The organism is Parvibaculum sedimenti (assembly GCF_009184905.1).
Classification (GTDB): domain Bacteria; phylum Pseudomonadota; class Alphaproteobacteria; order Parvibaculales; family Parvibaculaceae; genus Parvibaculum; species Parvibaculum sedimenti.
Genome location: NZ_WESC01000007.1, coordinates 1 through 53,383, shown reverse-complemented (window position 1 = coordinate 53,383; position 53,383 = coordinate 1). Strand labels below are relative to the sequence as shown.

General features: G+C 62.2%; 62 protein-coding genes, 2 tRNA genes and 1 pseudogene (1 of these 65 cut by a window edge). 32 read left to right on the top strand and 33 right to left on the bottom strand.

The genetic code is table 11. The features are described 5' to 3' along the window. The 8 genes from F2P47_RS08910 to F2P47_RS18055 form a co-directional block, all read left to right on the top strand. Positions 1-122 carry the 3' portion of a ubiquinol-cytochrome C chaperone family protein gene (locus F2P47_RS08910; protein ID WP_152216004.1) on the top strand. The gene continues 442 nt to the left of window position 1, outside the view, so the window shows 122 of its 564 coding nt (coding positions 443-564); the start codon falls outside the window, past its left edge; the stop codon is at positions 120-122. Then, positions 119-679, top strand: a complete 561-nt coding sequence (locus F2P47_RS08905; RefSeq protein ID WP_152216003.1) for a YceD family protein — start codon at positions 119-121, stop codon at positions 677-679. Before F2P47_RS08910 ends, F2P47_RS08905 begins: the two co-directional genes overlap by 4 nt. Before the next feature lie 130 nt (positions 680-809). Beyond that, the gene (plsX, locus tag F2P47_RS08900; protein ID WP_152216002.1) at positions 810-1,895 is read left to right on the top strand and encodes a phosphate acyltransferase PlsX; all 1,086 of its coding nucleotides are present in this window, start codon (positions 810-812) and stop codon (positions 1,893-1,895) included. Next, a complete protein-coding gene (locus tag F2P47_RS08895) occupies positions 1,892-2,869 on the top strand; it encodes a beta-ketoacyl-ACP synthase III (protein ID WP_152216001.1) in 978 nt (325 codons plus the stop codon). Before plsX ends, F2P47_RS08895 begins: the two co-directional genes overlap by 4 nt. 122 nt (positions 2,870-2,991) lie before the next feature. Then, positions 2,992-3,309, top strand: coding sequence for an integration host factor subunit alpha (locus tag F2P47_RS08890; RefSeq protein ID WP_152216000.1), 318 nt, complete (start codon positions 2,992-2,994; stop codon positions 3,307-3,309). Between the two features lie 71 nt (positions 3,310-3,380). Further along, complete coding sequence (locus F2P47_RS08885; RefSeq protein ID WP_152215999.1) at positions 3,381-3,851, top strand: MerR family transcriptional regulator; 471 nt, start codon at positions 3,381-3,383, stop codon at positions 3,849-3,851. A gap of 162 nt (positions 3,852-4,013) precedes the next feature. Further along, a tRNA-Pro gene (locus tag F2P47_RS08880) sits at positions 4,014-4,090 on the top strand. 44 nt (positions 4,091-4,134) lie between these two features. Continuing rightward, positions 4,135-4,269 (top strand): hypothetical protein, encoded by a 135-nt coding sequence (locus tag F2P47_RS18055; RefSeq protein WP_281349282.1) that lies wholly within the window; start codon positions 4,135-4,137, stop codon positions 4,267-4,269. Positions 4,270-4,302: 33 nt separating this feature from the next. Here F2P47_RS18055 and F2P47_RS08875 read toward each other — a convergent pair whose 3' ends face one another. Continuing rightward, a complete protein-coding gene (locus F2P47_RS08875) occupies positions 4,303-4,563 on the bottom strand; it encodes a DUF2842 domain-containing protein (RefSeq protein ID WP_246176813.1) in 261 nt (86 codons plus the stop codon). Positions 4,564-4,601: 38 nt separating this feature from the next. Here F2P47_RS08875 and F2P47_RS08870 point away from each other — a divergent pair, with 38 nt between their 5' ends. After that, complete coding sequence (locus tag F2P47_RS08870) at positions 4,602-5,660, top strand: COX15/CtaA family protein (RefSeq protein WP_152215998.1); 1,059 nt, start codon at positions 4,602-4,604, stop codon at positions 5,658-5,660. Positions 5,661-5,740: 80 nt separating this feature from the next. On the opposite strand, the gene F2P47_RS08865 is transcribed toward F2P47_RS08870, so the two are convergent. The 4 genes from F2P47_RS08865 to F2P47_RS08850 are packed head-to-tail and all read right to left on the bottom strand — an operon-like array spanning position 5,741 to position 8,870. Further along, positions 5,741-7,015, bottom strand: coding sequence for an O-acetylhomoserine aminocarboxypropyltransferase (locus F2P47_RS08865; RefSeq protein ID WP_152215997.1), 1,275 nt, complete (start codon positions 7,013-7,015; stop codon positions 5,741-5,743). A 31-nt stretch (positions 7,016-7,046) separates the two neighbouring features. Then, positions 7,047-7,469 carry a CoA-binding protein gene (locus F2P47_RS08860; RefSeq protein ID WP_152215996.1) on the bottom strand — a complete coding sequence of 141 codons (423 nt, stop codon included), beginning with the start codon at positions 7,467-7,469 and terminating at the stop codon, positions 7,047-7,049. Between the two features lie 3 nt (positions 7,470-7,472). Continuing rightward, positions 7,473-8,288 carry an enoyl-CoA hydratase gene (locus tag F2P47_RS08855; protein ID WP_152215995.1) on the bottom strand — a complete coding sequence of 272 codons (816 nt, stop codon included), beginning with the start codon at positions 8,286-8,288 and terminating at the stop codon, positions 7,473-7,475. 57 nt (positions 8,289-8,345) lie between these two features. Further along, positions 8,346-8,870, bottom strand: a complete 525-nt coding sequence (locus F2P47_RS08850; RefSeq protein WP_246176812.1) for a GNAT family N-acetyltransferase — start codon at positions 8,868-8,870, stop codon at positions 8,346-8,348. Positions 8,871-8,974: 104 nt separating this feature from the next. On the opposite strand from F2P47_RS08850, the gene F2P47_RS08845 reads away from it, so the two are divergent. The 6 genes from F2P47_RS08845 to F2P47_RS08820 all read left to right on the top strand — a co-directional run bounded on the left by F2P47_RS08845 (position 8,975) and on the right by F2P47_RS08820 (position 13,577). Beyond that, on the top strand, positions 8,975-9,403 hold the full coding sequence (locus tag F2P47_RS08845; RefSeq protein WP_152216182.1) for a PaaI family thioesterase: 429 nt from the start codon (positions 8,975-8,977) through the stop codon (positions 9,401-9,403). Positions 9,404-9,416: 13 nt separating this feature from the next. Continuing rightward, entirely contained in the window at positions 9,417-10,793 is a 1,377-nt protein-coding gene (locus F2P47_RS08840; RefSeq protein ID WP_152215993.1) for an MFS transporter, read from the top strand. Positions 10,794-10,946: 153 nt separating this feature from the next. Beyond that, positions 10,947-11,411 carry a 50S ribosomal protein L13 gene (rplM, locus tag F2P47_RS08835; RefSeq protein WP_152215992.1) on the top strand — a complete coding sequence of 155 codons (465 nt, stop codon included), beginning with the start codon at positions 10,947-10,949 and terminating at the stop codon, positions 11,409-11,411. Continuing rightward, positions 11,411-11,884, top strand: coding sequence for a 30S ribosomal protein S9 (rpsI, locus tag F2P47_RS08830; protein ID WP_152215991.1), 474 nt, complete (start codon positions 11,411-11,413; stop codon positions 11,882-11,884). Before rplM ends, rpsI begins: the two co-directional genes overlap by 1 nt. A gap of 169 nt (positions 11,885-12,053) precedes the next feature. After that, on the top strand, positions 12,054-13,013 hold the full coding sequence (argC, locus tag F2P47_RS08825) for an N-acetyl-gamma-glutamyl-phosphate reductase (RefSeq protein WP_185681037.1): 960 nt from the start codon (positions 12,054-12,056) through the stop codon (positions 13,011-13,013). A gap of 3 nt (positions 13,014-13,016) precedes the next feature. Further along, positions 13,017-13,577, top strand: a complete 561-nt coding sequence (locus F2P47_RS08820; RefSeq protein WP_152215990.1) for a pyridoxamine 5'-phosphate oxidase family protein — start codon at positions 13,017-13,019, stop codon at positions 13,575-13,577. 5 nt (positions 13,578-13,582) lie between these two features. On the opposite strand, the gene F2P47_RS08815 is transcribed toward F2P47_RS08820, so the two are convergent. Continuing rightward, positions 13,583-14,413 carry an EamA family transporter gene (locus F2P47_RS08815; RefSeq protein WP_281349283.1) on the bottom strand — a complete coding sequence of 277 codons (831 nt, stop codon included), beginning with the start codon at positions 14,411-14,413 and terminating at the stop codon, positions 13,583-13,585. Positions 14,414-14,610: 197 nt separating this feature from the next. Beyond that, positions 14,611-16,515, bottom strand: a complete 1,905-nt coding sequence (gene phaC, locus F2P47_RS08810; RefSeq protein WP_246176811.1) for a class I poly(R)-hydroxyalkanoic acid synthase — start codon at positions 16,513-16,515, stop codon at positions 14,611-14,613. 224 nt (positions 16,516-16,739) lie between these two features. Between phaC and F2P47_RS17690 the strand changes: the two genes are divergently transcribed. The 6 genes from F2P47_RS17690 (at position 16,740) to F2P47_RS08775 (ending at position 23,367) form a co-directional block, all read left to right on the top strand. Next, positions 16,740-17,579, top strand: coding sequence for a hypothetical protein (locus F2P47_RS17690; protein ID WP_185681035.1), 840 nt, complete (start codon positions 16,740-16,742; stop codon positions 17,577-17,579). 216 nt (positions 17,580-17,795) lie between these two features. Then, positions 17,796-19,061, top strand: a complete 1,266-nt coding sequence (locus F2P47_RS08795) for an LL-diaminopimelate aminotransferase (protein ID WP_152215986.1) — start codon at positions 17,796-17,798, stop codon at positions 19,059-19,061. After that, on the top strand, positions 19,058-20,362 hold the full coding sequence (locus F2P47_RS08790; protein ID WP_152215985.1) for a homoserine dehydrogenase: 1,305 nt from the start codon (positions 19,058-19,060) through the stop codon (positions 20,360-20,362). Before F2P47_RS08795 ends, F2P47_RS08790 begins: the two co-directional genes overlap by 4 nt. 33 nt (positions 20,363-20,395) lie before the next feature. After that, a complete protein-coding gene (glpX, locus tag F2P47_RS08785; RefSeq protein ID WP_152215984.1) occupies positions 20,396-21,367 on the top strand; it encodes a class II fructose-bisphosphatase in 972 nt (323 codons plus the stop codon). Positions 21,368-21,379: 12 nt separating this feature from the next. After that, on the top strand, positions 21,380-23,188 hold the full coding sequence (gene recJ / locus F2P47_RS08780; RefSeq protein WP_152215983.1) for a single-stranded-DNA-specific exonuclease RecJ: 1,809 nt from the start codon (positions 21,380-21,382) through the stop codon (positions 23,186-23,188). 104 nt (positions 23,189-23,292) lie between these two features. Next, positions 23,293-23,367 (top strand) — tRNA-Glu (locus tag F2P47_RS08775). Between the two features lie 69 nt (positions 23,368-23,436). On the opposite strand, the gene F2P47_RS08770 is transcribed toward F2P47_RS08775, so the two are convergent. Beyond that, positions 23,437-23,655 carry a hypothetical protein gene (locus tag F2P47_RS08770; RefSeq protein WP_152215982.1) on the bottom strand — a complete coding sequence of 73 codons (219 nt, stop codon included), beginning with the start codon at positions 23,653-23,655 and terminating at the stop codon, positions 23,437-23,439. A gap of 101 nt (positions 23,656-23,756) precedes the next feature. Between F2P47_RS08770 and F2P47_RS08765 the strand changes: the two genes are divergently transcribed. The 4 genes from F2P47_RS08765 to F2P47_RS08750 all read left to right on the top strand — a co-directional run bounded on the left by F2P47_RS08765 (position 23,757) and on the right by F2P47_RS08750 (position 27,358). Further along, a complete protein-coding gene (locus tag F2P47_RS08765; RefSeq protein WP_152215981.1) occupies positions 23,757-24,572 on the top strand; it encodes a TIGR04255 family protein in 816 nt (271 codons plus the stop codon). Positions 24,573-25,075: 503 nt separating this feature from the next. Then, complete coding sequence (locus F2P47_RS08760; protein WP_152215980.1) at positions 25,076-25,456, top strand: hypothetical protein; 381 nt, start codon at positions 25,076-25,078, stop codon at positions 25,454-25,456. Between the two features lie 173 nt (positions 25,457-25,629). Beyond that, complete coding sequence (gene rfbC / locus F2P47_RS08755) at positions 25,630-26,199, top strand: dTDP-4-dehydrorhamnose 3,5-epimerase (protein WP_152215979.1); 570 nt, start codon at positions 25,630-25,632, stop codon at positions 26,197-26,199. Between the two features lie 100 nt (positions 26,200-26,299). Further along, positions 26,300-27,358, top strand: a complete 1,059-nt coding sequence (locus F2P47_RS08750) for a sensor histidine kinase (protein WP_152215978.1) — start codon at positions 26,300-26,302, stop codon at positions 27,356-27,358. Between the two features lie 6 nt (positions 27,359-27,364). Here F2P47_RS08750 and F2P47_RS08745 read toward each other — a convergent pair whose 3' ends face one another. Beyond that, a complete protein-coding gene (locus F2P47_RS08745; protein ID WP_152215977.1) occupies positions 27,365-27,691 on the bottom strand; it encodes a hypothetical protein in 327 nt (108 codons plus the stop codon). Between the two features lie 48 nt (positions 27,692-27,739). Beyond that, positions 27,740-28,159, bottom strand: a complete 420-nt coding sequence (locus F2P47_RS08740; RefSeq protein WP_152215976.1) for a VOC family protein — start codon at positions 28,157-28,159, stop codon at positions 27,740-27,742. 50 nt (positions 28,160-28,209) lie between these two features. Here F2P47_RS08740 and F2P47_RS08735 point away from each other — a divergent pair, with 50 nt between their 5' ends. Further along, positions 28,210-28,992: an SIR2 family NAD-dependent protein deacylase gene (locus F2P47_RS08735; RefSeq protein WP_204886591.1), complete on the top strand. Its 783-nt coding sequence runs from the start codon at positions 28,210-28,212 to the stop codon at positions 28,990-28,992. A 1-nt stretch (position 28,993) separates the two neighbouring features. Here the strand turns inward: F2P47_RS08735 and F2P47_RS08730 are convergent, their stop codons facing one another. Continuing rightward, a complete protein-coding gene (locus F2P47_RS08730) occupies positions 28,994-29,482 on the bottom strand; it encodes a VOC family protein (protein ID WP_152215975.1) in 489 nt (162 codons plus the stop codon). A gap of 80 nt (positions 29,483-29,562) precedes the next feature. Here F2P47_RS08730 and F2P47_RS08725 point away from each other — a divergent pair, with 80 nt between their 5' ends. Continuing rightward, positions 29,563-31,179, top strand: coding sequence for an alpha-glucosidase family protein (locus tag F2P47_RS08725; RefSeq protein WP_152215974.1), 1,617 nt, complete (start codon positions 29,563-29,565; stop codon positions 31,177-31,179). Positions 31,180-31,308: 129 nt separating this feature from the next. Next, positions 31,309-31,452 carry a hypothetical protein gene (locus tag F2P47_RS17685; protein ID WP_185681034.1) on the top strand — a complete coding sequence of 48 codons (144 nt, stop codon included), beginning with the start codon at positions 31,309-31,311 and terminating at the stop codon, positions 31,450-31,452. Here the strand turns inward: F2P47_RS17685 and F2P47_RS08720 are convergent. Together F2P47_RS08720 and F2P47_RS08715 are read right to left on the bottom strand one after the other, a co-directional pair. Further along, positions 31,439-32,305: a c-type cytochrome gene (locus F2P47_RS08720; protein WP_152215973.1), complete on the bottom strand. Its 867-nt coding sequence runs from the start codon at positions 32,303-32,305 to the stop codon at positions 31,439-31,441. The two genes, F2P47_RS17685 and F2P47_RS08720, sit on opposite strands and share 14 nt — an antisense overlap. A 38-nt stretch (positions 32,306-32,343) precedes the next feature. Further along, complete coding sequence (locus F2P47_RS08715) at positions 32,344-33,000, bottom strand: glutathione S-transferase family protein (protein WP_152215972.1); 657 nt, start codon at positions 32,998-33,000, stop codon at positions 32,344-32,346. On the opposite strand from F2P47_RS08715, the gene F2P47_RS08710 reads away from it, so the two are divergent. Continuing rightward, complete coding sequence (locus F2P47_RS08710; RefSeq protein WP_152215971.1) at positions 32,999-34,051, top strand: LysR family transcriptional regulator; 1,053 nt, start codon at positions 32,999-33,001, stop codon at positions 34,049-34,051. The two genes, F2P47_RS08715 and F2P47_RS08710, sit on opposite strands and share 2 nt — an antisense overlap. 49 nt (positions 34,052-34,100) lie before the next feature. On the opposite strand, the gene F2P47_RS08705 is transcribed toward F2P47_RS08710, so the two are convergent. The 20 genes and pseudogenes from F2P47_RS08705 to F2P47_RS08610 form a co-directional block, all read right to left on the bottom strand. Further along, the gene (locus F2P47_RS08705) at positions 34,101-34,763 is read right to left on the bottom strand and encodes an outer membrane protein (protein ID WP_152215970.1); all 663 of its coding nucleotides are present in this window, start codon (positions 34,761-34,763) and stop codon (positions 34,101-34,103) included. 127 nt (positions 34,764-34,890) lie between these two features. Then, positions 34,891-36,528 carry an NTP transferase domain-containing protein gene (locus F2P47_RS08700; RefSeq protein WP_152215969.1) on the bottom strand — a complete coding sequence of 546 codons (1,638 nt, stop codon included), beginning with the start codon at positions 36,526-36,528 and terminating at the stop codon, positions 34,891-34,893. Then, the gene (locus F2P47_RS08695) at positions 36,525-37,202 is read right to left on the bottom strand and encodes an XdhC family protein (RefSeq protein WP_152215968.1); all 678 of its coding nucleotides are present in this window, start codon (positions 37,200-37,202) and stop codon (positions 36,525-36,527) included. Before F2P47_RS08695 ends, F2P47_RS08700 begins: the two co-directional genes overlap by 4 nt. Next, a complete protein-coding gene (locus tag F2P47_RS08690; RefSeq protein WP_152215967.1) occupies positions 37,202-37,534 on the bottom strand; it encodes an XdhC family protein in 333 nt (110 codons plus the stop codon). Before F2P47_RS08690 ends, F2P47_RS08695 begins: the two co-directional genes overlap by 1 nt. Further along, the gene (locus F2P47_RS08685) at positions 37,531-38,715 is read right to left on the bottom strand and encodes a vWA domain-containing protein (protein ID WP_152215966.1); all 1,185 of its coding nucleotides are present in this window, start codon (positions 38,713-38,715) and stop codon (positions 37,531-37,533) included. Before F2P47_RS08685 ends, F2P47_RS08690 begins: the two co-directional genes overlap by 4 nt. After that, on the bottom strand, positions 38,712-39,623 hold the full coding sequence (locus F2P47_RS08680; RefSeq protein ID WP_152215965.1) for an AAA family ATPase: 912 nt from the start codon (positions 39,621-39,623) through the stop codon (positions 38,712-38,714). The genes F2P47_RS08685 and F2P47_RS08680 overlap by 4 nt, the downstream gene beginning before the upstream one ends. A gap of 71 nt (positions 39,624-39,694) precedes the next feature. Beyond that, positions 39,695-40,492 (bottom strand): FAD binding domain-containing protein, encoded by a 798-nt coding sequence (locus F2P47_RS08675; RefSeq protein ID WP_152215964.1) that lies wholly within the window; start codon positions 40,490-40,492, stop codon positions 39,695-39,697. Positions 40,493-40,502: 10 nt separating this feature from the next. Continuing rightward, a complete protein-coding gene (locus tag F2P47_RS08670) occupies positions 40,503-42,881 on the bottom strand; it encodes a xanthine dehydrogenase family protein molybdopterin-binding subunit (protein WP_152215963.1) in 2,379 nt (792 codons plus the stop codon). A gap of 37 nt (positions 42,882-42,918) precedes the next feature. Then, positions 42,919-43,383 carry a (2Fe-2S)-binding protein gene (locus F2P47_RS08665; protein WP_152215962.1) on the bottom strand — a complete coding sequence of 155 codons (465 nt, stop codon included), beginning with the start codon at positions 43,381-43,383 and terminating at the stop codon, positions 42,919-42,921. Positions 43,384-43,704: 321 nt separating this feature from the next. Beyond that, a pseudogene (locus F2P47_RS08660) lies at positions 43,705-44,142 on the bottom strand (SRPBCC family protein); the annotation flags it as partial. Between the two features lie 37 nt (positions 44,143-44,179). Beyond that, positions 44,180-45,871, bottom strand: coding sequence for a Na(+)/H(+) antiporter subunit D (locus F2P47_RS08655; protein ID WP_152215960.1), 1,692 nt, complete (start codon positions 45,869-45,871; stop codon positions 44,180-44,182). Beyond that, the gene (locus F2P47_RS08650) at positions 45,864-46,154 is read right to left on the bottom strand and encodes a hypothetical protein (protein WP_152215959.1); all 291 of its coding nucleotides are present in this window, start codon (positions 46,152-46,154) and stop codon (positions 45,864-45,866) included. Before F2P47_RS08650 ends, F2P47_RS08655 begins: the two co-directional genes overlap by 8 nt. Further along, a complete protein-coding gene (locus tag F2P47_RS08645) occupies positions 46,151-47,659 on the bottom strand; it encodes a proton-conducting transporter transmembrane domain-containing protein (RefSeq protein WP_152215958.1) in 1,509 nt (502 codons plus the stop codon). Before F2P47_RS08645 ends, F2P47_RS08650 begins: the two co-directional genes overlap by 4 nt. Positions 47,660-47,666: 7 nt before the next feature. Next, entirely contained in the window at positions 47,667-49,169 is a 1,503-nt protein-coding gene (locus tag F2P47_RS08640) for a monovalent cation/H+ antiporter subunit D family protein (RefSeq protein WP_152215957.1), read from the bottom strand. Next, positions 49,169-49,573 (bottom strand): cation:proton antiporter subunit C, encoded by a 405-nt coding sequence (locus tag F2P47_RS08635; protein ID WP_204886589.1) that lies wholly within the window; start codon positions 49,571-49,573, stop codon positions 49,169-49,171. The genes F2P47_RS08640 and F2P47_RS08635 overlap by 1 nt, the downstream gene beginning before the upstream one ends. Next, positions 49,567-50,004 (bottom strand): Na(+)/H(+) antiporter subunit B, encoded by a 438-nt coding sequence (locus F2P47_RS08630; protein ID WP_152215956.1) that lies wholly within the window; start codon positions 50,002-50,004, stop codon positions 49,567-49,569. Before F2P47_RS08630 ends, F2P47_RS08635 begins: the two co-directional genes overlap by 7 nt. Further along, on the bottom strand, positions 50,001-50,552 hold the full coding sequence (locus F2P47_RS08625; RefSeq protein ID WP_152215955.1) for a DUF4040 domain-containing protein: 552 nt from the start codon (positions 50,550-50,552) through the stop codon (positions 50,001-50,003). The genes F2P47_RS08630 and F2P47_RS08625 overlap by 4 nt, the downstream gene beginning before the upstream one ends. Continuing rightward, positions 50,549-50,899, bottom strand: coding sequence for a monovalent cation/H(+) antiporter subunit G (mnhG, locus tag F2P47_RS08620; protein WP_152215954.1), 351 nt, complete (start codon positions 50,897-50,899; stop codon positions 50,549-50,551). The genes F2P47_RS08625 and mnhG overlap by 4 nt, the downstream gene beginning before the upstream one ends. Beyond that, complete coding sequence (locus F2P47_RS08615) at positions 50,896-51,195, bottom strand: MrpF/PhaF family protein (protein WP_204886587.1); 300 nt, start codon at positions 51,193-51,195, stop codon at positions 50,896-50,898. The genes mnhG and F2P47_RS08615 overlap by 4 nt, the downstream gene beginning before the upstream one ends. Next, a complete protein-coding gene (locus F2P47_RS08610) occupies positions 51,192-51,668 on the bottom strand; it encodes a Na+/H+ antiporter subunit E (RefSeq protein WP_185681032.1) in 477 nt (158 codons plus the stop codon). Before F2P47_RS08610 ends, F2P47_RS08615 begins: the two co-directional genes overlap by 4 nt. A 276-nt stretch (positions 51,669-51,944) precedes the next feature. Here F2P47_RS08610 and F2P47_RS08605 point away from each other — a divergent pair, with 276 nt between their 5' ends. The 3 genes from F2P47_RS08605 to F2P47_RS18120 all read left to right on the top strand — a co-directional run bounded on the left by F2P47_RS08605 (position 51,945) and on the right by F2P47_RS18120 (position 53,375). Continuing rightward, positions 51,945-52,496 carry a cold-shock protein gene (locus tag F2P47_RS08605; protein WP_152215952.1) on the top strand — a complete coding sequence of 184 codons (552 nt, stop codon included), beginning with the start codon at positions 51,945-51,947 and terminating at the stop codon, positions 52,494-52,496. A gap of 91 nt (positions 52,497-52,587) precedes the next feature. Next, positions 52,588-53,040 carry a PaaI family thioesterase gene (locus F2P47_RS08600; RefSeq protein WP_152215951.1) on the top strand — a complete coding sequence of 151 codons (453 nt, stop codon included), beginning with the start codon at positions 52,588-52,590 and terminating at the stop codon, positions 53,038-53,040. 71 nt (positions 53,041-53,111) lie between these two features. Then, the gene (locus tag F2P47_RS18120) at positions 53,112-53,375 is read left to right on the top strand and encodes an HNH endonuclease (RefSeq protein WP_152216176.1); all 264 of its coding nucleotides are present in this window, start codon (positions 53,112-53,114) and stop codon (positions 53,373-53,375) included. Positions 53,376-53,383 lie beyond the last annotated feature (8 nt).

Sequence of the window (53,383 nt, the reverse complement as noted above, 5' to 3'; positions counted from 1 at the left end):
TGGCGGGCTATGTACGAAACTGCGCTGTGGTGCTAGGCCGTGAGCCGAATGAAGACATTCTGGCGGGCCGGCTATCCTTTGCCGATGCGCCGGCCTCATTTTCGGAAAGCAATAACGCGTGACCACGCTGCCTAAACCTGAATTCAGCATCGAGCTCAGCCTTGACGATATTCCGCCGCAGGGACGTGAAATCTCGTTCGAGGCGACGGCCGCCGAGCGCGCGGCGCTCACGAAGCGTTTTGACCTCATAGAGCTGAAATCGCTGAAGGGAACGGCGACCGCGAAGCATTGGCGCAGGCTCGGCGTCGCTCTCGAAGGTCGGTTCGAGGCGGAAGTCGTGCAGGCTTGCGTGGTGACGCTTGAGCCAGTGCCGGCAAAGCTCAGCGAAAAGTTCAAGGTGCATTACCTTCCCGCAGAGATGCTGGAAGAGGCGGTCGGGGGCCCTGGCTCGGAGCGCGAGATCATCATCGACACCGACAGCGAGGAGCCGCCAGAGCCTATCGAGGCCGGTCACATTGACGTCGGGGAGATGGTTGCCGAGCAGCTCGCGCTCGCGCTTGATCCCTATCCGCGCAAGCCCGGCGTGAGCGTCGATGAGGCGCCCGCCAGCGAACCGGTAAAGGAAGAGAAGAGACCGAATCCCTTCGCCGTGCTCGAAAAACTCAAGAAAAAAGATTGATTCAGGCAATTGGCGGGCCGGCAAGACTCAGTTGTCAGGCCCTATCAACCTTGTATCTTCTGGGCGGGCCGCCGGGAGTGATTGAGGCTGATCGCACCACGGATATCGGCGGGAAGGGAAAGGGGCTCAGGTGACGCGTTCACTTACGATAGCGCTAGACGGCATGGGCGGCGACCATGGTCCTGCAACCGTGATTGGCGGCGCAGAGGTCGCCTCCGTTCGTCATCCGGCCGTCCGGTTCCTGATTTTCGGGGACGAGGCGAAAATGCGCCCGGTGTTGGAGCAGCATCCGCGCGTCGCTGCCGTGAGCGAAATCGTTCACACCGACGTCTCCATCGCAATGGACGACAAGCCGAGCCAGGCGCTTCGCCGGGGCCGCAAGACCAGCAGCATGTGGCTGGCGATCGATGCTGTGAAAACGGGCAGGGCTCAAGCCGCGGTCTCGGCGGGCAATACCGGCGCGCTGATGGCCATGTCGAAGGTCATTCTGAAAACCATGCCTCATGTCGAACGTCCGGCGCTCGCGGCGCTCTGGCCGACGATGCGTGGTGAGAGTGTGGTGCTCGACGTCGGCGCGACGATTGCGCCGGAAGCGTTCCAGCTCGTTCAATTCGCCGTCATGGGCGAGGCCTATGCGCGCGTCATTCTCGGTGTTGAGCGCCCGACAGTCGGCCTGCTCAACATCGGCGAGGAAGAGGTCAAGGGCACCGAGCAGGTGAAGGAAGCCGCGCAGATGCTGCGCGAGGCAAAGCTGCCGATTTCCTTCTACGGCTTCGTCGAAGGTGACGATCTTGGCAAAGGCACCGTCGACGTCATCGTGACGGACGGCTTCACCGGCAATATCGCATTGAAGACCGCCGAAGGCACGGCGCGGCAGGTGGCAGACTATCTCCGCGCCGCGATCAACCGGTCCTGGGTTTCGAAACTCGGCTATGTGCTGGCGCAAGGCGCGTTCAGGATCCTGGCGAAGAAGCTCGACCCGCGTTCGTCAAACGGTGCGCTGTTCCTGGGGCTTAACGGCCTCGTCGTGAAAAGTCATGGCGGCACGGATGCGCTCGGCTTTGCGTCGGCCATCGATGTCGCCGTGGATGTTGCGTCCGCCGATCTCGTGAAGAAAATCGTGGTCGATATGGAGGCCCTGAGCGGCTTCGAGGCAGCGGCCGGGCGCGCCCGCAATCAAAACAATAATGAAGAAACCGAGGCGGCTTTATCGTGAGCATTATTCGCAGTGTGGTCACCGGCTGTGGCAGCTATCTGCCGGCGCGGCGGGTGACCAATGACGATCTCTCGAAGATCGTGGATACGTCTGATGAGTGGATCGTTGAGCGAACCGGCATCCATGCGCGCCATCTGGCCGCCGATGGCGAACTGACCTCTCACATGGCGCTCAAGGCGGCGCGGGCGGCAATCGCCAATGCGGGCATCGACGCGCAGGAAATCGACACGATCATTCTGGGTACGACAACGCCGGACAACACGTTCCCGGCGACTGCCGTGACCGTGCAGGCCGAGCTTGGCCTTCATCATGGCGCGGCCTTCGACGTGCAGGCGGTCTGCTCGGGCTTCGTCTACGCGCTCACCATTGCCGATAGCTTCATCCGGTCCGGTCAGTCGAAGACGGTGCTGGTGATCGGCGCGGAAACCTTCTCGCGTCTCCTCGACTGGAATGACCGGACAACTTGCGTACTCTTCGGCGATGGCGCAGGTGCTGTGATCGTGCAGGCGGGCGAGGGCGAGGGCACGAATGCCGACCGCGGCATCCTGACGGCGCATCTCCATTCGGACGGGCGCTACAAGGAAAAGCTTTATGTCGACGGCGGCCCGTCCTCGACGCAGACCGTCGGCCATGTCCGCATGGAGGGGCGCGACGTCTTCCGCCATGCGGTCGTCAACATCGCCGATACGATTACCGAGTCGCTCGCGGCGACCGGGCTCACGGCGGCGGATATCGACTGGTTCGTGCCGCATCAGGCGAACAAGCGCATCCTCGACGGTACGGCGAAGCGCATTGGCCTGCCGCCCGAAAAGGTCATCATGACGGTCGGCGAGCATGGGAATACGTCCGCCGCGTCCGTCCCTCTCGCGCTCGATACGGCGCTCAAGGATGGACGAATCAAGCGGGGAAATCTCGTTCTGCTCGAGGCCATGGGCGGCGGATTCACCTGGGGCTCGGTGCTTCTGCGCTGGTAATTGGGGGCTGGGGGACTTAAAGAATAAGTCGCAGGGCGGCCTTGAGAAAATTGGGCCATCCTATTGATATTGACGGGTTTCTCCGCCCGCAATACGCTTGGACGAAATTGGAGGAAGAGGCCATGGGGGAAACGATCACGCGGGCGCATCTGAGCGAGGCCGTCTATCAAGAGGTCGGCTTGTCGCGCAACGAGTCTGCGGACCTTGTTGAGTCGGTGCTTCAGCACATCTCGGACAGTCTCGCCAATGGCGACACCGTGAAGCTGTCGTCCTTCGGCTCTTTTTCGGTGCGTCAGAAGGGTGGCCGCATGGGCCGCAACCCGAAGACCGGCGAGGAAGTGCCGATCAAGCCGCGGCGCGTTCTGGTGTTCCGTCCGAGTCATGTGCTCAAGGAACACATCAACGCAGCTCTCAGCGGCAAGACTGCCGCTGCGGAATAACCAACCGGAGGCGTTTTCGCGATCTGCCCATATTCAGAGATCAGATCGGGGAACGTCAGCAGGCTATTGTTTTGTCTACGCAAAAATCGCCCGATGCCTTCCGGACTATCAGCGAGGTCGCTGCCGAACTTGATGTTCCGCAGCACGTTCTGAGATTCTGGGAGAGCAAGTTCAGCCAGATCAGGCCGCTGAAGCGCGGCGGCGGGCGTCGCTACTATCGGCCTGAAGATGTCGATCTGCTGCGTGGCGTGCGAGCACTTCTCTACAACGACGGCTACACGATCAAAGGTGTCCAGAAGGTCTTCCGCGAACAGGGCGTGAAGTTCGTCAGCGAGACCGGCAAGGGCACGGTCGATGCCTCCCTCGCGGAGCTCGCGCGCGAAGCCGTCCGCCGCAGCGAACGCGAGGAGGAGCCCTCGGAAGGCGGCGCGGCTCTCGACGCATCGGCCAAGCAGACACTCGAGTCGATTCTCGAAGAACTTACCGTTCTGAAGGAAGAAATCGACGAAACGCTCTGGGAAACGGAGGGCGACGAGGCCTGATTGCCTCTGGATTGCCGAAGAAAATGCCGTATCGACAGGAATTGTCGCGGCAATTGAAATTACCAACAGAAAGGTCGGATTGAGGCGTTGCCCCCCGAGAGGTCGGCGTCTATATTCCGCGCCTTCGGAAGGGGTCTCGGCCCATTTCCTCACCGGTTTTGTCGGAGCGTAGCGCAGCCCGGTAGCGCACTTGTCTGGGGGACAAGGGGTCGTCGGTTCGAATCCGGCCGCTCCGACCATTCTTCAAAGGGCTGGCGGGTTTTATCCCGTTGGCCCTTTTCTTATGGCCAGCCTTGCGGCAATGTGCGGCTCAATTCGAGAGACTCAGGAGTTCCAGATGACCACCATTCTTCCGATCGTGATCTTCCTCGTCGTCATCGTCGCGCTGAACAAGACCATGACGGGTTCGTTCTTCTAAGACGGCGCCGTTCTGCTGCGACGGTGCGCGCGCTCAGTCCGGGCGCACCATCCAGATCATCAGGTACCGGGCCGGAAAGGCCCAGATCGTGCCGGCGATCACGTAGTAGAAGAACTGCACGACACCATGTTCCGGCAGATGGCCGCTGACCGCGATCGTCATGATCAGGAACGAATAGAGCGTCAGAAAGACCAGCAGCACGATGGTGCCGATGAGCTTGCGGATGCGAATGGGCAGGCGGCGCATATCGGTCTCCGGTCCTGGTGGAATGTGGATGGCGCTCTGATACGGCATTCCTCCCGCCGTCGCAAAGGGACGTTTCGAGGTTTCCCATGACGATGAGTATCGAAACGCCGTCTTCCACGCGGAGCGCAGCGGACCAGCGCCAGATCGCCTCGCGCCGTCTGATTGCTTATTGGCTCTTTGCCGTGGCCGGGCTCATTTTCGCGATGGTCGTTGTGGGCGGGCTCACCCGGCTCACCGAATCCGGCCTTTCCATAACCGAGTGGAAGCCGGTCATGGGCGCGCTGCCGCCCCTCGGCGACGCCGCCTGGGCCGACGCCTTCGCGAAATATCAGCAGATCCCGCAATATGAACTCGTCAACAAGGGCATGACGCTCGGCGAGTTCAAGTCGATCTTCTGGTGGGAATGGTCGCACCGTTTCCTCGGTCGCTTCATCGGCTTTGCCTTTCTCGTTCCGTTTCTCGGGTTCCTCGCGACGCGCCGCATCGAGCGGGCGCTGGCGCCGCGGCTCGCCGTCATGTTCGTGCTGGGCGCTCTGCAAGGCGCGCTTGGCTGGTGGATGGTGAAGAGTGGCCTCACACATCGCGTCGATGTCAGCCAGTACAGGCTTGCCGCGCATCTCGGCCTCGCGACGTTGATCTACGCCTATATGATCTGGGTCGCGCTCGGCCTCTGGCGCGAGCCTGTGCCGGTGGCGGCGAGCGGCGGCTTGCGCAAGGCGTCCCTCGCGCTGGTGGGGCTTGTCTTCTTCCAGATGCTCCTCGGCGCTTTCGTGGCCGGGCTGAAGGCGGGCTACATCTACAATACGTGGCCGCTCATTGACGGGGCCTTCATTCCGTCACGCCTCTTCGACCAGTCGCCGCTGTGGCGGAACTTCTTCGAGAGCCATCTGACCGCGCAGTTCGATCACCGCATGGTCGCCTACCTGGTCGCGCTCATGGTGGGCTGGCACTGGCTTGCCACACGCCGCTTTGCGCAGGCGACGCGCAGCGCGATCTGGCTCGCGCTCGCCGTTCTCGCGCAGATCGGCCTCGGCATCTGGGCGCTGCTCTGGGCCGTGCCGGTTCCGCTCGGCGCCGCGCATCAGGCAGGCGCGCTCATCGTCCTCACGCTTGCGATCGTACATGCGAGGCGGCTCATCGCCTGAGCAGTGCTTGACTCGAAAAGGAAATGCCCCGCTCGCGCGGGGCATTTGCATTTCAGCCTCTGAAAAAAGGCGCGGATAGATCAGGCGTTCAGCGCCTGGTCGAGGTCGGCGATGATATCCGCAGGCTCTTCCAGACCCACCGACAGGCGCACCACGTCCTTGCCCGCGCCGGCCGCCGCCTGCTGCTCTTCCGTGAGCTGGCGATGCGTCGTCGAAGACGGATGGATGATGAGGCTCCGCGTATCGCCGACATTGGCGAGATGCGAAAGAAGCTTCACGCCGTTCACGAGGTTCACGCCCGCCTCAAAACCGCCCTTGACGCCGAAAGTGAAAACGGCGCCTGCGCCCTTCGGCGAATATTTCTGCTGAAGCGCGTGATAGGGATCGTCCGGCAGACCCGCATAGGAAACCCAGCTGACCTTCGGATGCGACTTCAGGAACTGGGCGACCTTCAGCGCCGAGTCCGAATGGCGCTGCATGCGCAGCGGCAACGTCTCAATGCCGGTCTGGATCATGAAGGCATTGAAAGGCGAGATGGCCGGTCCAAGATCGCGCAGGCCGAGCACGCGGCAGGCGATGGCAAACGCGATGTTGCCGAAGGTCTTGTGGATTTCGAGGCCGTGATAGGAGTCGCAAGGCTCCGACAGGGTCTTGTACTTGTTGTCCTTCGACCAATCGAACTTGCCCGCATCGACGATGATGCCGCCCATGGAGTTGCCATGGCCGCCGAGGAACTTCGTCGCCGAATGCACGACGATGTCCGCGCCATGCTCGATCGGACGGATGAGGTAGGGCGAGGCGAGCGTGTTGTCGACGATGAGCGGAATGCCCGCCTCATGTGCGATCTTGGCGATGGCCGAGATGTCGGTGACGATGCCGCCAGGGTTGGCGAGGCTTTCGATAAAGACGGCTTTCGTCTTCGGCCCGATGGCCTTTTTCACATTGGCGGGATCGTTGATGTCGACCCAGTCGACTTCCCAGCCGAATTTCTTGAAGGCGTGGCCGAACTGGTTGATCGAGCCGCCATAGAGCTGCTTGGCGGCGACGAAATGATCGCCCGGTTCGAGCAGCGTATGGAAGGCGATCATCTGCGCGGCGTGGCCCGAAGCGACGGCAAGAGCCGCCGTGCCACCTTCGAGCGCCGCGACGCGCTCTTCGAGCACGGCGGTCGTCGGATTGGTGATGCGAGTATAGATGTTGCCGAAAGCCTGCAGGCCGAAGAGCGAGGCCGCGTGATCGACATCCTCGAAGACGAAGGAGGTCGTCTGGAAGATCGGCGTCGCGCGCGCGCCCGTCGTCGGATCGGGCTTGGCGCCGGCGTGGATAGCAAGTGTGCTGAAGGAATATTCGGCCATTTAGGTCTCCTTGTTCGGGCGAGCGCGAAGGCTAAAGGCCCAGCCTCGGCATTTCGATTTTCGGACAGCGGTCCATCACGACTTTGAGTCCGGCGGTTTCGGCTCTGGCCGCTGCTTGCGGGTTGATGACCCCGAGCTGCATCCAGACCGACTTCGCGCCGATCTCCACCGCTTCGTCGCAGACGGGCCCCGCCGCCTCCGAGTTGCGGAATATGTCTACCATATCAATTTGGTAGGGAATAGAGCTAAGCGTTGCATAAACGAGTTCGCCATTGAGCGTCTGGCCTGCGAGGCCAGGGTTCACCGGGATCACGCGGTATCCCTTGGCCTGCAGGTAGCGCATGACGCCATGGCTGTCCCGGGCCGGGTTTGCGCTGGCGCCGACAAGGGCAATCACCTTCGTGGATTGCAGAATGTTCCGGATCTCATCCGGGCCGTAACGGTCATACGCCATGGCTCAACGGTCTTCCCAGGTCGGCTCGCGCTTTTCGATGAAGGCTGAAATGCCTTCCTCCGCGTCGCGGGCCAGCATGTTCTTCACCATGACTTCGCTTGCGTAGTCGTAAGCCTCGCTGAGCCCTTTTTCGAGCTGGATGTAAAAGGCCTCCTTGCCGATGGCGAGCGTGTGAGCGGATTTAGAGGCGATGTCCCGTGCAATCCCCCAAACGGCGTCATCGAGTTGTTCAACAGGCACGGCCTTGTTGATGAGGCCGATCTGCGCGGCGCGGGAGGCGTCGATCATGTCGCCCGTGAGCAACATTTCCATCGCGTGCTTGCGATGCACATTGCGCGACAGTGCAACCATCGGCGTCGAACAGAAGAGGCCGATATTGACGCCGGGCGTTGCAAATTTAACGGTGTCCGCGGCCACCGCGAGATCGCAGCTCGCGACAAGCTGGCAACCCGCCGCTGTGGCGATGCCATGCACACGGGCGATGACAGGCTTCGGCAACCGCACGATGGCCTGCATCAACGTGCTGCATTGTTTCATCAGCTTTTCGAAATAGGCGCGACCACGATCGGCATCGGTGCGATGCGCGGTCATTTCCTTGAGGTCGTGGCCTGCCGAAAAGGCCGGGCCGTTCGCGGCGATCACGACGACGCGCACATCGGGATCTTTCGCGATCAGCGCGAGCTCATCCGTCAGCGCGGCCATCAGTGCTTCGGAAAGCGCGTTGCGCTGCGGGCCGCGATTGAGCGTCAGTGTCGCAATGCTGTCGCGGTCGTGGCGCAGGAGGACGGGTTCGGCTGTTTTGGTTGCCGGCTGGGACATGGCTTCCTCGTTTTCCGGTTTATTGCTTTGTCGGCGAGCATAGCCCCGGCGCGGGCGTCAGGCGAGGGCGATGCGGTAGAGCACATGCCGCTTCAATGGATGTCCGTCGGCCAGTCGGGGGTGGTCGAAATCCTCTGCCGGATCGCGCTTCATGCCGAGCCGTTCCATCACCGCACGTGAACGCAGATTGGCGGGCACCGTGAATGCCACGATCTCGTCGAGATCCAGCGATTCGAAACCGAAGGCGAGGGCGGCGCGGGCAGCCTCGGTCGCATAGCCCTTCCCCCAATAAGGCTTTGCGAGTCGCCAGCCGATCTCGACGGCGGGGACGAAAGGTACGTCGAAATTCACATGCTGCAAGCCGGTAAAGCCGATGAAGGGCGCCACGCCGGGAAGTTCCAGTGCCCAGAAGCCGAAGCCATGTTCCGCGAAGTGGGCAGCGATGCGCGCCATGCTCGCCTCGGCGCCGGCACGGTTGAGTGTGCCGCCCAGATATTCCGCGACATCTGGATCTGCGGACATGGTAGCGAACGCATCGAGGTCGTCCTCGCGCCATGGGCGCAGGATCAGGCGTTGGGTCATGATTGTGGTCGGCCGTTCAGGCATGAGCATGGTTGAGCGGTTGAGGTCGCCCTAGTATGAAGCAGCGCAAGGCAAATAAGAACATGGAGGCGCGCTTGGCCGATATGAGTCCGATCATGAGCGTCGAGGAACTCGACCGCTTCATGGACATGGCATTTCCGCAGATGCATGAAGGCGGGCGCCTCAACGTGATCGAGGAAGTGGGGCCGGGAACGGCGCGGCTGCGCCTTCGCTATTCGGACCGCAATCTGCGTCCGGGCGGCACGATTTCAGGACCTGCCATGATGGCGCTGGCCGATTACGCCATGTATGCGGTGGTGCTCGCACATGTCGGGCCAGTAGCGCTCGCGGTTACGACCAACCTCAACATCAATTTCCTCAGGAAGCCCGGCCCGGACGATATCGTCGCCGAGGCAAAACTCCTGAAGCTTGGGCGCAGACTTGCTGTCGGCGATGTGCTCATGTGGCAGGAGGGGCTTGATGGGCCGGTCGCCCATGTCACCTCGACCTATTCGATCCCGCCTGACAGATGACGCAAATCCGCAAATGACGACAATCGAGACAGACGGGTTACCGCTTCCGCGGCGCCATTGGGCGGCGCTGACTGTCGGGATCGGCATTACCATGGCCGTGATCGATGGTTCCATCGCCAATATCGCGCTGCCGACCATCGCGCGGGATCTCAAGGCGACTGCGGCGGAATCGATCTGGATCGTCAACGCCTATCAGCTCATCGTGATGGTCTCGCTGCTGCCGCTGTCGTCGCTCGGCGAACTTGTCGGCTATCGGACAATTTATCGCTGGGGTATCGTGCTTTTCGGCATCGCGTCGCTTGCCTGCGCCATGGCGGACTCGCTGACCACGCTGACGCTGGCGCGCCTTCTTCAGGGTGCGGGCGCGGCGGGCATCATGAGCGTCAATTCGGCGCTGACCCGCTTCACCTATCCAAAGGCGATGCTCGGGCGCGGCATCGGCATCACAGCCCTTGTAGTGGCGACAGCTGCAGCGCTCGGCCCCACGATCGCTGCGGGCATTCTGTCCATTGCAACCTGGCCCTGGCTCTTTGCGGTCAATGTGCCCCTCAGCATTCTTGCCTTCGCGATTTCGCGCAGCCTGCCGGAAACGATGCGCGGCAGTCACCGCTTCGACTGGACGAGCGCGGTCCTCAACGCCATCACCATTGCGCTGGTGATCGTGGCGATCGACGATTTTGGCCGCGGCAGGGCGCGCCCGGACGGCTATTGGCTGATCGGTCTGGAGATTGCGGGTGCCGCCATTTGCGGCTTGCTGCTAGTGCGCCGCCAGCGGGGCCGGCTGTCGCCGCTGCTTCCCATCGATCTGCTGAAGATCCCGGTTTTCGCCATGTCGATCTGCACCTCGATCTGTTCCTTTGCAGGGCAGGCGGCGGCCTATGTGACATTACCCTTTTTCATGCAGACCGTAGTCGGGCGAAGCGAGGTCCAGACCGGTCTGCTGATGACGCCCTGGCCCATGACAATCATGGTGGTTGCGCCGCTGGCCGGACGGTTGGCGGACCGCTATCCCTCGGGTCTCCTCGGTGGCATTGGCATGGCAATCTTCGCATGCGGTCTCGTTTCGCTTGCCATGCTGCCGCCGGAACCGGCGACGCTCGACATCATCTGGCGGATGATGCTCTGCGGAGCAGGATTCGCGCTTTTTCAGTCGCCCAACAATCGCACCATTATCGGTTCGGCCCCGGTGGAGCGGACCGGTGGGGCAAGCGGAATGCTCGGCACGGCGCGGCTTTTGGGCCAGACGATCGGGGCGGCGATGGTTGCCCTGATCTTCAACCTCCAGGCGGACGGGACACACACGGCGCTTTACATGGCTGCGGGCTTCGCGCTGGCGGGCATGGTCATGAGCTCGCTCCGGCTCTCGGTCCAGCCCTCCGTGAAACGTTAAAAACGCGGTATTATCGTACCGCAGCCTGAAAGTGGCCGGATTTCAGCGGTTTTTTGGCCATTTGCGTTGACACTATGCCGAACCTGCCTTAGAAGCGCGTCCAGACGAGGGCCGATTTCCGGCCCTTTTTGCAGATTCCGCAGGATTTTTCGCATGAAGACCTATTCCGCGAAACCCGCCGAGATCGAGAAGAAGTGGTTCGTGATCGACGCTGAAGGCGTTGTCGTCGGCCGTCTCGCGACGTTCATCGCGAACCGGCTGCGCGGCAAGCACAAGCCGACCTACACGCCCCACCTCGATTGCGGTGACAACATCATCATCATCAACGCCGAGAAGGTTGCCTTCACCGGTGCGAAGTACGAAGACAAGCGCTACTACCGCCACACGGGTCACCCTGGCGGTATCAAGGAAACCTCGCCCAAGAAGCTTCTCGAAGGCCGTTTCCCCGAGCGTGTGCTCGAACTCGCCGTGAAGCGCATGATCTCGCGCGGTCCGCTCGCCCGCAAGCAGATGGGCAACCTGCACATCTATGCTGGTCCGAGCCATCCGCATGAGGCGCAGCAGCCTCAGAAGATCGACTTCGCGTCGCTCAATCGCAAGAATGTGAGGGTTGCATAATGGCGCAAGAGACCCATTCGCTCGAGGATCTGAAGGACGCGATCGCAGCCGAGGCTCCCGAGGTTCGCCAGCCGAAGATTGACAAGTTCGGCCGCGCCTACGCCACCGGCAAGCGCAAGAACGCGGTCGCTCGCGTCTGGATCAAGCCGGGCTCCGGCAAGATCGTGATCAACGGCCGTGAGCTGGACCGCTACTTCGCGCGTCCCGTTCTCCGCATGATCCTGAACCAGCCGCTCGTCACCGCTCAGCGCGAGAAGCAGTACGACATCACCGCGACGGTTATCGGCGGCGGTCTTTCCGGCCAGGCCGGTGCGATCCGTCATGGCATCTCTCGCGCGCTGACCTACTTTGAGCCGGCGCTTCGCGCTGTGCTTAAGAAGGACGGCTTCCTGACGCGCGACAGCCGTGTGGTCGAGCGTAAGAAGTACGGCAAGGCCAAGGCCCGCCGCAGCTTCCAGTTCTCGAAGCGCTGATCGCTTTTCGCGGTTACGATCAAGGGCGCTTCGGTATCTCCGAGGCGCCCTTTTTGTTTGCCTGTTTCGTCATTGCCGGGCTTGACCCGGCAATCCAGAACTACACGCCCCGAGAGCGCGGCCCTGGATGCCAGGGACAAGCCCGGGCATGACGGTTGGAGGAATTGCTTTGCCCACGCAGATTTTCATCGACGGCGAGGCGGGGACCACCGGTCTCCAGATCAGGGCGCGGCTCGAGAAGCGGGGCGACCTCGAATTCATTCGCCTGAGCGACGAGAAGCGCAAGGATGCGGCCGCCCGGAAAGAGGCGCTGAACTCCGCCGACATCGTGATCCTTTGCCTGCCGGACGATGCGGCGAAGGAAGCGGCGGCGCTCATCGAAAATCCGTCCGTGCGCGTCATCGACGCGTCGAGCGCGCATCGGACCTCGCCGGGCTGGGTCTATGGCTTGCCTGAAATGAGCAAGACGCAGCGGAGAGAAATCGCGGGCGCGAAGCGCGTGACCAATCCCGGCTGCTATCCGACCGGTGCGATCTCGCTGATCCGGCCGCTGGTGAGCGCGAACATTCTTCCCGCCGACTGGCCGGTGACGATCAATGCGATCTCCGGCTATTCGGGCGGCGGCAAGCAGATGATTGCAGAGTTCGAGGACAAGGCCGCGCCGAACTACACGGAAGTGCCGTACCGTATTTATGCGATGGGCCTTGAGCACAAGCATGTCGAGGAAATCCGTGTGAATGGCGGGCTGAACCACAGGCCGCTTTTCGCGCCCGCGGTAGGCCGCTACGCGCAAGGCATGATTGTCGAGGTGCCGCTGCAACTCTGGGCGCTGCCCGGCGGCGCCACGGTCAAGCGCGTCCATGAGACGATTGCCGATTCCTACGCGGGCGAACGCTTCGTTTCGGTGGCGTCGCTCGACGAAGCCGCAGCGCTGAAGACGCTCGACCCGGAAGGCCTCAACGGCACGAACGAGTTGAAGCTCTTCGTCTTCGGCAATGAAGAGCGGAAGCAGGCGCGACTCGTGGCGCTGCTCGACAATCTCGGCAAGGGCGCTTCGGCCCAGGCTGTGCAGTGCCTTAACATCATGCTCGGACTGGACGAGGGACTGGGCGTCAATCTTCAGGGGTAGGCCATGGCCAAGCAGTTTGCGTCCATCGAACCGAACCTGCGCGCGTTCATCGAACGCCAGCATATTTTCTTCGTCGCTTCGGCGACGGCGGAGAGCCGCGTCAACCTCTCGCCCAAGGGGCTCGATGCGCTGCGGGTGCTCGGGCCGAACAGCGCCGTCTATCTTGACCACACCGGCAGCGGCAGTGAAACGGCGGCGCATCTCAAGGCGGATGGGCGGCTGACGATCATGTTCTGCGCCTTCGAGGGCGCGCCGATGATCCTGCGTCTTTATGGGCGTGGGCGCGTCGTGCGGCGCGGCAGCGAGGAATATGCGCGATTGCTGGCGGCGGAGTTCGGCGGCGTCGAACCCGCCGGCGCGCGACAGATGGTCATGCTCGACATCGGCATGGTGCAGACGTCTTGCGGCTATGCGGTTCCGCATTTCGAATATCAGGAAGAGCGTCCCGGCCTGACGCGATGGGCCGAGGGCAAGGGCGAAGAGGGCCTTGATGCCTATCGCCGCGAAAAGAACATGGTGAGCATCGACGGATTGCCCACTGGCCTTTTCGACGACACGGAATAGGAGCGTCAGAGTTTCAGCAGGATGACGCCAGCCGCGACTGTCGCCGCGGCAATGACCGCGCGCCAGCCGAGACCTTCCTTGAGGATGAAGCCGGAGATCAGCGCACCGAAAACGACGCTCGTTTCGCGCAACGCCGCGACAGGACCGAGCGGCGTCACCGACATCGCCCAGATGACGATCCAGTAGGCGGCGGTAGAAGCCACGCCGCCGGCGGCGCCATAGGCCCAGGCACGTTGCGGCCGGAGCAGGGCGGGCCCGCGCCGCCAGAGCGCGATGGCGACGATGCTGATGCCGTCGAGCGCGAAGAGCCAGATGACGTAATCGCTCGGGGTCGGCGCGGTGCGACCACCGAGCCCGTCATTGAGTGTGTAGCTGGCGATGAAGAGCGATGTGCCGAGGGCGTAGAAGATCGCATGCGGATTGGTCGGGGTCTGTGTGCCGTTCTTCGAGCGCCAGGCGAGGCTGACGACGCCCGCGAGAATGAGGACGATGCCGATCGTGGCCGTGGCCGGCAGGTCTTCGTTCAGGAAGAGGAATCCGACCAGCGTGACAATGGCCGGAGCGAAGCCGCGCGCCAGCGGATAAACCTGCCCGAAATCTCCATGCGTATAGGCCTTGATGAGGAAGACCTTGTAGCCGGTATGGAGCGCCAGCGAGAGCAGGATGATCTTCCAGACCTCCCAGCTCGGCACCGGCGTGAAGAAGAGCAGCGGCACCATCATCAGACTGCCGCTGCCGGCGACGAAAGCCATCATCGACAGCCGATCGGCATTCGACTTCAGGAGTGCGTTCCAGACGGCATGAAGCAATGCGGCGAGAAGGACGAGGAGCGTGATGGAAAGGGACAGGACGGGCCTCCGGCTTTAATTTGCACAAAGCTAGCTGGCGTATCGCCTTGACGACAGTTGCTATTTTCGAAGTGGGGCCTGCGGGAATCCGGCGAGCGCTCGACCGAGGCAATAGATCAGGCTCGATGCCATCTGTGCGACGATCGAGGGCGATGTCAGGGAAGTGATCGCGGAAGGCCGGACACCTATTCGTCCGATTTGACCATCACATAGGAGCCAGGTGCGTTTTCCAGCACGGGGAGTCCCCGGTCGCCGGGAACGCGAGCGGGAACGTGATCGCCCGCCGTCTCCTTGATCCATTTGTGCCAGTCAGGCCACCAGGAGCCGGCCGTTTCCGTCGCGCCTGCGAGCCACGCATCTGGCGTTGCGGGGCGCTCGTCATTGGTCCAGTACTGGTATTTTTGCGCCGTAGGCGGATTGATGACGCCTGCGATATGGCCGGACCCGGCGATGATGAACTTTACGGGGCCGCTGAAAAGCCGCGTCGCCTTGTAGACGGAATTATAGGGCGCGATGTGGTCCTCGCGGCTCGACTGGAGGTAGACGGGGATCGTGACCTTGGAGAGATCGAGATTCACGCCGCCAAGCTCCATCCTGCCTTCCGCGAGGTTGTTCCGCAGATAGCATTCGCGCAGATAGAAGATGTGCATCTTCGCCGGCATGCGCGTCGCATCGGCGTTCCAGTAGAGCAGATCGAAGGGCACGGGCTCGCGGCCGAGCAGGTAGTTGTTGACCACGTAGGACCAGATCAGTTCGTTCGAACGCAGCATATTGAAGGTCGAGGCCATAGCCGAGCCTTCGAGCACGCCACCATGCGCTTCCATCTGCTGCTCGACCTCGGATATCTGTTCCTCGTCGATGAAGACCTGAAGATCGCCCGCTTCGGTGAAGTCGACCTGCGTCGCGAAGAAGGTTGCGGACTTGATGCGCTTGTCGCCCTTCGACGCCATATGCGCGAGGCTCGATGCGAGTAGCGTGCCGCCGATGCAATAGCCGATGGCGTTGACTTCCTTTTCGCCGGTCGCCTTTTCCACCGCGTCGAGCGCGTCGTAGACGCCATCGAACATGTAGCTTTCGAAGCTCTTCATCGCGAGCTGTGCATCGGGATTGACCCAGCTCACCACGAAGACGGTGAAACCCTGTGCCACGGCCCATTTGACGAAGGATTTTTCGGGCGTGAGATCAAGGATATAATATTTGTTGATCCAGGGCGGGAAGATCAGCAGAGGCCGCTTGTGAACCTTGTCGGTGGTCGGCTCATATTGCAGGAGCTGGATGAGGTCGTTCTGGTAGACGACCTTGCCCGGCGTCAGCGCGATATTCTCACCGAGGCGGAAGGCCTTCATGTCCGTCTGCTGAATTTGCAGCTTGCCGTTTCCGCGCTCCACGTCTTCCAGCAGATGCTGCATGCCCTGCACGAGATTCTCGCCATTGGTGGCGAGCGTCGTGCGCAGCACTTCCGGATTGGTCAGCAGGAAGTTCGAGGGCGAGAAGGCGTTGGCGAACTGACGAACGTAGAAGTCGGCCTTCTTGCGCGTATGCGCGTCGATGCCCTGCGTTGCCTGAACCTGCTGCGCCAGCCATTGGCTGGCGATGAGGTAGGACTGCTTCAACAGATCGAAGACGAGATTGTTCTGCCACTCCGGGTCCTTGAAGCGCTTGTCGGAGCGCGCGGGCTCGACGACGGGCTTCGTTTCTTCGCCAAGGAAGCGCTTGGTGGCCGTCTGAAAGAGACCGATATAGCCGTTCCACAGCTGTATCTGGGATTCGACCAGCCGCGCCGGATCGCGCACATAGCTGCTCGCGACATCGAGCATGGTCTTGCCGATGCGGCGCACGTCCAGCATGGTCGATTCGGCTGCGCTGCGGCCTTCGCTCGTGGCCATGAGTCGCGCCGCCTTCTGGCCGAGAGTCGCTGCCTTGATCAGGTTGACCGCCAGCGCACCCATGTCGGGAACCGGGTAGGGCGACTGATCGGCCGCCGCCTCCGTTTTAGCGGTGTTGGCCGACGCCTCCGGCTCGGGCGGAAGATCGGGTTTCGGGGTCCTGGTGCGCTTCGGCTTTGTTTTCGTTGTCGTCTTTTGTGTCATGCCAACGATCTTCGCGCCGGGGCGCGACATTTTCTTGAAGCCTGTTTCCGACAGGCCGCGGCTCATTAAGACAATTGAGGCCGGTTTTCGATCCTGCGACAAACGGTTTTTTGTTTCGTTCTTATACTATACGGTTGGCGACGCTCGCCTAGGGGCAGCGCGACACCTTTTGGCTCGTCGTGGACCTGGGTAGGGCATCCAAAAGCGGTCAAGGAGCTACATGAATGTCCCGGCATGGTTGGAACGGCGGATTACGCAACGGCACTCTCGGGGCGTTTCTGACGCAGGCCGGGAGCGCGGCTCTCGTTGCGGCGGCCCTTGCCGGATGCTCCGCGATTCCGGATGACGCCAAGCCCGCCTCCGTCTACGGCGAATCCAAGCCCGCGGCGGCTCAGCCGGGCGCCGACAGCTTCCCCGATCTGGCCAATGTTCCGACCAAAGCGCCCGCCGCGACCTCCAGGCAGCAGCAGGAAGACATTGCCAAAAGCCTGGCCGCCGACCGTGCGGCAGCGCAGCAGACGGACAGCAATCTGCGTACCGGCTCGACTGCACCGCAGCCCGCAGCACCTGCCGCCTCGCCAGTGACGGCGCCTGCCGTCGCGGTGCCGGCCAAGGCACCCGCTCCAATTCCTGCGCCTGCGCCTGCGCCCACGCCGGCGGCGAAGGCTGCCCCTGTGCCCGTGAAGGCTCCGGTGAAAGCTCCTGCCCCGGTGGCGGCGCCCGTCGTCGTGAAGGCGCCTGCACCTGCCGCCGCGACGCCAGCCAAGACGTCGCCCGCACCGACGACGCCTCCAGCCTTGCCTGCGCCGGAGACCATGGCGCCGACGGCAGAGCCCGCTGCGCCTGCGAAGGCGCTGGTTCTCGAGCCGGGTGTCATTCCCGTGCCGGCACGCGGTGGCCACAAGACGCTTGAAGAGGCCAAGGGCCTGCCGCCGGCCAAGGATGCGCCCGCCGCGGCCGCCGAACCGGCTGAGCAGAAGCCGGATCCGAATGCCGAACAGCCGGTCAACGCCGCTCCGACCACCCCGGTCGAGGTCAAGCCGACGGTCGGTGGGGGCAAGTAGGCCTCCCGAGGGGTGACGGGATCATTTATTCCCCGTTTCCTTCGAATGCGTCACAATCCCGCCTCAGGATAGGGGCCATATGGCCCCCGTCCGTTACGCAAGGATTTGCCTGCGGTTCCGGCCATTTGAACGTGGCCCGGCCGGGGCTTTGGAGCTATAAGGGCGCCCGGATTGCCCCTTTAGGGTGAATGTCCGGCGTCAATTCAGGATCTGGCCATGAGCGAAGAGTTCCACCGCATAAAGCGTCTGCCCCCCTATGTCTTCGAGAGCGTGAACAAGCTCAAGGCCAAGGCGCGCGCCGAGGGCAAGGACATCATCGACTTCGGCATGGGCAATCCCGACATGCCGACGCCGCCGCATATCGTCGAAAAGCTGATCGAGGCGGTGCGCGATCCGAAGACCCATCGCTATTCCTCGTCGCGCGGCATCCCCGGCCTTCGTCGCGCGCAGGCCGCTTATTATGATCGCCGCTTCGGCGTGAAGCTCAATCCGGAAACGGAAGTGATCGCGACGCTCGGCTCGAAAGAGGGGCTCGCGAACCTGGCGCAGGCGATCACCGCGCCCGGCGACGTCGTGCTCTGCCCGAATCCGAGCTATCCGATCCACGCCTTCGGCTTCATCATTTCGGGTGCGGTCATCCGCTCTGTGCCTTTCGAGAGCCCGTCCGGCTTCTTCGACATGCTGGAGCGCGGCGTGCGCCACAGCGTGCCGAAGCCGACGGCGCTGATCGTGTCCTATCCGTCGAACCCGACGGCGCAGGTGGCCGATCTCGATTTCTATCGCGATGTCGTCGCCTTCGCGGCGAAGCACGACATCTACATCATCTCCGATCTCGCCTATTCCGAGATCTATTTCGACGGCAACCCGCCGCCCTCGATCCTGCAGGTGCCGGGCGCGAAGGAGCGGGCGGTGGAGTTCACCTCGCTCTCCAAGACCTTCGCCATGCCGGGCTGGCGCATGGGCTTTGCGGTCGGCAATGAGCGGCTTATCAATGCGCTTGGCCGCGTGAAGTCCTATCTCGACTATGGCGCCTTCACCCCCATTCAGGTAGCGGCGACGGCGGCGCTCAACGGCCCGACCGATTGCATCGAGGAAATCCGCGAGACCTACAAGGGCCGACGCGACGTGCTGGTGGACAGCATGGCCCGCGCTGGCTGGAACATTCCGAGCCCGCCCGCCAGCATGTTCGCCTGGTCGCCGATCCCGGAGAAGTTCCGGCATCTCGGTTCGATGGGCTTCGCGACGCTGCTGCTCGAGCAGGCCGATATGGCCGTCGCGCCGGGCATCGGCTTTGGTGAGTATGGCGATGGCCATGTGCGTATCGGCCTGGTCGAGAACGAGCAGCGCATCCGTCAGGCGGCGCGCAATGTGAAGCGCATGATGCAGAACGCCGACCAGATCATTGCGGAATACGAGGATCGGACGGGCATCAAGAGCAACATCGTCCAGCACCCCAATTCGACGAGAGCGAGCCGCCCGTGACGAAACCACTCAGGATAGGTGTGGCGGGCCTCGGCACCGTCGGGGTTGGCGTGGTCAAGATTCTTGCCGCACGGCGGGAGTTCCTTGCCGCCGCTGCCGGACGCTCGATCGACATTGTGGCCGTCAGTGCACGGAACAAGGCGAAGGCGCGCGGCATCGATATAGGCTCGGCTCGCTGGGAAGACGACGCGCTGAAACTCGCAACGGCGGATGACATCGATGTTGTGGTCGAGCTCATCGGCGGCGCAGAAGGTGTGGCGCGCGCGCTGGTAGAAACGGCGCTTGCGAACGGCAAGCATGTCGTCACCGCGAACAAGGCGCTGATCGCGCATCACGGCATCGCGCTGGCGAAGCTGGCGGAGAACAAGGGCGTCGCGCTCAATTATGAAGCGGCGGTCGCGGGTGGCATTCCGATCATCAAGGCGCTGCGCGAAGGTCTCGCCGCCAACGAGATCGAAAGCGTCACCGGTATTCTCAACGGCACCTGCAACTACATCCTCACCGAGATGGAGACGACGGGTCGCGACTTCGCCGATGTGCTGAAGGACGCGCAGGCACTCGGCTATGCGGAAGCCGATCCGAGCTTCGATGTCGGCGGTATCGACGCCGCGCACAAGCTTGCGATTCTTGCGAGCCTTGCCTTTGGCCGAGAGGTCGATTTCGGCAGCGTGAATATCGAAGGCATCGAGAAGATCACTGCCGCCGATATCAAGTTCGCGAAAGAGTTCGGCTACAAGATCAAACTGCTGGCTATCGCGACGAAATCGGATGGCGGCGTGGAGCAGCGGGTACATCCGGCACTGGTCGCCGAGGGTTCGCCTTTGGCCGCCGTTTCGGGCGTATTCAACGCGGTGGCCGTTCGCGGCGATCGTGTCGGGCTTCTGGTTCTCGAAGGCCGCGGTGCGGGCGAAGGGCCGACGGCGTCCGCCGTTCTCTCCGATCTGGTCGATATTGCGCGCGGCCTCGTCATGCCGCCCTTTATCGTGCCGACGAGCCACCTCAAGGCGCCTGCGAAGGCGGCAGAGGGCGGGCCCGAAAGCGCTTACTACCTGCGGTTCAACGCGGTCGATCGCGCGGGCAGCATGGCCGAGATCACGCGGGCCCTGGCCAATGCCTCCGTGTCGATCGAACGCATCGTGCAGCGAGGCGATGAGGGCGATACTGGACGCAAGCCTGTCGTTTTCGTGACGCACAAGACGCAGGAAAGCTCGATGCGCCAGGCGCTGGCGCATTTGTTGAAATTGGTAGATGTGGCGGGCACTCCGCTCGTGATCCGGATCGAAGACGGCGAATCACGTTAAGCAGAAGCAAAGGCTTGGCGAAGGAAAAGATCGATGACTGGTAAAGTTGGAATTAGCAGGATGCTGACGCTCGAAGTGACGCGAGTCACCGAACGAGCGGCAATTCTTTCATCCCTGCTGGCGGGACGCGGCGACGAGAAGGCGGCCGATCAGGCGGCTGTCGACGCGATGCGCAAGGAACTCAACCGTCTCGACATCGACGGCACCATCGTCATTGGCGAAGGCGAGCGCGACGAAGCGCCGATGCTCTACATCGGCGAAAAGGTCGGTACGGGCAACGGCCCGAAGGTCGACATTGCGCTCGATCCGCTCGAAGGCACGACGCTTTGCGCCAAGCGCATGCCGAACGCGCTGGCTGTGCTCGCCATGGCGGAAGGCGGCAGCCTTCTCCATGCGCCGGATACCTATATGGACAAGATCGCCATCGGCGGAGGCTATCCAGCCGGCCTTGTCGATCTCGATGCGACGCCGAAGGAAAACATCGCCGCGCTTGCCAAGGCCAAGGGCGTCGACATTTCCGAAATCAACTGCTGCATCCTCGACCGGCCGCGCCATGCGGATCTGATCGCCGCCGTGCGCGCGACGGGCGCGCGCGTCTCTCTGATCACCGATGGCGACATCGCGGGCATCATCAACACGACCGATCCGACGACCGGCATCGACATTTATCTCGGCACGGGCGGCGCGCCGGAAGGTGTGCTTGCCGCTGCCGCTCTGCGCTGCACCGGCGGCCAGATGCAGGGGCGTCTCGTTACGTCCAGCGACGAGCAGAAGGCCCGTGCCGCCAAGATGGGCGTGAAGGACTTCAACAAGAAGTACGACATGCACGAAATGGCGTCGGGCGACGTGATCTTCGCGGCGACCGGCGTGACCGACGGCAACATGCTCGAAGGTATCCGCCATGTACGCGGCGGCATCACCACGCATACGGTCGTCATGCGCTCGTCGCGCGGCACGGTGCGTTGGGTGAAGGCGCTTCATCCCTCCATCGACATCTTCAAGTAAGGCGGAGGCGAATTGGGCGAGGGGACAGCGCACTTCCTGGGAGTAGAACGGTCGCTGACCGGCCGCGCCTGGGTGAGCCGCCTTGCCGATGATCGCCTTGCACTTGCCATCTCGCAGCGAGAGGGCTTGCCGGAAATCGTGGCCCGCGTTCTCGCGGGGCGCGGTGTCGCGCCGGAAGATTGCGCGGCCTATCTGAACCCCAGCCTGAAGAATCTGCTTCCCGATCCCTCGTCTTTGCTCGACATGGATCGCGCGTCGCGTCGCATCGCGGAGGCGATCATGCGTGGGGAGAAGGTCGCGGTCTTCGGCGATTATGACGTGGACGGAGCGACGTCGAGCGCGCTTCTCAAGCGGTTCTTCAATGCCGTCGGCCACGATATCCGCATCTATATTCCCGATCGTATCCGCGAAGGCTATGGCCCCAACGCACCCGCGCTGATGGAGCTGCGCGACGATGGCTACAAGCTCATCGTCACCGTCGATTGCGGAACCATGGCGCACAAGGTTCTGGGTCTGGCCGCCGATGCGGGCCTCGAAATCATCGTCATCGACCATCATCAGGCCGAGCCCGCGCTGCCTCCCGCGCTGGCGCTGGTCAATCCGAACCGGCTCGACGATACGAGCGGGCAGGGGACGCTCGCCGCCGTCGGCGTCGCTTTCCTGTTCCTCGTCGCCATCAATCGCGCACTGCGCGACGGCGGCTGGTATGCGACGCATGACGAGCCGGATCTTCTCGCGCTGCTCGATCTCGTCGCGCTCGGCACGGTTTGCGACGTGGTGCCGCTGGTCGGTCTCAATCGCGCCTATGTGGCGCAAGGGCTGCGCGTGCTGGCGCGGCGGGGCAATATCGGCCTCAAGGCGCTGGCCGATGTGTCGCGGCTTGAGGGCACGCCTGCCGCCTATCATCTGGGCTTCCTGCTCGGCCCGCGCGTCAATGCGGGCGGGCGTGTCGGCCGGGCCGATCTCGGGGCGCGGCTGCTGACCACTTCGGACGCCGAGGAAGCCGCGGCCATTGCCGCTGAGCTCGACCGGCTTAACAAGGAGCGTCAGGCCATCGAGGCGCAAGTGCTGGAAGAGGCACTGGCGCAGGTGGACATGGCGCTCGGCGCCAGCCGCCGCAATGCGCCCCCGCCGGTTATCCTTGCCGCCTCCAAGGGCTGGCACCCGGGCGTCATCGGCATCGTCGCCGCCCGGCTGAAGGAGCGCTACGAGCGCCCGGCCATTGTTGTGGCTCTGGACGGCAAGGGGGAGGGCAAGGGCTCGGGCCGCTCCATTCAGGGCGTCGATCTGGGCCGCGCGGTCACAGCGGCGCTTGAATCCGGGTTCCTCGTCAATGGCGGGGGCCACGCAATGGCTGCCGGCCTGACGGTGCGCGAGGACAAGCTTGAAGGCCTCTCCGAGTTCCTGGAGGCCCGTCTGGCCGAGGATGTGATGACGGCTTCCGAATCAAAGGCCCTGCGCCTCGACGGCGCATTGAGCGCCCGGGGCGCCAACCGGGCCCTTTATGACCTGCTGGAGCAGGCGGGGCCCTATGGCGCCGGGAACCCCGAGCCCCGCTTCGCGCTTCCCGCCATGCGGATCGCCCATGTGGACCTCGTAGGGGGCGCTCACGTGCGCTGCACGCTCACGGGCGAGGATGGAGCGCGGCTCAAGGCGATTGCCTTCAGGGCCGCGGAAACACCGCTCGGCAAGGCCTTGCTGGACCGTGGAACGGGCTCGATCCATGTCGCGGGCCGGCTCAAGGCCGATGACTGGCGGGGCCGCCGCGACGTCCAGTTCAATATCGAGGACGCCGTTCTGACGCGAGACGCGACGCCCTGAAACTTCGTTGCGACATGTACTTGTCAGCACAGAATTATCCCCTTATAAGCCCCGCCAGCGGCCATCATCGGCCGCGCCGGTCCTCCGGGGCCACAAGCGCATATGCGCCCTTCGTCTATCGGTTAGGACGCCAGATTTTCATTCTGGAAAGAGGGGTTCGACTCCCCTAGGGCGTACCAGCGTTTTTTCAAAGGTTAGACACTTCGGATCGACAGGGTTAGACACTTTCCCGTTCCGTTCCCGTTCTCTCAGCCCTCTGATTTCCGCATTTTGTCGGCGCGTTCGAGCCGCTTGATCGCCGAGCTGGCGAGGCGCTTCTGCGCCGCGGACTTCGTGTAGTTCTGGACCATGCGTAGCGTGCGGTGGCCGAGCACGGCGGCAATTTCCTTCTCGCTCTCGCTCGCGTCGGCAAGATCGCTGCCCGCCACTGGCCGCCCGAGGGAATAGGAGAGGGATAGGGAAGCCACTCTCACATTTTAGGGAATCACTGCATTATCTATTATAAAAGAAGGTACGAAAACCCGCCGTTGGCTTGGTCGGCGGATAGAGAGAAGGCGGACCCCAACGAATGCTGCCTGACTTCGATCAGCCCCCGGTCACCGAGGTGATCATAGGCATTCAGAATGCGACAACACAGTTCTCGAATGTTCACGCTGGGATGTTCTATGAGCGTATGAAGAAGCGTTTTCCAAAGGTGTCCGAGCAGGATCCGTTGGCGGCGATATTTGAAACATTTGGCCCAAATCCCGTGCAGTCGGGGTTTCATCTGCAGTTCGGTCGGACGCCAACGCGGTACTGGTTTGTTACTGAAGACGATTGCGAACTGATCCAAATACAGAATGACCGCTTTCTTCATAATTGGAGACAAACGCAGGCATCTGACAAGTATCCACGTTTCAAAAAGTTGTTTTCCGAGTTCGTCCTTGAGCTTGATGCTTGGCAAAAGTTTCTTCAGGACCAAAATATTGGCGATCTGAGTATCAACCAAGTTGAAGTGACATATATAAATCATATTTATACTGAAGGAGAGGGAAACCCCTACGCGTACTTAGGCGACGTATTTCGGTTCTGGGCGAAGGATATGCCGCCTCAAGAGGGCTTTCCGTTTGATAACGCGACCGGCTCCGTGAGATTTTTGCTGCAGGATGAGGAGGGCGCGCCCTACGGACGCCTTCATGCCGAGTTTTTGCCGGCTTTTCATAATGAAACTCAGAGAGCAGCCATACAATTCCAACTGACGGCAAGAGCAAAGCCTAAGCAGGATACGGTTGATGCGGCAAGGGCAACTATTGAAAAATGCCATGAGGCTATTGTGAAGAGCTTTGCGGGTCTGACAACGGCTAAAATGCATGAGCTTTGGGGTCTGAAGAATGTCAGCGACTAATAAATCTTCTCGTGCGCTGAGCGACGACGAATACACAATTCCGTCGGGCATGGTTGAGAAGGCGCCAACAGCTCGTCCCAGGAATTTTGTTCCGCTCGGTCCCAGGAAGCGATTGCGCGAGCATGCGCCGACGGAGCAGTGGTCGACCACAGTGCTGCGTGAGGTCTGTGGATTGCTTGATCTTAAAAGCAACTGGGACACTTATGGCGCGGCTCCAATAAAACGCGAAACCGCAATGTTCGCGATTCAAATGCTCCAGTCTGTCATGAGGGAACGGACCCCTACGCCGTCTGTTGTGCCGTCGTCCATCGGTGGAATCCAGTTTGAGTGGCACACTAACGCGCTAGACTTGGAGGTTCACGTCGCAGGGCCATACGACGCAGACTTTTGGTTTGAGGATCGAGATCGCGGAGAGAGCATTGAGGATACAATCTCGAACGATTTTCGTCGTTTGGATGAGGCTGTGATCGCTCTCACTGTTCGCGCGTAGTGGTGCGCTCCGTATGGCAGAGCTGCAGCAAAAGGTGGAGATTGCCGACGAATGGAGCTTATTGAGGAGAGTCCGTTCTGATCAGCATGTTCCCGACGGTAATGGAGGAAAGCGCCCATCATCTGCCGCATTCCGGGACCCGAATATGTCGGTCGATGCATTGGAACTGCTTCAGCGTGATGGTCAAGACTGGGATCAAACATTGAGCGCAGATCCATCCGCTGGCGTTGTCACCTTTCCCGCCGGAGCGGCGCGGGCGCTCAAACAAGATGTCGTTCACGAGCCTCTGGACCAAAATTTTGCACATACAGAGGTGAGAGGAAAAAAGAACGCTACAGTCGCACGTGAGCTTGCGAGAGTCTCAAGGTGGTTGCGGCAGGCGCCAACAGATTGATTTCTTGAAATGCATCTACATTGGGCCTGTATGCGCCTACAAATGCTTGTAGGTTTTCATTCTGGAAAGAGGGGTTCGACTCCCCTAGGACGTACCATGCTGCAGCGGCCGGATGGCCGCATTCCCCAGACGATATTCTCGACCGGCTTTCGTGAATTGGGAGCGGGAAAATCATGTCCGGCATCAAGGTGACGCAACTCGGCCGCTTCCCGGATGTGAAGCTCATCGAGGCGCGGCGCTTCGAAGACGCGCGGGGCTTCTTCTCTGAAACCTACAGTCAGCGTGCCTTTGCCGAGGCGGGTATCGATATTGCCTTCGTGCAGGACAACCAGTCGTGCTCGGCAGACAAGGGCACGGTCCGCGGGCTTCACTTCCAGACGTACCCTTTCGCGCAGGACAAACTCGTCCGGGTTCTTCGGGGCAGCATTCTCGATGTGGTGGTCGATATCCGTCACGGCTCGCCGACCTTCGGCCAGCATGAGAAGGTTGTGCTCAGCGCTGCAAACGGCCTGCAGCTTCTGGTGCCGATCGGCTTCGCGCATGGGCTGGTGACGCTGGAGCCTGAAACGGAAGTTTTCTACAAGGTCTCGAATTTCTACTCGGCGGCGAATGATGGCGGCCTTTTGTGGAACGATCCCGCGCTCGGCATCGACTGGCAACTCGCGACGACGGAACCCGTTCTCTCCGACAAGGACCGCAAGCATCCGCTGCTCGCCGACCTGCCGCACCATTTCGAGATATAGCCCGCGCTTGCTGCTCCCGCCGCAATGGTGGCATGCTGATCGAGAGGGAGCGACGACCCAAGGCAATACTCAAAAGAAACTCCGCCAACGGAAGCCACCTATGGCCGTAGATTTTGGCGACGTCTTCGACGCATTGCCCGATGCCTGCCTGCTGCTGAGCGCCGATGGGCGCTTCACGGTTATGGCGGCGAGCGACCGGCAACTTGCGCTGATGCGCGCGGCGCGCGCGGACGTGATCGGAAAACCATTCATCGAATTGCTGCCTGCCGATGCAAATGTCGAACTCGCAGCCGCATTTCGCAAGGTGCGCAGGTCGCTCGAGCGAGCGCTGGCGACGGGCGAGGCGGAAACCCTGACTGCCGGAAAATATGAGATCGTGCTGCCTGAGGAAGAGGGTGGCGGAATTGATGAGCGTTACTGGAATCCGCGCATCCAGCCGGTTTTCGGGGGCGACGGGCGCATGGCCTGCATCGTTCTCAAGCTCAGGGATGTTACGGAACCCATCCGCCGCGAGCGCGAGCTGGCACTGGAGCGCGCCCTCGCCGAGCGCGAAAAAATGCTGGTCCAGAAGGATATTCTCTTCAGGGAAGTCAGCCACCGGATCAAGAACAGCCTGCAACTTGTCGTCAGTATACTGAACCTTCAGGCGACGGCCGCGAACGACGAGCGCATAAGATCCCATCTCGAATCCGCTGCGTCGCGCGTCGCCGCCATCACCTCGGTGCATGAGCGTTTTTTCCGCACTGAGAGCCATACCGCTGTCGAGATGAGTTCTTATCTGCGCGAGCTATGCGCGGATATTGCTTCGTCGGCGAATAACGGGAGCGCGCGCTGGAACTTCGATGTCGAGGCGGAGGCGCTTGAGCTTCCGGTCGACATCGCGGTGCCGCTGGCGCTGATCGTCAACGAACTCATCATCAATGTCTTGAAGCATGCCTATCCCGGCGGCGCGGGCCCTATCCGCATCGCGCTACGCGCGGCGGAGGGCGAACTGAAACTCTCGATCGAGGATGAGGGTGAAGTCGTTTTCGATCGGAGCCGCACGGGACTGGGCTCGCGCCTCGTCAATGCGCTGGCGCAACAGATCAGGGGCGAAATCGAGCGAACGGAACTCGCGCCCGGATATCGGGTGGAACTGAGATTGCCGCTTTCGAGCTAGGCGGGCTCAGTGAAAATTTTCGATGCGCTCGCTGCCGCGCACGATATAGGGCCGCCCGGCGGCGTCGTAGCAACGCAGGGCGCTCCAATGTGCCATGCGGCCGTCCGCGGTCGGTCCGTCGCGCACGACCTTGCTGCAGGGATGTCCGGGTGGCGGCGGATCGCCATCGAAGGGGCCTTCGCCGACGAACATGGGTTCGTGCATTTCAATGAACGGGCCGGTCGAAAGCGCGTCGCCGACCGTGAGGCCGCCGCCGGCCATGGCCGCGCTGCCGCAAAGCGCCAGCAGCGAACCGGCAAGACCGGCGATAAGATGTCGCGTGAACTTGCTCATAAGTAAAAGTTTATACCCGCGCGAGTGAGCCCGCCAGATGGCGCAAGATTACCAATGACCAAGATTCGGCATGGAAGCCCAGGGTTCCTGCGCGGGGAGCGGCGCGCCTTTCTGCAGAAGTTCAATGGAGACGTTGTCGGGCGAGCGCACAAAGGCCATGCGACCGTCGCGGGGCGGCCGGTTTATGGTAACGCCGGCCTTCATCAGCCGGTCGCAGAAGGCGTAGATGTCATCCACCTCATAGGCGAGATGGCCGAAATTGCGCCCTTCGCCCAGCTCTTCAGGGTCCCAGTTATGCGTCAGTTCGATCTGTGCTTCTGGCTGTCCGGGCGGGGCGAGGAAGACGAGGGTGAAGCGGCCAGCCTCGATGTCGAAGCGGCCCTTGTTCTCGAGGCCGAGCTTGTCGCAATAGAAATCGAGCGACTTGTCGAGATCGCCGACGCGCACCATCGTATGGAGATATTTCATGGCTCTCCGCCTTCCTTATTGCCTGATTTGGCTTTGCTGGAATTTGGGGCATGATTCACGAAACGGCGGCAAAGGTCAAAACTGAGGACGCGATGAACAGCGAATTGAAGCGGATGATCGACGAGGCTTCGCGCGTGGTCGTGTTCACCGGCGCGGGCATCAGCACGGAATCGGGCATTCCCGATTTCAGAAGCCCCGGCGGGCTCTGGACCAAGATGGCGCCGATCGACTTCAATGATTTCCTGCGCTCGGCGGCGCTTCGGCGCGAGGCATGGCGGCGCAAATTCGAGATCGACAAGACAGTGCAGCAGGCCGATCCGAACAAGGGGCATATGGCCATCGCGAAGCTCGTCGATATGGGCATCGTTGCCCATGTCATAACGCAGAATATCGACAATCTGCATCAGAACTCCGGCGTGCCGCCCGAGAAGATCATCGAGCTGCATGGCAACGGCACGTATGCGAGGTGCCTCGATTGCGGCGAGCGCTACGAGCTGGAAGAGGTGCGCGCGATTTTCGACGAGACAGGCGAATGCCCCGAATGCCGCGCCTGCGGCGGCTTCATCAAGTCGGCGACAGTTTCATTCGGCCAAGCGATGCCGGAGAGGGAAATGCGCCGTGCAGAGGAGGCGACGCTCGCCTGTGATCTTTTCGTCGCCATTGGTTCGTCGCTCCAGGTTTTCCCCGCCGCGGGCTTTCCCATTATCGCCAAACGCAACGGCGCGCGGCTGGTCATTCTGAACCGCGAGCCGACCGATCTCGACTCCATCGCCGACCTCGTCATACACGACGAGATCGGGCCGACACTCGCGCCGATCGCCATGCTGAACTAGCTCAAGCCTTGAGCTTCTGAACCGGGTTCAGGAAGTCCGTGAGCTCATTCCACCGCGCGACGATGAGATCGCGGCCAGCGCGACGAGCCATCACCTCGTGGCGGAGCCCATCCGGGTCCTCGAAGAACGTAGCGTAGTAGTCGTCGGCATATTCCTTGTGGAAGGCGGGGGCGCTCGTCGATATCCCCTTGGCCTTCAGCGCGGCGGCGAAGCGGTCGACATCGGCCGGGGTGCCTACCTGCAGGCAGAGGTGATGAAGGCCGGGACTATAGGAATCGTAAGGATGATATCCGTCCCGGGCCGGACGGATGGTGATCTGAAGCACCTTGTTGAAATAGTGCCGATGCGGCGCTCCGGCAATTTCCCGATCGGATTTACGGAAGTCGAGCAAGCCGAGAACGGTGTCGTAAAACCGTTCGGCCCGAGGGAAATCCGAGACTGTCAGATAGATGTGATCGACGCCGATCACTTCCACGCGCTCATCCACCATCTTCCTTTGCTCCGGTGATTGCGATGCATCCGGGAGAGGCTAGAGTGTCATGAAACAAGGCGAAAGGGGAGAATGTCGTCATGGGTGCGGAAGCCGGCAAGAAGCCCTGGTGGCAAGGGGCTGTGGTCTATCAGATCTATCCACGCAGCTTTCTCGACACGAACGGAGACGGCGTCGGCGATCTGAAGGGCATCGAGCGAAAGCTCGACTATGTGGCCTCGCTCGGCGTCGATGCGGTCTGGCTGTCACCCATCTATCCCTCGCCCAACCGGGACTTCGGCTATGACGTGTCCGATTATTGCGGTATCGCGCCCGAAATGGGGACGATGGAGGATTTCGACCGTCTGGTGAAGGAGGCCCATGCGCGGGGTCTCAAGCTCATCCTCGATCAGGTTTTGAGCCACACCTCGGACCAGCATCCCTGGTTTCAGGAGAGCCTGCTGTCGCGTAACAATCCGAAGGCGGACTGGTATGTTTGGACCGAGGCGCAGGAAGACGGAACGCCGCCCAACAACTGGCTCGCAGCCTTTGGAGGCGCGGCCTGGTCGTGGCATCCGTTGCGACAGCAATATTACTTTCACAAATTCCTGAAGAGTCAGCCGAAGCTCAACTTTCACAATCCGGATGTGGTCGACGCCTGCATGGATGTGCTGCGCTTCTGGCTCGACCGCGGTGTCGATGGCTTTCGCCTCGATGTCGCCAATTCCTATGTTCATGACGAGCATCTGCGCGATAATCCGCCCGTGCCCATGGCGGAGCGCACCTTCGCGAACTGGGCACACGCGCCTCGGCTTCAGCGTCATATTTACGACGCGAACACGCCCGAGAACGAATGGGCGATGAAGCGCGTGCGCAAGGTCATGAATGAATATGACGAGCGGCTCGCTTTCGGTGAGTTCTCCGAGGAGCCTTCCATGTTCGGCGTCTATGCAGGCGGCATGGACCGGCTTCACACAGGCTACACATTCGATTTTCTCGAAGACTGGACTTTCCAGCCGAAAGTCTTCCGCACCTATTTCGACGAGTTGCTCATGCCGCTCGAACATCTCTGGCCCTGCGTGACGTTCTCCAACCATGACATCGTGCGGCCCGTGACCCGTTGGGGCGGCGGGCAGGGCGACGATCAGCTCGCCAAGCTCGCGCTCATGCTGCTGATGACGCTCAAGGGCACGGTGCTGATGTATCAGGGCGAGGAACTTGGTCTGCCCGAGGTCGATCTCGAACGAAAATGGATTCAGGATCCCGTCGGCGATCTCTATTTCCCATTCAGCAAGGGGCGCGACGGTTGCCGTACACCCATGCCCTGGGAGGCAGCGGCGCCGGAAGCGGGCTTCACGAGCGGAGCGCCCTGGCTTCCCGTGCCCGATTATCACCGTGTTCGCGCCGCCGATGCGCAAGAGAAGGACGCCGCTTCGGTCCTCGCCTTCGCCCGCGACCTCATCGCCAGGCGCAAGGCGCATGAGGCGCTTGTCACCGGCGAAATTCGCTTCATCGAAGCGGAGGGCGACGCCATTCTCGTTTTCGAGCGCGTGAGTGCGGACGAGAGACTTCTTTGCGTCTTCAATCTGAGCCGCAACGAGACCGTGTGGCTGCTTCCCGCCGCGCCCAAGGGCGAGGTGCTGAATGTCGGCGCCGTGACACGGGACGGCACGAGCCTGAAACTCGGTCCCCGTTCCGGCGCGGTCTTCAGCCTCTGACGCACATATGCACGTCGCCCGCCGATCCGACCCAGTTTGATCTCGGGATCGTGCCCGGAAACGCGATCCGCGTCGAGCTTCCGCCCGCCCACGCCAGAACATGAAGAATTTGATTGCGCTGCGTCCTACATGCCCAAGCGTGCCGGCGATGTCGACGCCTTCGTCTTCCTTGAGGTCGCTATGGATTACCTTGACGCCGCGCTTCAGGAGGGGCGTGAAGATGTAGTTCTCGATATGCGGTTGCTCAATGCTGCGCATCTCATTTCGCGCTAACGGCGGCGATTGAACCGCTCTTATCGGTTGAGTTGAGATATGCGTGGATTGCCTCGATTTCGTTGTCGGTCATGTGTGAGAAGTCGCCCCGCGCGACACTGGACATGGTGCCGACCTCGCGGTCACCCATAGCCTTGCCGGTTCGCATCAGCGCACGGAAATCGGCGAGGGAATAGGCTTGCCCCATCATGCGCAGCGGCGGGGTGCGCATGCCCCAGCCATTGTCGTTGGCCTCGTCGAGCTTGTGGCAGTCGCTGCAGATGGACTGGACGAGATAGGCGCCTTGCTGGCTCGGCGTGGCGCGGGGCCGGTCGACCGGCGGCGCAACTTCGCGGGCGCGGGGGGCGCTGAAAGGAACCTTGTCAGTGGCGACGGCGAACCAGCCGAGTGGCCCCCATGCCGTCTGCGCCGGTTCGGCATCGGCCATGCGGGGGCGCGTTCTGAGCCATGCAATGATAGATACTAGGTCCTCATCGGATAGCCCGCTGAAGGCGGCGGCCGGCATGGCGATGGCGCTGGTACCGTTGCGCTTCACGCCGTGGCGAACGAGGCGCGCGAGTTCCGCGTCGGAATAAAGCGGCGCCATGCGCGTCAGATTAGGCGCGACAAGGCGCCCGACGCCGGGCGCCTTGAACAGGACGTTGCCGGCCTCGTGGTGGCAGCCCGTGCAGCCGAATATATGCGCACGCCGTTCGCCCTCTGCGACAAGCGCCGTGGCGGGCGCGATACGCAGCGGCGTCAGCGGCACGTCATAATGCCGGGCGAGCCGCCATTCGGATGCCGCGTAGAGCGACGACAGGGCGAGCAGGATCGTTATCGCCGCGATGGCGGCGATCCGCAGAAGAATTTTCATGTGCTTTGACCTTGTAGGGGGCTGGCCGGTGTGGCGCCTCAGGCGGCGTGGGCTGCGCTCAGGAGCCCGTTGAAGCCCGCATAGGCGGCGTCCCATGAGGGCCGCGCTTTCAGGCCAGCGATCCAGCGCCGCACGTTGGGCCAAGGCGTGAGGTCGAACCCGACGAACTCGCCTAGCGTCACATAGGTTGCGCCAAGATAGTCAGCGAGCGTGATCTGATCGCCGCAGACAAAATTTTGTCCGCCGATCATGTGACGGTTGAGCACATCGAGATATTTTTGGGCACGGTGCTGGCCGAGGTTGTCGATTGCCTTATGCGCGGCGGCGTCGAGCGTGGCGAAATCGGGCAGCAGGCGGCGATAGACGAGGAAGACGCAGAAATTCAGATGAAAGCCGGTGTTGAACCAGTCGAGCGCCTCGTTGACGCGGGCACGCATCCGGAGGTCCGTCGGGTAGGCAGGGGAGCCAAGTTTTTCACCGAGATATTTCAGGATCGCGCTGCTTTCCGTGAGCACCAGCCCATCATCGACAAGCGCCGGCACCTGCATGTTTGGATTGATGACTGCGAATTCGGGTGTCTGGTGCTTGCCCGCATGGAGACTCACGATTTCTTCGTCGAGGCAGATGCCCTGATCGGCCAGGAACAGCGTAACGGCGCGCGATGTCGTCGAGATCGGATCGTAATAGAGCTTCATGGTTCAGTCCTCCGCTTGCGGACCTTGCAGGTTGGGGGAAGGCGGCGAGGTCCGTAGCGTGGATGTAGGCTTCAGCCCGCTCGGCCTCAAACACCGTTCTTGCGCGCTCGTTCACCAAAAATGCATAATCCTCCGTATGCCCGACTGGAACGACTTCAAATTTTTCCTCGCGGTGGCCCGGTCGGGAACGACTCTTGGGGCTTCGCGGGCGCTTCAGGTGAGCCAGAGCACGGTATCGCGCCGCATTGCTGCGCTTGAGGAGGCCTTCGGGCTGGAGCTCTTCGAGAAGCGCCCCTCAGGTTACGTGCCGACGGAAGCGGGCCGGGAACTGCTGGAGTCTGCCGAGGGCGTGGAGGCGGCAGCGCGGCTCGCCAAGGCCAGGGCCGATGCCATGAAGCGCGGGCTGACGGGATCGGTCAGCTTCACCACCAACCAGACATTTGCCAATCTGCTCCTCATGCAGGCGATACGAGACTTCCGCGCGGCCTATCCCGCGCTTCGCCTCGATCTCGTCGCAACGGACGATCTGCTAGATCTGAGAAAGGGCGAGGCCGATGTGGCGCTTCGTGCGGGCCGCCGCCCGACGGAGCCCGATCTCGTCGGCCGCTGCGTCGCCAAGGATGTGTGGAGCTTCTATTGCAGCCGGGATTATGCGGCCGCGCATGGTAAGCCCGACGGGCCGGAGGATCTGGCGCGGCATGCCGTCATTTCAGTCGACCCGCGCGACTATCCCGGACCGACCACCGACTGGGTAAGCGCCCATGTTCCCGACAGCGCCATCATGCTGCGGCCGAACAATATCACCGGCCTCCATTCCAGCCTCAAGGCGGGCGTCGGCGTGACCATGATGTCGGACTTCGTTTGTGCCGGCGATCCCTCGCTCGTCTATTGCTTCACGCCGGACCTTGAGGCGCAGGAGATATGGCTTCTGACGAGCGAAAGGCTGCGCAATATCCCGCGTGTTAGGGCCGTGATGGATTTTTTCGGGGGGTATTTCGCTGCGGGTCTCGATCTTGGTCGAGCGGCAGCGTCGGACAAAAAGCGCGGCTAAAAAAATGCCCGGCATTGGAGCCGGGCAATGCTCGTTTGGGAACGGGCTTTTAGAATTTGTAGTTCAGTCCCAGCCGGATCACGTGTTCGCTGATCTTGTTGTAGTCCTTCCAGCCCAGGTTCGTCGATGCGTTCGGTTCGCCGAACCGGCCGAAATCGGAATAGCGATATTCGACACGAGTGGTCCATTTGTCGGTCAGCGCGTGTTCCGCACCGAGGCCGAGCGTCCAGCCATTCTTGCTGTCGGAATTGCTGGCGAAGGCTGGCATGTCGGAGAAGTTAGCCTGCGTATGCGCCAACGCCAGGCCGCCCAACGCGTAATAGAGTGTATGGCTGATGGCGTAGCCGGCGCGGAATCTGGCGGCGCCTTGTGAATCGATATCCGACTTGCCGTAGTCGCCAAAGGCCCATTCGGGAAGGTCTGCGTTTACATTGGCACGGCCCAGATCCGCTTCCGCTCCGACGACCCAGGCCCCCGTCTTGAGATCGTAGCTGCCATGAACGCCACCGGTGACGCCGTCGATCTGTGTGACGTTAGTGGTGTAGGTCGCGTGGCCAGCAGAGGCCTTCGCGTCGGGGAGATTGGCACGGCCCCAGCCATAGTTGACCTCGGCGCCGGCAAAGAAGCCGGACCAGGCGGTAAAGGGCTCATATGCGATAGCGGGCGTCGCGAATAGAAGCGCTGCCGACGGCACAATGAACAAGAGCTTCATGGCTGTCCCCTCTCTTGTCTCGCGAGAGAATCATGACAAAGGATTCAGCCTGCGTCCATGCCCGCGTATAAGCGCATCCGGGCATTTGCAAGAGATACCGGGCAGTGATGTGTGCGTGAGATAAAAATTATTTGCGGGAGAGGTGGTCGTTGCGCCATTTCAGGTCGTCGGGCGTGTCGATGTCCCTGAAAATTCCTTCGTCCGGCATCGGTACTTCGCAGACCGCATCCTCGTGCTCGCCGATGAGATGCTTGGCCCCGACGTCGCCCTTGAGATCGCGCATCTCGGCCATGTATTGCGCGCCCCACAGGACCGGATTGCCCCGCTTCCCTGAGAATGTCGGTACACAGATGGTGCGGCCTTCTTCCGGGTCGAAGGCGGCGGCGAGACGGTTGAGGTGCGTGGGCGTTATGTCGGGCATGTCGCCCAGGCAAACGAAGATGGCATCGACATCGTCCGGCAACGCCTGGACACCGGCGCGAAGCGAGGTCGAGAGGCCTTCGGCGTAATCCGGATTGTGGACGATCTCGATCTTGCGGCCTGCAAGCACCGCGCGAACGGCGTTGTCTTCGTGCCCGGTCACGACGACGACGGGCGAGGCATCGCTGGCAAGCGCCGCGTCGACCGCGCGCGCGACCATGGGCTGGCCCTCGATTTCGGCGGTGAGCTTGTTCGTCGCGCCCATGCGGCTCGATCTACCTGCGGCCAGCACCAGCGCAGCGATGCGTGGCGCGAATGGCTTCGGCGGCGCATCTTCGCGGCGGCCCTCGCGCGGCTGCGGGCGCGTGGCGATTTCCTTGAGCAGTCCTCCGGCGCCCATGCGCATGACATCCTCGCGCGTGACCGTGAGCCCGGCGAGAAGCCGCGCCAGTACCCAGTCAAAGCCGTTGAGCTTCGGCGACCGCGCGCAGCCCGGCAGGCCGAGCACCGGCGTCGTCCCATGCCGTCCGAGGAGCATCAGGTTGCCGGGATCGACGGGCATGCCGAAATGCAGGATCTCGCCGCCCGCAGCGACGATGCCAGCAGGCACCACGTCGCGCCGGTCGGTGATGGCGGAGGCGCCGAAAACGAGAACGGGGCTGAAGCCTTCCGCGAGCGCGTCGCGGACGGCCCCCGCCACGGCCTGCGCCTCATGCGGCACCCGGTACTCTTTCGCAATCTCGCTGCCCATGCTGCCGAGCCGCGCCGCGAGGATCTCGCGCGTCTTGTCGAGCACGCTTTCCTTGGTGGCAGGGAGGCGCGTCGCAATGAGCGCCGCGCGATGGTGAAGAAAGGGATGGAGCGCAAGCAGGGGCCCGCCTTCGCGGGCAAGAGCCGCTGCGCGGTCGAGGCTTGTCCGTGGCGCCGCGAAGGGAATGACCTTCACCGTCGCGATCATCTGCCGGGCCGCCACCGTTTCGAAGGGAGCCAGCGTCGCCACTGTGAGCGCTTCGTCGAGAAGGTTGATGCGGTCGAGGCGCTCGCGGTCGTAGACGAGGATCCCGTCGGCTTCGGCATAAAGGTTGGCGCGGCCGGTGAATGGTTCGGCGACGCTGAGGCCCGGCCCGGCCAAAGCGCGGGCGAGGACGGCTGCGGACTCGTCCTCCGGCACGTCACCGGGTTCGAGCCTGATCGCGACGATGCGTTCAATGCCCGCGGCCTGAAGGCCTGCGACGTCCGCCGGGGAGAGCTTGCGGCCCTTCCTGAAACTCAGCGTGCCTGCACGGATCGAGTGGGCAAGGATCGCGCCTTCCGCATCGCCTGTCTCGATCTCCCCGAAGATCATGTGCGGAGCTTTTCGGTGATCTGCGCCATGATCGAGATGGCGATCTCGGCGGGGCTCTTGGCGCCGATGGAAAGTCCGACCGGACCGTGGATGCGGGCGCGGGCCGCTTCGTCGAAGCCTGCAGCGGTCAACCGCTCCATGCGGGATGCGTGGGTCTTCTTGCTGCCGAGCGCGCCGATGTAGAAGCAGGGGCTTTTGAGTGCGGCGTGCAAAGCCGGGTCATCGAGCTTCGGATCGTGGGTGAGGGTGACGACAGCCGTTCGCGTGTCCGGCGCCTCCGCCGCCATGGCTTCATCCGGCCAGTTGGTGACGAGACGGATGCCGGGGAAGCGATCCTCCGACGCAAAGGCTGTGCGCGGATCGATCACCGTTACGTCATAGCCAGCCAATGCCGCGATGCGTGCGAAGGGCTGGGCGATGTGGACAGCGCCGACGATGATCAGCCGGAGCGGCGGGTTGAAGACATTGAGGAACCATTCGCCGTCGGATGCGGCGACGATACGGCCCTTGTCAGACGCAAGCGCTTCATTCGCAGCATGAAGAAGTGCATTTTCTCCTTTTGTATCAGAATAATACAAAAGTTTCTGGATCCCGTCCGAGAGGCGAGTGGCGAGCACAACAGGGCGCTTTGCAGTGCGATCTTCGAGTAGGCGCTGAAGGATTTCGCTGTGCATCAGGCGGTCACCGGCTCGATGAAGACGCGGATGCGGCCACCGCAGGCGAGGCCGACCTCCCATGCCTTGGCGTCGCTGACACCATATTCGAGGACTTCCGGTTTCCCGGTTTCGAGCGTGTCGAGCGCCCTGGTCACGACATCGCCCTCGATGCAGCCGCCAGAGACCGAGCCGATGAAGGAGGCGTCATCGCGGATGGCGAGCTGGCTGCCGACCGGGCGCGGGGCCGAGCCCCAGGTCTCGATAACGGTGGCGAGGGCGACGCCGTGGCCGTCAGCCTTCCAGCGCGCGGCTTGCTCCAGCACCTTTTCATGGTCGAGGGTTTCGGTCATGCGGCCCTCCTTTCGGGCTTCGTTGCGGCAGGGGCGCTCAGAGCTTCGATGAGCGAGGCCAGCGACGCGATGTTGTGAACGGGACGGAACTCGTCGACATGCGGGAGCAGGGCCCGGATCCCCTGCGCCTTCGGTTCGAAGCGATCATAGCGCAAGAGCGGGTTGAGCCAGATGAGGCGTTTCGCCTGCCGGTGGAGGCGGGCGACCTCGGGCTCGACGCCTTCGCCCGCATCACGGTCGAGCCCGTCGGTGACAAGGAGAACGACTGCGCCCTGACCGAGAACGCGGCGGCCCCAATCCACGTTGAAGCGGTGAAGCGTCTCGCCGATACGGGTGCCGCCGTCCCAGTCGCCGACGGCGGCGGTAACGCGGGCAAGCGCGTCGTCCACGTCACGATGCTTCAATTCGCGGGTCACGTTGGTCAGCCGCGTGCCGAAGAGGAAGACATGCACCCGGTCGCGGTCATTGGTCAGCGCGTGGAGGAAATGGAGGAAGATGCGGCTATAGGCCGACATGGAGCCCGAAATGTCACAAAGCACGACGAGGGGCGGGCGGCGGTGGCGATAGTCACGCTTTTTGAGCGGAATGATGCCGCCAGCGCGGAGCGAGGCGCGGAGCGTTGCCCGCATGTCCACGATCCGGCCGCGAGCGGAGGGCGCGGTGCGCCGCGTCCGCGCCTCGTCGAGCGGCAGGCGGAGGCGGGCTATGGCGGCCTTGGCTTCCGCAAGCTCGGCGGCCGTCATCTGCTCGAAGTCTTTCTTCCTCAGCACCTCGGAAGCGGAAAAGGTTTCACTCGCGTCGATCTCGAGTTCCGGCTCGTCCGGCTCCCGCTTGTTCGGTTCATTGGCGAAAAGGGCATCGGATATGCGGCGGTTCGCTTTTTCGCGATCCTCGTTATCCGGCGTCCTGATCTCCGGCAGCATTAGCGCCATCATGCGGTCGAGCAATTGCGGATCGCGCCAAAAGACGTGGAAGGCCTGTTCGAAGATCACCTCGTCCTCATGGCGCTTCACCAGCGTCGCATGGAGCGTCCAGTAGAAATCCTCGCGGCTATTGAAGCCTGCGGCTTCCACCGCCGCGATGGCGTCCAGAACCTGCTGCGGCCCCGCCTTGAGACCCGCCCGCCGCAAAACCCGCGCGAAATGCACGATGTTCTCGGCGATGCGGCCCTGATTGGTCATTGCGCCGCCTGCGCGCCCGCCCTGATCTCGGCGAGAATGCGGGCGGCCTCGCTTCCCTGCACGCGGGCGATGTCGTCCTGATATTTGAGGAGCGCCCCCAGCGTATCGTTGACGACTTGCTGGTTGAGGGCGAGCGCATCGAGCTGCGTCAGGGCCTGCGCCCAGTCGATCGTCTCGGCGACGCCGGGGTTCTTGTAGAGGTCGAGCTTGCGGAGCGACTGCACGAAGGCGACGACCTCGCGCGAGAGACGCTGATCGGCGCCCGGCGCCTTGAGCCGCAGAATATTCAACTCTCGCTCGGCGTCCGGATAATCGACCCAGTGATAGAGGCAGCGCCGCTTCAGCGCGTCGTGGATTTCGCGCGTGCGGTTCGAGGTGATGATGACGATGGGCGGCTCTTTCGCCTTGATCGTGCCGATCTCCGGCACTGTCACCTGAAAGTCGGAGAGCACTTCGAGCAGATAGGCTTCGAACGGTTCATCGGTGCGGTCGAGTTCGTCGATGAGCAGCACGGGCGGGCCCGCGACGTCGGGCTCGAGTGCCTGAAGGATAGGGCGGCGGATCAGGAAGCGTTCGGAGAAGACGTCCTTGCCCAGCGTGTCGCGGTCCTGCTTGCCCTCGGCTTCGGCAAGACGGATCTCGATCATCTGCGCCTGATAGTTCCACTCATAGACCGCGCTCGCCGTATCGAGACCTTCATAGCATTGGAGGCGGATGAGCCGGCGCCCAAGGGCAGACGCGAGGACCTTGGCGATCTCGGTCTTGCCGACGCCAGCCTCGCCTTCGAGCAGCAGCGGACGGCCCATCTTGAGGGCGAGAAAAATCACGGTGGCGAGTGAGCGGTCGGCGACATAGGCGCCGCGCGCCAGAAGTTCGACGGTCTCGTCGATGGAAGCGGGAATGGTCATGTGAAGAATGTAGTCGCTTGGCGCGCGGTCGGAAAGGCGGGCCGGAGGGGATTTCGCATCCCCTCGATTGGTCAGCCCGCCGCAGCGACGGCCCGCTTTGCCATTACGGTGACGAGATGCGCCCGATATTCCGCGCTGCCGTGAAGGTCGGAAAGGAGTCCGTCCGCCGGGACCTTGATCGAGGCAACGGCATCCGGCGACCAGTTCTTCGCCAGCGCGTTCTCCATCTCCTTGACGCGGAAGACGCCGTTCTGGCCTGCGCCGGTGACGGCGACGCGCACACCCCAGGGGCCCTTCGCGACGAAGACGCCGACCATGGCGTAGCGCGAGGCCGGGTTCGGGAACTTCATGTAGGCGGCTTTCTCGGGGTGCGGGAAGGTCACTTCCTTGATGATCTCGCCATCGGTCAGCGCGGTCTCGAACATGCCCTTGAAATATTCATCTGCCGCGATGAGCCGTTTCGTCGTGTGGATCTTGGCGTCGAGCGCGAGGCAGGCGGCGGGGTAATCGGCAGCGGGGTCGTTGTTCGCGATGGAGCCGCCGATCGTGCCCATGTGGCGCACGGCGGGATCGCCGATCATGCCGGCGAGCTCGGCCAGCGCCGGAATGTGTTTCTTCACGTCGGGAGAATTCGCGACGTCGAAATGTTTGGTGCCCGCGCCGATCATGATGGCCTCGCCCTCGACCTTGATGAAGGCGAGTTCCTTGAGGCTGCCGATGTCGATGACGTCGCTCGGCATGGCAAGGCGCTGCTTCAGCGTCGGGATCAGCGTCTGGCCGCCCGCGAGAAGCTTCGGATCGTCTGCCTTGGCTAGCAGCGCTTCCGCATCGGCGAGCGACTTCGGGCGGACATAGTTGAACTGGTACATGACGTCTCTCCTATTCGGCGGCGGCTCGCGGACGGGAAGACTGAATGGCCTTCCAGATGCGCGCGGGCGTTGCCGGCATTTCGATATCGCGGATACCGAGAGCATCCGTAATGGCGTTGATGATGGCGGGTGGCGAGGCGATGGCGCCAGCTTCGCCGCAGCCCTTCATGCCCAGCGGATTGGAGGGGCATTCGGTCTTGGTGAAGCCGAGCCGGAAGCTTGGAACATTGTCTGCTCGCGGCATGCAATAGTCCATGAAGGAGCCGGTGACGAGCTGGCCGGAGTCATTGTCATAGACACCGAGTTCGAGCAGCGCCTGTCCCACGCCCTGCGCGATGCCGCCATGCACCTGTCCCTCGACGATCATCGGGTTGATGATGGTACCGAAATCGTCGACCGCTACGAAATTCGCGATATCGAGGACGCCGGTTTCAGGGTCAATCTCGACTTCGCAGATGTGGCAGCCGGCGGGGAAGGTGAAGTTGGAGGGGTCGTAGAAGGAGGTTTCCTTGAGCCCCGGCTCGATCTCGCTTGATGGAAAGCCGTGGGCCGTATAGGCCGCAAGCGTGACCTCTGCCCAGGCGAGCGATTTGTCGGTGCCCTGAACGGTGAAGCGGCCTTCCTGAAAGACGACGTCCTCGACGGCGGCTTCCATCAGATGCGCGGCGATCTTCTTCGCCTTGGCCTCCACCTTGTCCAGCGCCTTGACGATGGCGCTCATGCCGACGGCGCCAGAGCGCGAGCCATAAGTGCCCATGCCAAATTGCACCTTGTCGGTATCGCCATGCACGATTTCGATCTGGTCGATCGGAATGCCGAGCCGCGAGGAGACGAGCTGCGCAAAGGTCGTCTCGTGGCCCTGACCGTGGCTGTGCGACCCCGTCAGGACTTCGACATTGCCGGTCGGATTGACGCGCACCTCGGCGGATTCCCAAAGGCCCACGCCTGCGCCGAGAGAGCCGACGGCAGCCGAGGGCGCAATGCCGCAAGCCTCGATATAGGTGGAATAGCCGAGCCCGCGCAGCTTGCCCCGCCGCGCCGCTTCGGCCTTGCGCACGGCAAAGCCCTTCACGTCGGCAATCTCCATCGCCTTGTCGAGCGAGGCATCGTAATTTCCCGCATCGTAATTCATGATGACGGGCGTTTGATGCGGGAAGGCGCGGATGAAATTGCGTCGCCGGAACTCTGCCGGATCGAGGCCCGTTTCGCGCGCCGCCGTCTCGACGATGCGCTCGATGAGGAATGTCGCTTCGGGCCGTCCCGCACCACGATAGGCGTCGACCGGCGCGGTGTGCGTGTAGACGCCGTCGACCTCGACATAGATCGCCGGGATGTCGTATTGGCCCGAAAGCAGCGTGCCGTAGAGATAGGTCGGTACGGCGGCGGAAAAGGTCGAGAGATAGGCGCCGAGATTTGCGATGGTCTTCACACGCAGGCCGAGGATCTTGCCGTTCGCGTCGAGCGCCAGTTCCGCATGGCTCAGATGGTCGCGGCCATGCGCGTCCGACATGAAGCTCTCGGAGCGTTCCGCCGTCCACTTGATGGGGCGGCCGACCTTGGCTGCCGCCCAGACGCAGGCCGTTTCCTCTGCATAGATGAAAATCTTCGAGCCGAAGCCGCCACCGACATCGGGCGCGATGACGCGCAGCTTGTGTTCCGGCGCGACGCCGACAAAGGCGGAAAGAACGAGCCGCGCCACATGTGGGTTCTGGCTCGTGGTGTGGAGCGTGTAGCCACCCGTACCCTTGTCATATTCGCCAATGGCCGCGCGGGGCTCCATCGCGTTGGGGATCAGCCGGTTGTTGACGAGGTCGATCTTCACGACCTTCGTAGCCCTGGCAAAAGCGGCTTCCGTCTCGGCCTTGTTACCAAGTTCCCACTCAAAGCAGATATTGTGCGGCGCTTCGGGGTGTACCTGCGGCGCGCCCGGCTTTTCGCAATCGGCGAGGGACACGATAGCGGGCAGTTCTTCGTAATCGACCTCGATCAACTCAGCTGCCGATTTCGCCTCTTCATGCGTTTCCGCGACGACGAGCGCGACGTGATCGCCGACATAGCGCACCGTGTCCAGCGCGAGCACGGGATGCGGTCCGACCTTCATCGCCGAGCCGTCTTTCGAATGCACGGTCCAGCCGCAGATGAGCCCGCCGAGCTTGTCGGCGGCGATGTCCTTGCCGGTGAAGATTGCGAGGACGCCGGGTGCTGCCAGTACAGCTTTCGTGTCGATGCTGCGGATCTTTGCATGGGCATGCGGCGAACGCAGAAAGTAGCCATGCGTCTGATGCGGGCGGCTGATATCGTCGGTGTAGTGGCCATTGCCGGTAATGAAGCGGAAGTCTTCCTTCCGGCGAACCGGTTTGCCTACGCCTTGCTCGGATAGATCGGACATCCAGAACTCCTCCCAGAGTAGCTTGAGCCCAGATCGTTCAGCGCATCTCCTCGGATGCGGCGAGGATCGCCTTCACGATATTGTGGTAGCCGGTGCAACGGCAGATATTGCCTTCGAGTTCGTCGCGCACCGTCTGCTCATCGAGCTGCGGCTTGCGGCGGATCATGTCGACAGCCGTCATGATCATGCCCGGCGTGCAGAAACCGCATTGCAGGCCGTGATGTTCCCTGAAGGCCTTCTGAACCGGATGAAGCTCGCCATCCCTGGCGAGACCTTCGACCGTGACGACCTCGGCGCCTTCGGCCTGGCCCGCGAGCATGGCGCAGGATTTCACGGCGCGCCCGTTCACATGAACGACGCAGGCGCCGCACTGGCTGGTGTCGCAGCCGACATGTGTGCCGGTGAGCCCCAGCGCTTCGCGGATGTAGTGGACGAGCAGAGTGCGCGCCTCGACATCGGCACTGACGGACTTTCCGTTGACTGTCATGGATACAACGGTCATGGGCAGGCCTCCCTCGAAATGTTTTTATGAGTCTCCGCGCTTGGGCATGCGGCGTCAAGCGCGGTCGAATGAAGACCGTGGTTCACTGACAGAAAGTTCAGTGAACGCAGATCAACGACCGAAGATCAAGATCAGCGCGACCACGGCGATGATGAGGACGCTACCCCAAATCCAGGGCGAGAGGCCCTGGCCGGCTTCCTCGTCAGGCAGCATGGGAACGCCGGTCGGCGCGATAGCGTCCTGATCCGGCGACTTGACGAGGCCTTCCGCGATTTCCTCGACGAGTTCCGGCGCCAGACCGGCCGCAGGTTCGACCTTCGCGCCGCCAAGCGCCGCCGAGAAGTTGCCGAAGAACTCGTCGGCGAGCTTCGATGCGGTGGAGTCGATGAAGCGCTGGCCAATCTGGGCGAGCTTGCCACCGATCTGCGCATTGACGGTATAGGTCAGCACGGTCACGCCATTGTCATCGGTGAGGCGAACTTTCGCCGAGCCCTTGGCAAAGCCCGCCGCGCCGCCATTGCCTTCGCCGTTGATCGTATAACCGTTCGGCGGGTCGATGTCGGTGAGTTTCACCTTGCCCTTGAAGCGCGCGCTGACCGGGCCAACCTTGGCCTTGGCGACAGCCTCGAACTCGTCATCGGCGATCTTGTCGACCGATTCCGCGCCGGGAATCGTTTCCCGTAAGACCTCGGGATCGTTAAGCGCCGCCCATACGTTCTCGCGGGGTGCCGGAATTCTGTATTCGCCGGACATTTCCATGGGAGGGTTCCTTCGGTAGGGGGGACGCTTCAGGCCACTATAGGTAAGTCAGCGCAAGCGTGATGCCAAGGAGAACCGCAATCCAGAACACCATTGCGCCGGTCTGCGAGGTGCGGGCGAGAATACCCTCGGGCCCATGTGTGCGATAGACCGCCACCAGCAGCCGGTCGAGGCGGTAGTCGACGCTGCGAACGAGGCCGCGCCAGGCGGTCCGGACCTGATCGGCGACGACAATCATCATGCCGGAGAGCAGGCGCCGGTAGAACCAGTCGAAATCGAGATTGATCGAACGTAGCTCGACCGGGTAGAGCCCGTACCTTATCAGCATGGCAAAGGCGAGGGCGGCGAAGAACAGGAGCTGAAGCTGAGTCACGACGTGGTCTGTCGTGTAGGGATGGAAGTCAACCGGATAGGGCAAAAGACCATAAAGCGGTTGCGGCCATATCCCGATGCCGACGCAAAGCGCCGCCGCGAGGCCCATCGCGATGAGCATGTGAAGCGGCGCTTCCTTGACCTTGAGCCCGCGGTCGTGACCGAAGAACATCGAATAGGGAATCTTGATGCCCGAATGTTCGAGAACGCCGACCGAGGCGACGAGCAACGTCAGCCAGACGACGAAATGTCCGGTGTCGGCGCTTGCCGACAGGATGAGGCTCTTCGACACGAAGCCCGAAAAGAGCGGGAAGGCCGAGATCGACATCGCGCCGACGACGCAGAAGGCCATGGTCAGAGGCATCGACTTCCACAATCCGCCGAGTTCCGACGCCTTGGCGGTCCCGGTCCGGTACATGACCGCGCCGACGCTCATGAACAACAGGCCCTTGTAGATGACATGCGCGAAGGCGTGCGCGACCGTGCCGTCGAGGGCCAGGGGCGTACCTATGCCGATGCCGACCACCATGAAGCCGATCTGGTTGTTGATACTGTAGGCGAGCACCCGGCGGAGATTGTTTTCGATCGCGGCGAAGAAGACCGGGAAGATCGTCATCACTGCGCCGATATAGATGAGGCTTTCGGTGCCAGCAAAGCCGCGCGCCAGCGCGTAGACGGCGAGCTTGGTAGTAAAGGCCGATAGCGTCACCGAGCCTGTGAGCGTCGCGGCCGGATAAGTATCCTGCAGCCAGTTGTGGAGCAGCGGGAAGGCGCATTTGATGCCGAAGGAGAGGAAAATCAGCCAGGTTCCGAGGCTGTCCAGCTCCATGTGTTCGAAGGCGATGGAGCCCGTATCGTGATAGCGCAGGATGAGCCCGGCGAGCAGAAGCAGGCCGGAGCCGATCTGGATCGCGAGGTAGCGCAGGCCCGTGTACCAGGCGCCTTCGGTCCGCCGCGCCCAGATGAGGAAGACGGAGGCGAGGGCCGTTCCCTCCCAGAAGATGAAGAGCGTCAGCAGGTCGGCGGCGAAAACCGCGCCGATCGCCGCGCCCGCGTAGATGAGGCTCGCCGCCTGCTCCAGCCGGTCGCGAAGATGGAAGGCGAAGAGCAGAGAGAGAAAGGCCGCGAGCGAAAAGACCAGCGCGAAGACGAAGGAGAGCGCATCCAGCCGCAGGAAGCCGAGTTGAAGATCGAAGATGTTCAGAAGGTCGTAATTTGCATAGGGCAGCGAAACGAAACTCGCCAGCGCAACGAGCGGAATGGCGAGGAGGATGACGGCGCGCGGAATGCGCCACGGTATCAGCGCGGCAAACGCACCGGCGACATAGACGAAGGCGGGGGACAATATCTCAGGCATCCGGCGCCTCATCCAGGTGTTTTTCGGTGCCGGCGGAGCTTTCGTCTTCCTCGTCGGTGGCACGCTCGCCGTAGTAATCCTCGGGCCGCATGACCAGCCGCCTCAAAACGCGGGAGAGGAAGATCAGTGTGGCGTAAACGACGAAACCAAAGACGGCGAAGAAGAGCGGCGAGCGCTCGACCTCGAATACGCCATGTCTGTGGCGCAGAAAATCCGCGATGGCCAGCGCAAGGCAGATGGCACCGAGGCCGAGAAGCACTTTGTTCGTGATGTAGGACTTCATGGCGCGGCCTCCCGCGCGACGGCGAGCAGCGGAATACGCAGCAGAAAGGCGTAAAGTTCATTGCCGAAGAAGAAGAGAGCCACGCACCCAAGAGCCGTTGCGCAGATCGGCAGCAGGCACAGCAAAGGCGCCTCGGAAATTCCCGCTATCACGGCATCCCCGGCGACCAGCGTATTCGCGCCGCGTGGCGGCAGGAAGAGTGCCTTGCCTGCAACCGGCAGAAGATAGAAGACGCTGAGCAGCGAGCCGAGTGCCAGCACCCCAATCAGGACTGTCTGCCCGGCGTCGGCGGCGCCCATGAGCAGGAACCATTTGCTCCATGCGCCGCCAAGCGGGGGCAGGCCGATGATGCTGACGGATGCGATCAGGAAGGCCGTGAAAGTGAAGGGCATCTGCCGCCCGAGCCCCGTCAGCTCGCTTACGCGCGTCTTGTGCGTCGTCACATAGATTGCGCCCGCGCACATGAAGAGGGTGATCTTTGCCATGGCGTGCATGACCATCTGCATGGTGCCACCAATGATGCCCATCTGGTTTGCCAGCGCGACGCCCAGAGTGACATAGGCGAGTTGGCTCACGGTCGAATAGGCGAGTCGGGCCTTGAGGTCGTCCTTGGTGAGCGCGATGACAGCGGAAATGATGAGCGAGGCCGCTGCGACCCAGGCGAGCCAGAGCGAGGCGCCGGTATGCGACAGATAACCGATGCCGAAGATGTAGACGCCGACCTTGAGCAACGTGAAGACGCCCGCCTTCACCACGGCAACGGCATGGAGCAGGGCGCTGACCGGCGTCGGCGCGACCATGGCGGCAGGAAGCCAGCGATGGAAGGGCATCAGCGCCGCCTTGCCGATGCCATAGGCAAAGAGGGCCAAAAGGAGCGGCGCGACGGCTGGATCGACGCGGCCTTCGAGAATGCCGCCCGGAAAGAAATCGAGCGTGCCGGCTGCCGTCCAGACCCAGATGATGGCAGGAAGGAAGAATCCTATCGAGGTGGTGAGCAGGATCGTCAGATAGATCCTGGCGCCCGCGCGCGCCTCCGGCGTTTGCTTGTGTGCGACGAGCGGATAGGTCGATAGCGTCAACGCCTCATAAAAGATGAAGAGCGTGAAGAGATTGCCTGCGAAGGCGATGCCGAGCGCGCCGCCGATGGCGAGCGCGAAGCAGATCGCAAAGCGTGTCTGATGGCTCTCTTCGTTCGCGCGCATATAGCCGATGGCGTAGATGGCGACGACGATCCAGAGGCCGGAAGCGAGCAGCGCGAAGACCATACCAAGCGGCTCAACGCCGAAAACGATCGGCAGGCCCGGCATCACTTCCAGAAGAGAGAAGGAGCCGCCGTCGCCGCCGAGGAAACCTCGCAGAACGGTGAGAGCCAGCCCGAAAGAAACGAGCGCGGTGACGACGCTAACCGCATCGCGCGCATTGGGCCAACGGTCGAGCGCGGCGAGAAGTCCCGTCGCTGCGAAGGGCAGGAAGATTGCCAGATAAAGCGCGAGGGAAATGATCATGCGCGCCTCACTGCCAGAAAAGATTGGATGCGCCGATCAGCGCATTGGCCGCACGGCTTGCCGCCGCGCTTGTCAGGCTCGAATCTACGCCGAAATAGATGCTCATGCCCGCAAGCGTCCACATCGGAACGAGCATCGAAAGCGGCGCTTCCTTCCGCACGACGCCTTCGGGCGCATCGCGCAGATAGGCCGCTTCGACGACACGCCAGACATAGGCGAAGGAGAGAAGCGATGAGGCGACGATCAGAAGGGCGACAGGCCACCAGCCTTCGGCGATGAATGCTTCGACGAGATACCATTTGCTGATGAAGCCGACGGTCAACGGAACGCCGATCAGGCTCAGCCCGCCGACGACGAAGGCCGCCATCGTCCACGGCATGTCGCGGCCGATGCCCCGCAGCTCGCGGATGGATGTCGTCCCTGCCTGAAGCACGAAGCAACCCGCCGCCATGAAGAGCGCCGCCTTGGTGATCGCATGATTGAAGAGATGGATGATGCTTGCCATGACACCGGTCTGGGAGACGAGTGCAAGGCCGAGCAGCATGTAGCCGATCTGCGCGATGCTCGAATATGCGAGCATGCGCTTGAGGTCGTCCTGAAAGATAGCCACCACGGAGGCGACGACGATGCCGATCATGGCCAGCGGCAGGACGAGCACACGCAGAACGCTGGCCTCGAATGCGAAGCTGAAGCTGAAGATCGCGAAAAGGAAACGCAGCAACACATAGACCATGACCTTGGTCGCGGTTGCGGACAGGAAGGCCGTCACCGCAGATGGCGCGCGGGAATAGGCGTCGGGCAGCCAGAGATGCAGCGGGAACATGGCGAGTTTCAGCGTGAGGCCGATCAGCACGAAACAGAAGCCCGTGCGCAACGTCCGGTTGTCGCCATGGTCGAAAAGGCGCTGCGCGAGATCCGCCATGTTGAGCGTCCCGGTCAGCATGTAGAGCAGGCCAAGGCCGATGACGAAGAAGGTGGCGCCGATCGTGCCCATGATCAGGTAGTTGTAAGCGGCGGTGAGCGCGCGGCGGTCCCGGTCCGCTCCGGTTGCGATCAGCGCATAGGCCGATAGTGACGAGATTTCGAGAAAGACGAAGACGTTGAACGCGTCGCCCGTGATTGCGACGCCCATGAGGCCCGTGAGACAAAGAAGAAAGGCCGCATAGAAAAGCCCGTGCTTTTCGGAGCCGATTTCAGCCGTGACGCTCTTCTGCGCATAGATGAGCGTCAGAACGGCGATGCCGGAAACGATGAGCAGGACGAAGGCGTTGAGAATGTCGACCCGGTATTCGATGCCGATCGGCGGGGCCCAGCCGCCTATATGATAGGAAATCACCGTGCCGTCGAGCACGCTTGAAAAGAGCGTGACGGTGATGGCAAAGGCGATGATGCTCGCGGCGGTGGCGATGGACCAGGCCCAACGCGAACCGGCCAGCGCGCAGAGCGGCGCCGCGACGAGCGTGAGGACGACCTGCAAGACCGGCAGATGATGGAAGAGCGCTTCAGGCATCAGGCGACCCGATCTTTCGGGAATTCGAACTGGCGCTCGATGGCGGCGATCTCATCCTCCTCGATGGTTCCATAGGCTTCGCGGATGCGCACGATGAGCGCCAGCGCAAGCGCGGTCGTCGAAATGCCGACGACAATGGCCGTGAGGATCAGCACATGGGGTAGCGGGTTGGAATAGATAGTGTCGGGTTTGCCGGTCAGGATCGGCGCGGTGCCGCCCGTAACCTTGCCCATGGAGATGTAGAGCATGAAGACGGAGGTCTGGAAGAGATTGAGCCCGACCACCTTCTTGATGAGATTGCCGCGCGAGATGGCGACATAAAGGCCGAGCATCATCAGAACGATGCCCATCCAGTAATTGTAATGGCCTGAAATCAGCGAGAGCACGGAGTCCATCGTCACCATTCCTTGTCCTCGATTTCGGGCGTGCGTCCGGCGAATGCGGTGAAGATCGCGATCATTGCGCCTGCCACAGCGATGCCGACACCGAGTTCCACGATCAGGATGCCGCGCTCCTGTCCTTGCGTGGAATTGGCAGCGAGGCCCGAATAGTCCAGAAAGTCATGCCCGAGGAAAAGCGAGGAGAGGCCCGTTCCCGCATAGATGAGGACGCCGAGCGACATGAGAATGATGGATGTCTTCGCCGGGATCACCTTTTTCAACGCATCGACGCCATAGACGAGCGCGTAAAGGATCATTCCCGCCGCGAAGACGACGCCCGCCTGAAAGCCGCCGCCGGGACCGTTGTCGCCATGCCATTGCACATAGAGCGCGAAGACAAGAATGAAGGGCAGCAGGAGATTGGCGACGACGCGCAGTACCAGATGATGGCTCATTCTTCGCCTCCCTCGCGCTTATCGCTGCGCTTGAAGCCGAGGAGAAGCAGAACGGCAATGCCAGCGGCGAAGATCACCGTCGTTTCGCCCAGCGTGTCGTAGCCGCGATAGCTAGCGAGCACGGCAGTGACGATGTTGGGGACGCCGGTTTCCGCCTTGGCGCGAGCGATATAATCCGGCGCGACATGGGTGTGGATCGGCGCATCGGGAGAGCCGAAAGCGGGCATGTCGAGCGTGCCGTAGACGAGGCCCGCGCCGGTGACCGCGCAGAGCAGCAGCGCGAGCCAGGCCGTGTGGCCTGTGCGTTTTTCATCCCGCTTCGTCAGCGTCAGCGCGCAGAGCATCAGCACTGTCGAGATCCCGCCGCCAACCGCCGCTTCCGTGAAGGCGACATCGACGGCGTCGAGATTCACGAAAAGGCCCGCCGCAAGCAGGCTGAAAATGCTTGCGAGCATGGTCACGGCAAAAAGATTACGCAGGCGCACGATGGCGAGCGCGGTCATCGCGAGCAGGGTGAAGAGAAGAATGTCGATGAAGAGGGGGCTCACGATTTCTTCTTCCCGGAGTCGAATGTGCCGCTCTCATCTCCGGCAAGAGCGAACGGCCGCAGGCGCGCCGCGAAGGCGGCATTGGCGATGGCGTGTGTTGCCGTTGGCCCTGTGATGAAAATGAACACGGCGATGAGCAGCAGTTTCAGCGTGATGAGGGTGAAGCCCGCCTGAAGCATAAGCCCCAGCGTGATGAAGCCGACACCGGCCGTGTCGATGATGCCTGCGGCATGAATGCGAGACCAGAAATCGGGGAGCCGGATGATCCCGAGAGCGCCGATGAGGATGAAAGCCGCACCGATCCCGAGCGAAAGCCAGCTCGCGCCCTGAACGAGAATGCCGATCATGCGTCCTCCTGTCTGGCGGCGCCCTTCGGCGCGGCTTTGCCGAGCGAGCGGTAGCGGAAAAATTTGAGCGCTGCGATGGTGCCGATGAAATTGATGAGCGCATAGAGCAGCGCTATATCAAGAAAATCAGGACGCCCCGTCAGAAAGCCCATGGTGCCGATCAGAAGGACGGTCAGGGTTCCGAAGGCGTTAACGGCCAGAACGCGGTCATAAAGCGTCGGGCCCATAAAGCTGCGAATAAGAATTAGAAGCATCGCGACGAACAGGGCGGCGCAGGCTGCGGCAAACATGTTCATCTGCGCGCCTCGACTGCGCTGACGCGCTTGTCCATTGCAGCGAGCGCGGCGAGGTCGGCAGCCGCTTCGTTGAGCGCATGCACGGTGAAATACCCATCTTGCGTTTCGACGGTGACCGTTCCGGGCGTCAGCGTGATCGAATTTGCAAAGATGACCCGGCCCATGTCGCTCGTCTGACTGGTTGGTACGAAGATTATTTTCTGTGCAATCGCCGGGCGGGGGCTGAGGATGACGCGGGCGACGGCAGCGCTCGACTTGATAATCTCGACAGCGAGCCAGCACCAGTAGGTGATGAGGCCGGGCCGCAAATGACTCGGCGTCACTTCTGGAGCGATTGCGTCCATGCGCTGCACGATGAGCAACGTGAGCAGCACGGAGAACATGCCCATAGCAAGCAGGAAGGGTGTGTAGTGACCGGAGAGGACAAGCCAGAAGGCGAAGAGCGCAGCGCCGAGTGCTATCGCCTTGTGCATCGTGATGATCTCTCCAGATGGGTTCATATTGCGCGGAATGCGTAGCCACACTCAGCACGTTGATTCTCATTTTAGAAGCATATTGGCGCTAGGTAAGTGTATTCCGACATGCCTAAGATTGAGCGACGCTTTTAATACGGGTCGGACGCTGTTATAGTTTCAGACCTTACGTGATGGGGGGGCTCGTGGGAAACCACGAACCGGGACGGAAACTCCGGCGGCGATGGTTCTACGCTCAGTAGGCTTGATGCGGTTCGGTATGAAGTCGTGGTAGGGATGGAACAGCGTTTGGAATCTGCGACGAGTGGCGTCGATACGTCGTTCGAGATTAGCGGCACCGTGAAGTGGTTTGATGCGGTCAAGGGCTACGGCTTCATCATTCCTGACGATGGTCGCGACGATATTCTTATCCATTCTTCATGTTTGAAGCAGGCAGGGCGAGAAGTGCTCGACGAGGGCGCGACCGTCATCTGCGAGGTCGTGCGGCGACCAAAAGGCTTTCAGGCTTTGCGTATCATCGACGTCGATGACACGACGGCGGTGGCGCCCAATCCGCAAGCGCTCCGTGGACTGACGTCTCGCTCGCCGACGGCGGGCGTGGTGCCGATCGGCGATTTCGAAACGGCGATCGTCAAATGGTTCAACCGCGCGCGTGGCTACGGCTTCGTGACGCGCGGCGAGGGGACGCCGGACATCTTCGTCCATATGGAGACGCTTCGGCGCTTCGACATTCGCGATCTGGTGCCCGGGCAAAGCCTCAAGGTTCGTTTCGGTGAAGGTCCCAAGGGGCTGATGGTCGCCGAGATTGCCTCGGACCAGGAAAGCTGACATCTAGAAGTGTGTGGCGGTCATGGGGCGAGAGCGTTGAGCTTGCGCCCCGGCAGGCCGCGCTTTCCTGTCTCCAGTTGCGCCGAGCCTCATGTCCAGTTCAGAGCCAGACGATAATCCGCCGGAGGGCTACGTCCTCTCCGTTTCGCGCGGTCCCTACACCACGCATAACGGCCCCTTCTATCACAAGGTGACGGCGGAGGGCTTCTGGCACGGGGTGCGCATCAAGCACCGGCACTGCAATTCGCGCGGCATCACGCATGGCGGCATGTTGATGGCCTTTGCCGATGGGTTGCTCGGCACCGCCGTATTCCGCGAGACGAAGACGGTCGCACTCACCATTCGCATGAATTCGGATTTCCTGTCCTCCGCCCGGCCGGGGGACTGGCTGGAGGGCACGGCCCGCGTCACCAGGGCGACGCGCTCGGTCGTCTTCTGCGAGGCGGAGCTATTCGTCGGTCCCCGCGCCGTGCTGAAGGCCACGGGCGTCTTCAAGCTCATGGGCCGCCACAAGGTGCCCGACGAGGTGAGCTCGGTTTCTTAGCTTATCGCCTGTATCAAAAACTCTAGGCGCCGAATCTTCAGCGTGTGAGCATATTAAATGTTCCAATTGCCATGAGGAGAGAGAGTTTGGCTGCCGTGCCGTCACGCTGCATCATCTGCAACAACGTCCTTACTAAGGGGACAGACTCGCGTGAGCACGTGATTCCTAATTCTATTGGTGGCCGCCTCAAAGTGAGGGGCTTTCTGTGTGTAAGATGCAACAACACGAGCGGCCACAAGTGGGAATCAGATTTAGCGAGAGATTTAAATCTGGAGGGTTCTGTGAGGTCGCGCGGCGGTGATGGTCTGGCTTGGCGCGGTGCGCGACCTCATTGAAGCCGGAT

What these genes read in the sequence shown, in the direction of transcription:
- F2P47_RS08890 (WP_152216000.1), top strand. Translation starts at nt 2,992, where the DNA reads ATGGGGGAAACGATCACGCGGGCGCATCTGAGCGAGGCCGTCTATCAA.
- F2P47_RS18055 (WP_281349282.1), top strand. Translation starts at nt 4,135, where the DNA reads ATGGCCAGCCTTGCGGCAATGTGCGGCTCAATTCGAGAGACTCAGGAG.
- F2P47_RS08875 (WP_246176813.1), bottom strand. Translation starts at nt 4,563, where the DNA reads ATGCCGTATCAGAGCGCCATCCACATTCCACCAGGACCGGAGACCGAT.
- F2P47_RS08870 (WP_152215998.1), top strand. Translation starts at nt 4,602, where the DNA reads ATGACGATGAGTATCGAAACGCCGTCTTCCACGCGGAGCGCAGCGGAC.
- F2P47_RS08865 (WP_152215997.1), bottom strand. Translation starts at nt 7,015, where the DNA reads ATGGCCGAATATTCCTTCAGCACACTTGCTATCCACGCCGGCGCCAAG.
- F2P47_RS08860 (WP_152215996.1), bottom strand. Translation starts at nt 7,469, where the DNA reads ATGGCGTATGACCGTTACGGCCCGGATGAGATCCGGAACATTCTGCAA.
- F2P47_RS08855 (WP_152215995.1), bottom strand. Translation starts at nt 8,288, where the DNA reads ATGTCCCAGCCGGCAACCAAAACAGCCGAACCCGTCCTCCTGCGCCAC.
- F2P47_RS08850 (WP_246176812.1), bottom strand. Translation starts at nt 8,870, where the DNA reads ATGACCCAACGCCTGATCCTGCGCCCATGGCGCGAGGACGACCTCGAT.
- F2P47_RS08845 (WP_152216182.1), top strand. Translation starts at nt 8,975, where the DNA reads ATGAGTCCGATCATGAGCGTCGAGGAACTCGACCGCTTCATGGACATG.
- F2P47_RS08840 (WP_152215993.1), top strand. Translation starts at nt 9,417, where the DNA reads ATGACGACAATCGAGACAGACGGGTTACCGCTTCCGCGGCGCCATTGG.
- rplM (WP_152215992.1), top strand. Translation starts at nt 10,947, where the DNA reads ATGAAGACCTATTCCGCGAAACCCGCCGAGATCGAGAAGAAGTGGTTC.
- rpsI (WP_152215991.1), top strand. Translation starts at nt 11,411, where the DNA reads ATGGCGCAAGAGACCCATTCGCTCGAGGATCTGAAGGACGCGATCGCA.
- F2P47_RS08820 (WP_152215990.1), top strand. Translation starts at nt 13,017, where the DNA reads ATGGCCAAGCAGTTTGCGTCCATCGAACCGAACCTGCGCGCGTTCATC.
- phaC (WP_246176811.1), bottom strand. Translation starts at nt 16,515, where the DNA reads ATGACACAAAAGACGACAACGAAAACAAAGCCGAAGCGCACCAGGACC.
- F2P47_RS17690 (WP_185681035.1), top strand. Translation starts at nt 16,740, where the DNA reads ATGTCCCGGCATGGTTGGAACGGCGGATTACGCAACGGCACTCTCGGG.
- F2P47_RS08795 (WP_152215986.1), top strand. Translation starts at nt 17,796, where the DNA reads ATGAGCGAAGAGTTCCACCGCATAAAGCGTCTGCCCCCCTATGTCTTC.
- glpX (WP_152215984.1), top strand. Translation starts at nt 20,396, where the DNA reads ATGACTGGTAAAGTTGGAATTAGCAGGATGCTGACGCTCGAAGTGACG.
- F2P47_RS08765 (WP_152215981.1), top strand. Translation starts at nt 23,757, where the DNA reads ATGCTGCCTGACTTCGATCAGCCCCCGGTCACCGAGGTGATCATAGGC.
- F2P47_RS08760 (WP_152215980.1), top strand. Translation starts at nt 25,076, where the DNA reads ATGGCAGAGCTGCAGCAAAAGGTGGAGATTGCCGACGAATGGAGCTTA.
- rfbC (WP_152215979.1), top strand. Translation starts at nt 25,630, where the DNA reads ATGTCCGGCATCAAGGTGACGCAACTCGGCCGCTTCCCGGATGTGAAG.
- F2P47_RS08750 (WP_152215978.1), top strand. Translation starts at nt 26,300, where the DNA reads ATGGCCGTAGATTTTGGCGACGTCTTCGACGCATTGCCCGATGCCTGC.
- F2P47_RS08745 (WP_152215977.1), bottom strand. Translation starts at nt 27,691, where the DNA reads ATGAGCAAGTTCACGCGACATCTTATCGCCGGTCTTGCCGGTTCGCTG.
- F2P47_RS08740 (WP_152215976.1), bottom strand. Translation starts at nt 28,159, where the DNA reads ATGAAATATCTCCATACGATGGTGCGCGTCGGCGATCTCGACAAGTCG.
- F2P47_RS08735 (WP_204886591.1), top strand. Translation starts at nt 28,210, where the DNA reads ATGATTCACGAAACGGCGGCAAAGGTCAAAACTGAGGACGCGATGAAC.
- F2P47_RS08730 (WP_152215975.1), bottom strand. Translation starts at nt 29,482, where the DNA reads ATGGTGGATGAGCGCGTGGAAGTGATCGGCGTCGATCACATCTATCTG.
- F2P47_RS08725 (WP_152215974.1), top strand. Translation starts at nt 29,563, where the DNA reads ATGGGTGCGGAAGCCGGCAAGAAGCCCTGGTGGCAAGGGGCTGTGGTC.
- F2P47_RS17685 (WP_185681034.1), top strand. Translation starts at nt 31,309, where the DNA reads ATGCCCAAGCGTGCCGGCGATGTCGACGCCTTCGTCTTCCTTGAGGTC.
- F2P47_RS08720 (WP_152215973.1), bottom strand. Translation starts at nt 32,305, where the DNA reads ATGAAAATTCTTCTGCGGATCGCCGCCATCGCGGCGATAACGATCCTG.
- F2P47_RS08710 (WP_152215971.1), top strand. Translation starts at nt 32,999, where the DNA reads ATGGTTCAGTCCTCCGCTTGCGGACCTTGCAGGTTGGGGGAAGGCGGC.
- F2P47_RS08715 (WP_152215972.1), bottom strand. Translation starts at nt 33,000, where the DNA reads ATGAAGCTCTATTACGATCCGATCTCGACGACATCGCGCGCCGTTACG.
- F2P47_RS08705 (WP_152215970.1), bottom strand. Translation starts at nt 34,763, where the DNA reads ATGAAGCTCTTGTTCATTGTGCCGTCGGCAGCGCTTCTATTCGCGACG.
- F2P47_RS08700 (WP_152215969.1), bottom strand. Translation starts at nt 36,528, where the DNA reads ATGATCTTCGGGGAGATCGAGACAGGCGATGCGGAAGGCGCGATCCTT.
- F2P47_RS08695 (WP_152215968.1), bottom strand. Translation starts at nt 37,202, where the DNA reads ATGCACAGCGAAATCCTTCAGCGCCTACTCGAAGATCGCACTGCAAAG.
- F2P47_RS08690 (WP_152215967.1), bottom strand. Translation starts at nt 37,534, where the DNA reads ATGACCGAAACCCTCGACCATGAAAAGGTGCTGGAGCAAGCCGCGCGC.
- F2P47_RS08685 (WP_152215966.1), bottom strand. Translation starts at nt 38,715, where the DNA reads ATGACCAATCAGGGCCGCATCGCCGAGAACATCGTGCATTTCGCGCGG.
- F2P47_RS08680 (WP_152215965.1), bottom strand. Translation starts at nt 39,623, where the DNA reads ATGACCATTCCCGCTTCCATCGACGAGACCGTCGAACTTCTGGCGCGC.
- F2P47_RS08675 (WP_152215964.1), bottom strand. Translation starts at nt 40,492, where the DNA reads ATGTACCAGTTCAACTATGTCCGCCCGAAGTCGCTCGCCGATGCGGAA.
- F2P47_RS08670 (WP_152215963.1), bottom strand. Translation starts at nt 42,881, where the DNA reads ATGTCCGATCTATCCGAGCAAGGCGTAGGCAAACCGGTTCGCCGGAAG.
- F2P47_RS08665 (WP_152215962.1), bottom strand. Translation starts at nt 43,383, where the DNA reads ATGACCGTTGTATCCATGACAGTCAACGGAAAGTCCGTCAGTGCCGAT.
- F2P47_RS08655 (WP_152215960.1), bottom strand. Translation starts at nt 45,871, where the DNA reads ATGCCTGAGATATTGTCCCCCGCCTTCGTCTATGTCGCCGGTGCGTTT.
- F2P47_RS08650 (WP_152215959.1), bottom strand. Translation starts at nt 46,154, where the DNA reads ATGAAGTCCTACATCACGAACAAAGTGCTTCTCGGCCTCGGTGCCATC.
- F2P47_RS08645 (WP_152215958.1), bottom strand. Translation starts at nt 47,659, where the DNA reads ATGATCATTTCCCTCGCGCTTTATCTGGCAATCTTCCTGCCCTTCGCA.
- F2P47_RS08640 (WP_152215957.1), bottom strand. Translation starts at nt 49,169, where the DNA reads ATGCCTGAAGCGCTCTTCCATCATCTGCCGGTCTTGCAGGTCGTCCTC.
- F2P47_RS08635 (WP_204886589.1), bottom strand. Translation starts at nt 49,573, where the DNA reads ATGGTGACGATGGACTCCGTGCTCTCGCTGATTTCAGGCCATTACAAT.
- F2P47_RS08630 (WP_152215956.1), bottom strand. Translation starts at nt 50,004, where the DNA reads ATGAGCCATCATCTGGTACTGCGCGTCGTCGCCAATCTCCTGCTGCCC.
- mnhG (WP_152215954.1), bottom strand. Translation starts at nt 50,899, where the DNA reads ATGATCGGCATTCTCGTTCAGGGCGCGAGCTGGCTTTCGCTCGGGATC.
- F2P47_RS08615 (WP_204886587.1), bottom strand. Translation starts at nt 51,195, where the DNA reads ATGAACATGTTTGCCGCAGCCTGCGCCGCCCTGTTCGTCGCGATGCTT.
- F2P47_RS08610 (WP_185681032.1), bottom strand. Translation starts at nt 51,668, where the DNA reads ATGCACAAGGCGATAGCACTCGGCGCTGCGCTCTTCGCCTTCTGGCTT.
- F2P47_RS08605 (WP_152215952.1), top strand. Translation starts at nt 51,945, where the DNA reads ATGGAACAGCGTTTGGAATCTGCGACGAGTGGCGTCGATACGTCGTTC.
- F2P47_RS08600 (WP_152215951.1), top strand. Translation starts at nt 52,588, where the DNA reads ATGTCCAGTTCAGAGCCAGACGATAATCCGCCGGAGGGCTACGTCCTC.
- F2P47_RS18120 (WP_152216176.1), top strand. Translation starts at nt 53,112, where the DNA reads ATGAGGAGAGAGAGTTTGGCTGCCGTGCCGTCACGCTGCATCATCTGC.